Here is a 57,671-nt window from a genome sequence, read left to right as displayed (position 1 = left end):
GATTTTATCAAGAAAAAGAAAGAAATACCATCAATTAATAAGATAATGTTATCTGAATTAATCGATTTTTATGTAGCTAATAAAGTCATTTTTAAGCACTTTAATCAAGCCGAATTAGAGGTAATTAGGAATTACCGAAATAATGTACATTTATTTGGAGATAAAATGATTGGTAGCTATGATGAGATCAATAAATTTTCTAAAGAAGTTTTAAGCCTATTGATAAGCATGATAAACCAACTCCCGCCACTACCCGAAGAAATTATTATAAAAGAAAGTTTTTGTATGGAACAAGATCGACTTATGAAGCAAATTCAAGATTGGAAAGATAAATGATTTTGACAAAGTTTACCTATAATTATATTAACTAATTAGTGAATGCGGTTGTCTAAAGTATTTTTTGTGATAGCTAAGAAAAAGAATAGTCATCGTGAGGTAGCCAAACCAATCATTGCTTCTCACGATGACCAATATTTAATCCAGATATTTAATTTCTATCGCTCCATTACAACTAACTCTAACTGCTCATTGTAATCCGTCTTAGTTTCTTCAAGTGCTAATAGAATTTGTTCTGCAATCCTTTTAATAACTGGAACGACTACAGAATTACCTGCTTGTTTGTAGAGATGTGAGACTGCAAGGTCAGGTAGCTTATAATCTTTTGGAAAGCCTTGCACGTTAAAGCATTCTCTTGGTGTTAGTTTTCTGATGCCAGTATCGGACAAGATCAGTGGAACGTTATGGCCACCAGTTCCCATGTTTGCTGTAAGTGTGGGAACGACATTACTTTTGTTTGCTCTAACGTATTTTCTACGCCATTGATAGATTGTTTCTTGGCTTGTAATTGCTTCTTCCAGTAATGGGTAGAAGTCTTGTTTATCTTTAGTATAATAATAACGTTCTTCTTGTTTGATTGAAATATTTGGTCTATAATGGCGTTGAGATAGGGGGATAACCACAAATGGAATTTTCGGAATGGCTACACACTAATACCGCATTAGCAGACAGTTCTATTGATAAATATAGTAGAGCTGTAAATACAATTTCAAAAGAAATGATACAAATTGGTGTGATTAAGAAACCGCTTATGGAAATGGAAGCATTAGAACTTGAGATGGCCATTACGTTAATTTTATTGAATCCTGATTTTTTAGCAAAAGATAAACGAGGAAATAAGATGTATAGTAATTCATTGAAACAATTCAAATATTATTATCTTTCTTCACGTGAAACGACAAATAATTTTGAGCAGAATCTTTTGTATGAAACGGAGCAAGATTACTCCATATCAGAAACGACAAGGAAAGCAATTATTAATGCAAGAATTGGACAAGGTGTATTTAAGAATGAATTATTGAAAAAGTATTCAAGGTGTATAATAACGAAAGTAGACAATAAAAAACTCTTAATAGCTAGTCACATAAAGCCTTGGGCAGTGAGCGATAATCAGGAAAGAATTAGCGTTGATAATGGCTTTTTGTTAACGCCAACATTTGATAAATTATTTGACATCGGATTGATCACGTTTGATGCTAATTCTAGAATTAAAGTTTCTCAATTTGTTGGAAAGAAAAATGAAGAGCGTTTGAACATAAGGCGTAACGCGAACTATGACTTGAAATTAAATGAGCAGGTAATGAAAAATCTAGAGTATCATAATGATATAATTTTTGTTAGTTAGAGAGCTATTGCTATTAAAATATGTAGACCAATAAGTGCTTATTTTATCGAGCAATAGCTGTCTCTTTTAGTATAGCAGTCACAATCAATCCATTTATAATTTTAAAGATAGAAAGAAGGCAAATATTTTGGCACAAATTAATCCACGATTGATTCAAACAATCACGAAGAAACCAATTGATGAGTTACCTGAAAGTCCGACTGTTTCTAAATTACCTGGAACGTATGCAAAATTGATTAATCGAAATAAGGACAAGATTGAAAGTAGATATCCAGATAATTTTTTCATGGTTAAGTGCAAAAGTTGTGAGCGTAAAGGGAAATATAATGTTGGATTGATCTTAGTTAATGTTGATCAGAAGCCCAAAAAGGCTGACTCAGATAAAATCGCTCAAACAACAGGCTATTTTCGTTGTAAGCATTGTAATGATGCTGGGAATTGGGAAATGCCTGTTGAATTTAATATAGCTATACTAGCTGGGATGGTGATGCATGACTCTCCAATTGAGGATAATAGGTGTGAGCTTGGGGAGTATCGGCTATTTGATGGAAGTTGGCATCTTTACTGTTCTGATGCTGAGGAACATCTTTTGAATTTGTTGAATGAGGAACCGAATAATGCTTATCTTTGGACAAGGCTGGCTAATCTCTATTTTACAGGAAATCGTCCTGAACTTACAGCGTGTGTACTTGAGCATGCTTTATCAATTGATCGATATCAGACAGAGGCTCGTTATACGTTAGGGAGCTTTTTTCATCAAATTGGTGAACTGGAGTTGGCGGCTGAACATTATAAATATATGTTGTTAAGTGCGAATAAGTACCAAAAAATGAATGCCGTAGATTTTCGTCACTTTTTGGCTGATGGATTAAATGACTTGTTTTTAATTCATCTCCGCTCTAATCAGGAGATTCCTTTCTTGCCAAGTATTGAATCAATGGAACAAGCAGGTCTTAATTTAGGCAATGATCGAAAAATTGTTGAACTGGATTTTGAGTTATTTCCAGATGAATTGGAATCTTTCTATCCACTTGCTGAAATGTATATGGGCTCATTACGCAATAGAATCCCTAAGAGGCAGAGAAGGTTGACTATTTCGATCAATCAAAAAGGTAAAAAGAAGAGACATAAGAAAAGAAGGAAATAAGAGTTATCAAGTGTTGATAGGGAATTTTAAGATCAATACAATACAAGTATGATTCTTTAGATTTTGATGGAAAGTGTTACAGTATATTAGCTAGAGGTTAAAAAGCGATTACTCTATATCGGACAAATTTCTATATAAAAAACTAAAAAATGTCCGAAGTTGACTACGGACATATTCTCACTTTTTAAGTCAAAAATAGTCCGTAGTTGTCCCGACTAGGGATATCTTCGCAGATTTTTTAAGGCAAAAAGTCCGAAGTCGCCCGACTACGGACTTTTTACAGCTTTTCAAATCAAAAATTGTCCGATATAAAAAAATAACGAATAGATCATCCTCTATTCGTTTGACGTTTGGTTTTCAAGAGTATTTTTTATTTTATATATTTCTCGATCGTGTTCACCGACTTTGTCAATTAAATAGTCGACATCGTCTTTAGACGCCAATGAAGAATCACTTGGCTTTGATCCGCTTGAACCAGATACTGACGGTAATGGCGTTTTAGACGGTGATGAGATCGTTTCTTATACATCTAAGACGGATGAAATTGAACGTGATCCTTATGTGAATCCACAAGTGACGATTGATTCACGCGCTGCTGATGTCACATCAACAACGATTACGAATATGTCAGGTACTAATTGGTTCTTATCTGAAGATATTCCTGGTTATTTAGGTGCGCCATTTGATTTTAATACGGAGATTGATTTTGACGAAGCAGAGATGACCTTTGTTTATGATGAATCGGTTGTGACTGATGAGTTTAGACCAGAAATTTTTTATTACAATGAAGCTGAACAACGGTTAGAGCGTTTAGAAAATCAAACGCATGACCCAGAAAGTCACTCAGTCACAGCAACAGTAGAACATTTTAGTGTCTATTTATTATTAAATGGCGTGATTTGGGATGCTGTTTGGGAAAATGAGATCCGTCCATTTGATGAAGCGACTGAAGCTGAAAAGGGCAATACTGATGTTGCTTTTGCGATTGACTCATCAAGTAGTATGTCTAGTAATGATCCCAATGATTTAAGAAAGAAAGCTTCCAAAGCATTTACTGATAAATTAAAAGAAGGTGACCGTGCTGCAGTGATTGATTTTGATAGTTATGCTACGCTTCATAGTGGATTAATCACTGATAAAGTAGCGGTTAAAGCAGCAATTGATTTAGTTGATCAAAGTGGTGGCACAAATCTTTTTAGCGGTATCGTGATGGCTTTAGAGGAGTTAGTCGATAACGGTTCAGTAGATCATTCAAAATTTGTCGTGTTTTTAACGGATGGACAAGGAAGCTGGGATGATTTGGCGCTTGATTATGCGAATGAGCATCAGATCAAAATTTTTACGATTGGTCTAGGAAGTGGTGTTGATCAACACTTATTAGAGCGAATCGCAAGTAGTACGGGTGGAAAGTATTATCATGCTGATGAAGCAGATAGTCTTGAAGGAATTTTTGATGAATCAGCAGAAGATATTATTGGTTGTCCATCAGATCGTGATTGTGATGGCGTTCCTGATCAACTTGAAAAGAATGGCATGCGTTTAGGTAATGGGACGACTGTCTTCACTGACTTTACGATTGCAGATACAGATGGAGACGGTCTATTAGATGGTGAGGAAGTCACGCTTGAATTTGTCGATTATAATGGTGGCTACTATATTAGCTACTCTGACCCAACATTAAAAGATACAGATAAAGATGGCATCATTGATTCAGAAGAAATAAAAGAAAATCGAATGGTTTATAATGTCTCTGACCGTACGCTAACGCATATTAGTAATCTTGCCTATGTCAATTTAGAAAGTCATGTATTTAAGAAAATTGGCGATGCCTCAAGTATCGGTAATCATAATCATTTTGATGAGTTAAAAGATGAAATTGCCGATTGGACGATTATTAAAGCGAATGACGGTGGGTTTACTTCAGGTGGATTTGGTGGTGTTGCGGTGAAGAAAGGCCATGATATTATCATTGGCTACCGTGGTACGGCATTCGGTCTGACACCTGAAACCATTTATGACGTAATAGCCGATATCGATATTTATGTATCTGGTAATAATTTTCAAGGTTCTTTAGCAACTTCATTTGCATCTGAGATCGTCTCATCATATCCGAAGGCGAATGCTTATGTTACTGGTCACTCACTAGGTGGATTTTTAGCACAAATTGTGTCATATCGTATGTTAGATCATCATTTACACAAGTCTTATTTACCGTTGTCTAGTAATCGTGCAGTCGTTAAAGCAGCCTTAGCTGATGGTAGCTATTTGAAAAAAACAGTTACATTTAATGCGGCACCATTTTTCCGCCCAACATATTTTCATAAGAAAGGACTAGGCATGATAACGTCTGCTGTTCCAATCTGGGATTTAGCAAGTCAAAAGTTTGATCATAAAGTCTATAATTACTCAATTGATGGAGACTTTTTACAACTAGCAGTTGACATACATGTTGCCGATAAGCTTGGTCAAGTTGTTCCAGCTTATCCGAAAAAACGAGATGGTAACGCACATTCATTAGTTCAGTTTTATGATCATTTTCCAAAACTTGATTAGAGGTAAAGGAGTGTAAGGTATGCTGAAAAAACATTTAGTTTTTTTCCAATTCACTTTGTGGTAGCTTGTTTCCTTTTGCTCGGTGCATATATGGGATCAGGTGCTCCATCACCAACTCCGTTTGAACCAGTCAAGGTATGGGCGTATCTGATGATGTTCTTTTTCCCCGTTGCAAATATAGGTGGACTCTACCTTTTATATGCTTGGCGTGGTAAGAGAAATAATTTTAAAGCATTTCTAATCTCATTACCCATTCATTTAATACCATATATAGCACTTCTACTTTTAATGTTAAGGATGTAATGATCAAGAGGCTGGGATACAACCAGCCTCTTATTAATTTCTTACTTTATATATCTGGTACAAAAGCCGATATATAGTGTATAGAGCAGTGTTTGGACGGAAATACAATAAAAAGGAGGTGCGCATGTTGCGATTAGGGGCTAATATCGGGGCGATGTTTGCAATTAGACAGATGAACTTCCATTATTCGATGACACAGCGGTCAATTATGCGATTATCTTCAGGCTTAAGGATTAATGGTGCGGCTGATGATGCGGCAGGCTTAGCGATTTCAGAGAAAATGCGGGCGCAGATTCGTGGTCTGAATATGGCGATGCGAAATGCTCAAGACGGCATTTCATTGTTACAGACGGCTGAAGGTGCGCTACATGAAAGTCATGCAATTTTACAGCGGATGCGAGAGTTGGCTGTGAAGGCTGGGAATGGGACGTATTCCGATGATGAAGTGCAGGCGATGCAGGATGAAATTAATCAATTGCGTGATGAGTTAAGTCGCATTGGCCGTGATACTGAATTTAACCAAAAACCATTGTTAGATGGCAGCTATCAAAATCAACGGATCCAAATTGGAGCAAATGCTGGACAACATCTTGAAATTTCAATTAATGATATGCGAGCTGAAGCATTAGGTGTAGATCAGATTGATCTGACGACAGAAGAAGGTGCAGATCAAGCTATTGATATATTAGATGATGCGATTAATCAAGTTTCACGTGAGCGCTCACGACTTGGGGCGACACAAAATCGACTAGGTCATACGATTAACAATCTTTCAACGATGTCGATTAATTTAACTGAAGCAGAATCAAGAATTCGAGATGCTGATATTGCGAAAGAGATGATGGAGTTTACAAAACATAATATTTTAGCACAAGCAGCTCAAATGATGGTCGCACAAGCGATGCAACAACAATACAGTGTGCTGCAATTATTAAAAGTTAATCAGGACTAAGAATTGTTGCATTTAGGATGAGTATGTTAAACTATTTGTAGAGGTGATCGCAAATGGATATTGCCAAGCTATCGATCTTAATGAATCAAACACAATTAAAGCAGCAAGCGTCAATGAGTGTGATGAAGCAGACGATGGATCAAGCGGAAATACAGTCTGAACAAATGATTCAAATGCTACAGCAATCTGTGCAACCACATTTAGGCGCACACATTGACGTGAAAATTTAACTTTTGGCTAGTGAATTTTTTACAAAAAAAGTTGACTTTTTAAGTTCGTTCGAATAAACTATATAGCAGAGTATAAGGGGAGTAGCTCCCGCAATAGTGTCGTCATTACGAGAATAATCTCCGGCATTATTGGTAACGTGTTATGTCGTTACTAGCAAGACCTTTACCAATAACTTTCTGATGTTATGTTCAGAAGTTTATCGGTAAGGGTCTTTTTTTGTTAAGAGACTCAGATCATCACCGATTATACGATTGGATTTTTGATTGCTGGACATAACTAAGATAGAGATGAGGAGATGTGGCAAAAATGAATTATTATCAACTAGAAAAAGAAGACGTATTAAAGCAATTAGATGTCGATCAGTCAGGTTTATCAAGTGCAGAAGTTAAGGCGCGTCAAGAGCGTGATGGCTTTAACGAGTTAGAGGAAGAAGAAAAGCGTTCGACCCTCGGGTTATTTTTAGACTCGTTTAAAGACGCAATGGTAATTATCTTACTTGTTGCAGCAGTCGTTCAATTTCTATTAGGTGAGTATATTGAAACAATTGTTATTGTTGTTGTTTTAATCATGAATGCTGTAATTAGTGTCGTCCAGACGAAGAAGGCTGAGAGTTCACTAGATGCGTTAAAACAGATGTCGGCTCCTGCTGCGAAGGTCATTCGTGATGGTGAGAAGCAGACGATACCAGCTCGAGAGCTCGTTCGTGGCGATATTGTTTTCCTTGAAGCGGGTGATTATATTCCAGCGGATGGACGTGTAATTGAGAGTGGTTCACTTCAGGTGAATGAGGGGATGCTAACGGGTGAGTCAGAGGTCGTTGATAAGACTGATGCTGTGATTACTGACGAGGTTGCGTTAGGCGATCGTGTGAATTTAGTCTTTAGTAGTGCACTCGTGACAAATGGTCGGGCAACTTATGTTGTGACTGAAACAGGTACAAAAACAGAAATCGGTAAAATTGCGAATTTACTCAATACGGCCGAGCAAAAATTAACACCATTACAACAGAAATTAGATGCGTTTAGTAAAAAACTTGGGATTTGGATTTTAATTTTATCTGTTGGTATTTTTGCTATTCAAGCTGCTCGAATCTGGTTTGGTGATGAGTCAGTCGATTTAACGACAGAGTTGCTACAAGCGTTAATGTTTGCAGTAGCGGTAGCCGTTGCGGCGATTCCTGAAGCATTGCAGTCGATTGTGACGATTGTATTATCAGTTGGTACAAACAAGATGGCGAAGCAACATGCGATTATTAGGAAGTTACCTGCTGTAGAAACTTTAGGCTCGACAAGTGTAATCTGTACAGATAAAACAGGGACATTAACACAAAACAAAATGACCGTTGTTGACTATTTTGTGCCTGGACAGGACAAGCAAAATATTGATCATGATCCGTCAACGTGGTCAAATTCAGAAAGCTTATTAGTTAAGATTGCTGTACTTTGTAATGATAGTTATATTGATGCAAGTGGAGCTGAGGTTGGTGATCCGACTGAAGTTGCATTAATCAATTTTTCAAATAAAAATGGTCAGCCATATCAGTCAGTTCGTGACACATATGTGCGACTTAATGAAATTCCGTTTGATTCTGATCGGAAGTTAATGTCAACATTGCACGATTTAGATGGCGAGAGAATGATGTTAACTAAGGGTGGACCTGATGTAATGTTCAGCCGAGCTAAGTCGATTTTAGTAAATGGTAAGGAATTACCGCTTGATCAGACTTGGCGTGATCAATTAATTGAGCAGAACGAAGCATTTTCTAAGAAAGCTTTACGTGTTTTAGCTTTTGGTTATAAAAAATTCCCAAGCGAAAAACAGCAGTTAAGCTTTGATGATGAGCATGATCTTGTACTCGTTGGATTATTAGCGATGATCGATCCGCCTCGTGAGGCTGTATACAGTGCGATTGAAGAGACGCGTGCTGCAGGCATTAAGACTGTTATGATTACGGGTGATCATAAGACGACAGCTGAAGCAATTGGCCGTGACATTGGTTTAATGGATGAAGGGGATATCGCAGTTACAGGTCAAGAGCTTGATGCGATGAGTGAAGCTGAACTTAACGAGAAGCTAGAATCAATTTCAGTTTATGCGCGTGTATCACCTGAAAATAAAATTCGAATCGTTAAGGCATGGCAGGCGAAGAATCAAATTTCTGCGATGACAGGTGATGGGGTTAATGATGCGCCAGCACTGAAGCAAGCGGACATTGGGATTGCGATGGGAAGCGGTACGGATGTAAGTAAAGATGCTTCTGCGATGATTTTAACTGATGATAATTTTGTTTCAATTGTGAAGGCAGTTGAAGTTGGTCGTACAGTATTTGACAACATTAAAAAGGCGATTGCGTATTTATTTAGTGGGAACTTAGGTGCGATTATTGCGATTTTATTTGCGGTTGCATTAGGGTTACCGAATCCATTTACCGCATTGCAGCTTTTATTCATTAACTTGGTAAACGACTCATTACCGGCGATTGCTCTCGGAATGGAGAAGTCAGAGCCAGATGTAATGAATCGTAAACCACGTTCGATTGATGAAGGAATTTTTGCAGGTGATACGTTAAGATCAGTTATAACTAGAGGATCATTTATCGGAATTGCCGTAATCATTTCACATTTAGTTGGTTTAGAAACAAGTGTTGAGATGGGTGTTGCCATGGCATTTACGACTCTGATTTTATCAAGAACATTACAAACATTTGCAGCTCGTTCTAATCAGCAGACGATTTTCGGTGTTGGGATTATGACGAATAAGTACGTACTTGCTGCAGTCATCTTCTGTCTTGGACTTTACGGCTTAACTGTTCTACCAGGATTGCGTGAGATTTTTGCTATTCCTGCAGAATTCGGTTTAGCTGAGTGGGGAATTGCCTCAGGTCTAGCAGTTGGTGCAGTATTATTAATGGAGATCAGTAAAGCGATTTTTATTAAAATAATTAAGCGATAATAGTTAATATGAAAGCCATTCTTTTAATAAGAGTGGCTTTTTTGTTGTGTGGGTATTTCAGCTAAAAGATTCCTTTTTAGTGACATATCAACCATTTATTAATGATATAATATGAATTATCAGAAAATAAAAGGTGAGGTAGATGTTGATCACAAATCAAATGTTAGTCGATGGAATCGAAGATATGGTGTTCGTTATGCGAGTTGAAGATGATGGTGAACGGCTTTTTTATCAGATTATTAATCAGACTGCACGAGAGTCATTACTACATAAAGAAGTGATTGGGAAGGAATTACGTGAGGTGCTCGATCAAGTGACGGCAGAGCATTTATATCGGCATTATCGGAAAGCAATTGACCAAAGGACAACGCATGACTATGAAGATGTATTTTTTTCACCATTGGGTGGGGAATGTTTTGCCAAAACAACTTTGACACCTGTTGTTGAAGGAGGGAAGGTAACTTGCGTAGTTGGAGTCACCCGTGACATTACGGAACAGAAAAAGCTTGAAAAGCAACGAAATATAAGTAAGCAACGGTTGAAGGTAAGTCGTCAGCGCTATAAGTCACTGTTTGAAGAAAGTACTCAGCCAATCATTTATATAAATAAACTTGGGAAGATTATTCGAATGAACAAGGCTTGTCGTCGATTTTTTAGTCAAATTTATCAAAAAAATCAGGAGCGTTATTTTTTTGACATTCTTAAAACAACTGATCAGGAATTAATGATTCAAAAGTTTAAGGAGACGAAGCAAGGCAAGCCGCAATCACTTGAAGTCACGATAATGAGTGAAAATCATTTTGAAGTTAAATTGCAGATTGAGTTTATCCCAATGATGGTTGATCGTGAAGTCGAAGGTGTTTACTTGATGTTAAAGGATATGACTGCTGAGTTATTTGCTAAAGATGCATTGATGAAAAGTGAAGAACGTTTCCGTTTGATTGCCGAAAATTCATCTGACTTAATTCAGATCATTGATCGTAATGGCCGCTTCACCTATGTTTCACCATCACACGAACGTGTTTTAGGTTTTCCAATGCTTGAGTTTAGTGAACGCTCAATTGATGATCTAGTTGCAGATGAGCATAAGGAATTGATTTTAGATGTACTGGAACAAACTCATAATGAGAATCATGCGAAGAAATTAGAAGTTAAATTCCGCAATGCTTCTGGTAAAAGCCAATGGTTTGAGTTAAAGATAGAACCAGTATTTACGAGTGATGGACTCTACCACCATACGAATATAGTTGCTCGTGATATTGAGGAACGTAAAAAATATGAGAAAGAACTTCGTCGGTTAGCTTTTCGTGATCCATTAACAGGCTTAGCCAATCGCCGTTTATTTGATGATCGCATGCAAAAGGTCAAGGCAAAAGCTGAGCGAGACCAGATTCCATTCGCAGTTGTCATGCTTGATTTGGATGATTTTAAGTCAATTAATGATCAGTTTGGCCACGACGCAGGTGACCAAGTCATTATCCAGATTAGTAAACGTCTACTTAACACTGTTAGAGAAATGGATACAGTCGGCCGGTTGGGCGGGGATGAGTTTATCATATTACTCCCCGAAATTGCGACAAAGGAAAATCTAAACCGTTTTATCAAACGACTCGAAGCAAACTTAGACAAACCGTTTTTAGTAGAAAATCAATTATTAACACTCGGTGTCAGCTTCGGTGCTGTTCTATCAGACCGTAAATCCATAAACCGGCCAAACTCAATTATCATCGAGGCCGATCGAGCTTTATATGAAGCAAAAAGAAGCGGCAAAAACCGCTCGATTATTTTGTGAAGGGTTAATCTTTAATATTTTACGTTACATGAGCTCGAAACGTTGAAGATAATTGGTTAATCATTAACGTTTGACGCTGAAATGACACGAAAAGTTAAAGATAATTGGTGAATCTTAAACGTTTGGCACTGAATTGATACGAAAAGTTAAAGATAAAGGGTTAATCATTAACGTTTAGCGCTGAATCTACATAAAAGGTAAAAGATAAATGGCGAATCTTCAACTATTTGCGTGGAATCTACTCAAAAGGTTGAAGATAATAGGCAAATCATTAACGTTTTGAACGAAATCAACTTAAAAGGTTAAAGATAAATGCCTAATCTTAAATTTTTTGCACAAAATCAAATCAAAACGTTAAAGATAATGGCAAAATCGTTAACGGATGCGGTGAAAATTAGCCCGACAGTTTAAGATTAGTGTATAATTGTAGTTAGATTGATTGATGCCAATCTTACGATAAAATTTTTTTCTTATATCTTAGTCATTATTTATATTTTGATAGTGTTGTATAGGAGGATGTTTACATGAAGGACAAGCGAATTTTGTTTATTGGTGATAGTATTACGGAGTGGGGACGCTTCGAAGACGAGGAAAACATTGGTGACAATTACGTCCGAATGATTCGTGACTATTTTGCTGTACATACACCAGAACAGTTTCCTGAGATTATTAACCGTGGTATTGGCGGTAATAGAATTACAGATTTAGCTAATCGTTGGCAAGATGATGTAATCACACATCAACCTGATCTTTTGTCTATTTCAATTGGTGTAAATGATGTTTGGCGTCAATTAGATAATCCTGATATGGAGCAAGTTTATCCGGATCAATATGAGGAAATTTATCGAACGCTAATTGAAAAAACACAGGCTGAGACAAATGCGAAAATTGTTTTAATGGAGCCAACGGTGATTGAGGAAGATGTTAACTCAGAAGGTAACCAAAAACTCAAGCCATACGTTGAGATTGTAAATAAAATTGCTCAAGAGTACGGCCTTACAGTTGTACCGACGTATCATGCATTTATCGATTATTTGACTAGCGAAAGGCCACTGCCACTGACGACTGACGGTGTGCACATGAACTCAACAGGTAATGCATTAATGGCTAAAACATGGATTGAAGCCGTTTTATAAAAATAAGATGAATCGACCACAGTATATCATGGTGTGGTCGATTTTTTATCGTCCTTTAATCATACGTGCAATAAAGACAACTAAAGCAATCACAAGTAGGATATGAATTAAGCCACCCGCAATTTTAAAGATAACACCTATTAACCATGCAAGGATTAAAATCCCGATTATTGTCCAAAACATTTGAAGTCCTCCCTACGATTATTTTTTTATAAAAACTAATCTAAGTCATTGTTGCATTAGCAAATAATCACTTGCCTTACAATACCCCTTTGAATCTCGTTTAAACTATTTTTATAAAAAATTTTTTTAACAAGCATTTTTAACATTCACGATCATGCTTCTAAGTTATTAAAATTGCGCTAAACTAGTTGTTATGACAATGTATTTTATGGAGGTTTTAAAAGTGAATTTTAAAGGCGAACTAGTAATGGAATTATATGTTCACTGTGACCCAGCATTAGAAATTGGTGATATGTTTGATGGAAATAAAAAGGTGATTCCTATCGTTGGTGGTAGCTTCGAGGGACCGAACATTAAGGGGGAAGTGTTGCCTGGAGGAGCGGACTGGAATGTAACTCGACCTGATGGAAGTAGCGAAGTTTGGGCACGTTATACGTTAAAAGCAGATGATGGAACGTTAATTTTGGTTACGAATCAAGGTAAGCTTGTTCCAAAACCATCCGCTGGAGAGGAAGACAAGCCGTTTAATTTTAAAGAAGACATGTACGCTTATACCGTTCCTAGCTTTGAGGTCTCAGATGAAAAGTATAACTGGCTTAATAACAGCATGTTTATTGGTACACTTGATCTTGATCCTAAAGGTGTTCACTTACATTTCTACAAAATTGTTTAGTCATAAAACACAATTTTCAAAAATGACCTTGCAATTTCAGAACTAACCTGATATAATATTTGTTATCAATTCACCTAACGCAGTGCTTTGTTTTTATAAATGAAGTGTTGCGTTTTTATTATGCACAAAAATAGGCCTTAATACCTATCAGGGCTCGGTTTTTCACTTGGATAATATAACCGACATAAGCATATAATAGGTAATTAAGATTATATTTAGAAAAAGATGAATAATTCTACTGAAAATCGGGTAAATACAAATAGCTGTCACAATTTTTCACTAAAAAATTCACCCCCCAATAAATTTCATTTCAAACTAGTTTAGTTCTACTAATTATAAACACCAATTGACAGATAAAATTCTATATGCTAATTTTAGGAAAATAGATAAATCGAATGATAGGATGTGGTCTTTTTATGGCAAGAGGTAGAGGAGGCGGCGGTGGCCGTGGAGGAGGATCATTTGGCGGTGGAAGCCGAGGTGGCTCGTTCGGTGGTGGACGCGGAGGTGCTTTTGGCGGGAGCCGTGGTGGTATGGGCGGTTCTAGTGGTGGTTTTGGTTCATTTGGCTCCGGTAGAAACCGAGGCGGAGGCAGTTCAAGTGGTCGAAGTGGTCGAAGTGGGGGAATAGGTGGATTTGGTGGCGGTTACCGTCCAAGACCGAGATATTACCCACCACGTCCATATTATGGTGGCATGTGGGGACGTCCATTCTGGGGCAGACCACGTTACGGTTCAGGTGGTGGTGGTGGTGGTTGTGGTGGTGCAGGCTGTGGCTTTATTTTAATGGGGATTTTCGTATTAATGCTTGCGCTAATTGTATTATCGTCAGTAGGCATATTTAACCCACCCACACCAGGATCTGTAACACCGTCAACTGTTGAGCGCGAACCACTTCCAGCAGGTTCAGTCAATGAGACGGACTATTTTACACTTGATGCAGACTGGTATATTAATGATTCAACACTAACCAAAGGATTGAAACATTTTTACAATAAAACAGGTGTCCAACCTTACGTCTACATCACGGACAATATTGATGGTTCAATTAATCCGTCAGAAGAGGAATTTGTTAGATTTGCTAATCAACTTTACGATCAATTATTCACAGATGAAGCACACGCGTTGTTAATCATATTTGAACCTAGTCTAGAGTACTATACGACTTATTTAGTAACAGGCACCCAAGCGAAACAAGTTATTGATTCAGAGGCGAGTCGAATTTTACTTGATTATGTTGATCGATATTACTATTCAAATATGAATGATGATCAATTTTTAAGTAAGGCATTTTCAGATGCTGCTGATCGAATTATGGATGTGACTGAATCACCGTGGATTAAGGTTTGGATTGTGATCGCAGTTGTTGTGTTAGTATTCTTACTCTTTACTTGGTGGAAGAGCAAACAAGCACAAAAAAATCTAGAAGCTCAGCAAACGAAAGAAATACTTAGTCAACCGATACAAAAATTCGGGGCTAGTCCAGAAGAAGAACTCATGAAGAAATATCAAGATGATCCAGAAAAATAAGCCACTCACTATTTAGGAGGAGATAACATGTCAATCTTAAGTCGTTTTCAGGATATTATTAGTTCAAATGTCAATGCGCTACTAGATCGAATGGAAGACCCCGAAAAAATGATCGATCAATATTTACGTAACCTATCGAAGGATTTAGCTGAAGTGAAGCAGAATACAGCTAGTGTCATGGCCGAGGAAACGAAAGCTAAGCGACTAGTTGATGAGAACCAAGCGGAGGTTGCTAAATATGAGGAATTAGCCAAAAAAGCAATCAAAGCAGGCCAAGACGATGATGCTCGTGTGTTTTTAACGAAAAAACAAGAGCTTGAAGATATTGGTGTTAGCTTAGCAAAAACATATGCAACTGCGCATGAAAATGCTAGTAAAATGCGCCAAATGCATGATAAGTTAGCAAGCGATATTGAAAAACTAAAACAGCGTCAATCAATGCTAAAGGCTCAAATTTCTGTTGCGGACACGAAAGAGAAAATTAATCAAGCCAATCAATCGATTGGAAAAACACAAGGTTCGATTGGCTCGTTTAAACGAATGGAAGAAAAAATTAGCGCGCGCCTAGATCAAGCCGATGCAATGGCTGAATTGAATGAAGAACCTGAAGATGAAGCGAAACAGCTTGAGCAAAAATATGCGCAAAAACATGAATCAGCTGCAGTTGAGGATGAATTAGCGCGAATGAAACAAGCGCTAGGTTTAGCTGATCAAGAAGAAAGTGAGTAAACTTTTCATAATAGGGAGGTTGACTTGATGTCAATATTAGCACGTTTTCAAGATATCATTAGTTCAAATATCAATGCATTACTCGATCGAATGGAAGATCCAGAAAAAATGATCGATCAATACTTACGTAACATGCTGAAGGACTTAGCTGAGGTGAAGAAAAATACAGCAAGCGTTATGGCTGAGGAGACTCGAGCTAAACGACTCGTAGATGACAATGAAGCCGAAGTGCAAAAATATTATAACTTTGCGAAGAAGGCACTTCAAGCAGGGAACGATGATGATGCTCGAGTTTTTTTATCGAAAAAACAAGAGCTTGAAGATATTGGAGTGAACTTAGCTAAAACATATGCAGTCGCTCATGAAAATGCTAGTAAAATGCGGCAAATGCATGATAAGCTGGCAAGCGATATTGAGCAATTAAAACAACGTCAAGCGATGCTAAAAGCTCAAATTTCTGTTGCGAATACGAAAGAAAAGATGAATAAAATTAATGCGACAGCAGGCCGTGCCAGAGGTGGAATTAGTTCATTTAATCGCCTTGAGGAAAAAGTTGCGCGTCGACTTGATGAGGCAAGTGCAGTTGCAGAGCTAAACGAAGGCCCTGTTGATGAAGCAGCAAACTTAGCTGAAAAGTACGCTTCTAGCCATAGCTCACCAGCGGTTGATGATGAATTAGCACGCTTAAAAGCTGAAATGGGAATGGAATAATTAAAAGTAGAGGAAATGTGTAGTTATTTTACTATGCATTTCCTCTTTGTCTGTTTGCGATATTTTTGCTAAAGTAGTAACGGGATTAATTTATTTTTTTATAAAAAATTCTCTGATCATAGTTCCAATATTACCCTTTTTGAGTGCGTTCGCACGCAAATCCCGGAATTCGCACGATAAGATAGTGCGTTCGCACGCAAACCAGAAATTTCGCACGATATGGTAGTGCGTTCGCACCCGAATTGGAAATTTAACACAAATCAAAAATATACTGACACCGAAAACAATCATTTCACACGAAAAAATAGGTTATATAGATAGAGGAGGTTAACGATTGGCTAATGAACAGTTAAAACAAGACATTATTGAGTATTCTAAAACAATTGGCATAGATAAAATCGGATTTGCAGCGGCCAATCCGTTTGCCGAGATGAAGGCTAGATTGAAAAATCAGCAGGAGTCAGGTTTTCAGTCAGGCTTTGAAAAAGGGACGATAGAAGAACGGACAGAGCCTACACTTCATTTAACAGAAGCAGAATCAATTATTGCAGTAGCGATTGCTTATCCAGCAAAAATGAAGGAGCGCGTTAAAAATGTACGTGGCAATCGAAGAGGTAGTTTTTGTCGTGCATCGTGGGGAACTGACTATCACCATGTCGTTCGGGAAAAATTAGAGCTACTAGAAACATATATCGCCTCACGTGTTCCTGGCTTTAGATCGAAAATTATGGTCGATACGGGTGAGCTAGTTGATAAGGCAGTTGCCGAACGTGCTGGGATTGGCTGGAGTGGGAAAAACACACTCATTATTACACCAGAGTTTGGTTCATATGTTTACATTGGAGAAATGATTACGAACCTACCATTTCCGGCTGATGAGCCAGTAGAGGATGGGTGTGGTGACTGTACGCTTTGTATCGATCTTTGTCCGACAGGCGCACTTGTAGCACCAGGTCGATTAAATGCACAAATGTGTCTTGCCTATCAGACGCAAACGAAAGGTTTTATGCCTGATGAGTTTCGTCAAAAAATGGGCAACCAGCTGTACGGTTATGATAATTGTCAGGTTGTCTGTCCGAAAAATAGAGGAATCGATCATCATCTTCATCCAGAGCTTGAACCAGATCCAGATTTGGTTAAACCTGAACTATTGCCGCTTCTGACAATCTCAAATCGAGAGTTTAAAGAAAAGTTTGGCCATATGGCAGGGTCTTGGCGAGGGAAGAAGCCGATTCAACGTAATGCGATTATTGCACTTGCTAATTATAAAGAAGAATCTGCTGTTGATGAATTAATAAAATTAATGAACAACGATCCACGTCCGGTTATTCGAGGAACAGCTGCTTGGGCGATTGGTAAAATCGGAAGACAAGATGGCTATCAAGCGATTCGAGACGCTATGGAAAATGAGACAGACCTAGATGTTATAGAAGAAATGGAAAAAGGCTTAGCTTTCGAGCAAGTCGCGACATAATAGACAGGCACCCCTTCATAAATTAGACATGAAGGGGTGATTGATGTGAACTTAAATAAGTACTGGCATAAACAATTACATGAGCAAAACTCAAATTGGATTAATCGCATCAAGGCTCTACATAGCGAACGCGGTTATCAAGTTGTCCGGATTACGGGTAAAAGTCACGTCTTTAGTAAACGTGAACTTCCAAATGATGAAAAAGAACTTCATTATCAATTACATGCTACTTTTTTAATTAAGAAAAATCAGCACTTTTATCGTGAAGAACAATGTCGCTTACATGAAGCGCATTTCTATAAAAATCAACTTCGATCAGATCGTGAACTTCCTGAAAACTTTAATCAAGAAACTGAACAGCGAACAAATCCAATTATTGAATTTGTCCCGAGGAGTCAATTTGAACGATTTAGTTATGATCGGAACGCTGCAGTGAGGTATGCAGAGCTTTGGTGGAATGATGCCAATCCGGCGTATGAATTTTTTGAAGTAAATGACTGTACGAACTATGTGTCACAATGCTTGCGGGCTGGTGGTGCGCCAATGCGTGGTTATCCAAACCGTGCGACGGGTTGGTGGTATCAAAATCGGGATTGGAGCTTTAGTTGGTCTGTTGCACATGCGCTTCGGTGGTATTTAGGAGGATCAACGAAGGGCCTGCAAGCACGAGAAGTTGATTCACCAGATAAACTGCTCCCTGGTGATGTGATTTGTTATGATTTTGAAGGTAATGGCCGATTTGACCATACGACAATCGTCGTTGCCAAAAATGCTGATCAAATGCCATTAGTTAATGCGCACACAAATAATTCGCGTCATCGTTATTGGGACTACCGTGATTCGATGGCATGGACGCCTGAATGTCAGTATAAATTTTATCGGATTGGCACAGATATGCTATAATATTCGAGTGATTAATTGTAAGAGGTGACAATCGGTGAGTATTCATATTGTATTATATCAACCAGAAATTCCAGCTAATACAGGTAATATTGCAAGAACGTGTTTAGCAACAAATGCAACATTACATTTGATTCATCCACTCGGATTTTCAACAGATGATAAAATGTTAAAACGTGCGGGACTGGACTATTGGTATCATGTTGATGTCCAGCATCATGATTCGATTGAAGAACTTTATCAAAAGTATGACGAGAAGCATTTTTATTACATTGAAAATTTCGGGACAACAAACTATAACGAAGTCGATTTTAGCGATACGAGCCATGATTGGTTTTTTGTTTTTGGTCGGGAGACATCAGGAATTCCTAAAGATCTACTCGTTGGTAAAGAAGAACGATGTCTACGTATACCAATGGCTCAAAGTGATCAAGTTCGCTCATTAAATCTATCAAACACAGTTGCAATTATTGCTTATGATGTATTAAAACAACAAAATTTTCCTAATATGCACTAAGATAACAAAGATGCTTCGATAAAAAGAGGTATCTTTGTTTTTTTCGACAAAATTCAGCGATTAATTGCAAAATGGCATGAGCTATCGTAAAATAATAAAAAGGAATAGCGCCCATTTATTGCATGAAAAGTTATTGGACTCCCAACTTGCTAATCGGCAACCCCTTTTGGGCTACACTCCATATCAAACATTGAATAACCCTTCAATTAACTGTTCTCTTGTGAAAAATTGATACAAAATCATTCAAGATGTAACAAAATTTAATCTTATTCGTCTGTAATTGTAATATAAGAATTTATAAACTATATAACGAGGAGGGATGCTATGAAAAAACAGCACTGGCTCGTACTTTTATTTTTCAGCTTTTTATGTCTAAGTGGCTGTAAAGAAGAAGTTATCGTGCCAGAAGGTTATTATCAATATGAAAAAACAAAAGTAGAAGAAGCAATTGAGCACGTATCCTTCACGCCAGATGTCCCTCAATATGTACCAATCCCAGTTGAATTTATTATTTCTGATCCCTTTACAATCGCTGGAACAGATTACGAAGCGCTAGATATTAGCTTTTATTCAAGAGGAAATGACTTACTCACCTTTCAAGTAACTGAAGGCCAATTTGATATTAGTGATGATGCAGAGGACGTTGAAATAGATGCATCAATCAAGGCTTATTATATTGATAATGGCTTTGCTAAAATATTAACGTGGACGAAAAATGGTTTGAGCTATAAATTGGAGTTTCGTTCAAGTGTGATTGGCGATGATCAATCATCACGTCAGGTGTCTAAGGAAGAACTAATTAAAGTTGTTGAGTCGACACATTCATGAATCTCTACTGGATCGTTAATGTTTGTGCTAAAATATGAATAGAATATAGTATGATTTAACGAAAGAGGTCCATTTGTATGAAGAATAAGCAAATAGTTTTAACCGGCGGAGGTACTGCTGGTCACGTTATGGTTAATTTAGCAATTATTCCGATTTTGCAGGAACAGGGCTGGAAAATTGATTACATTGGTTCAGAAAACGGCATTGAACGTGATTTGATTGAGCCATTGAAAGGTGTTACTTATCATGCGATTTCCACTGGAAAGCTGCGCCGATACTTTTCTATTGAAAACTTCAAAGACCCATTTAAAGTGTTAAAAGGTGTTGGGCAGACAGTACGAATTCTAAGTAAAGTTAAACCACAAGTCATTTTTTCTAAAGGTGGCTTTGTCTCTGTACCTGTCTTAATCGGTGCTAGGTTAAAGCGAATCCCTGCAGTGATTCATGAATCAGATTTAACGCCTGGTTTAGCTAATAAAATAGCTGTTCCATTTGCGAAAAAAGTTCTGACAACATTTCCTGAAACTGTTGAGCACTTGCCAAAAGAGAAAACAAGTTGGATTGGCGCGGTTATCCGTCCTGAATTGTTTGATGGAGATAAGAAAAGAGGGCTTAGATTTGCCGGTTTAACTGATTCGAAGCCAGTGATTATGGTCATGGGGGGAAGTGCAGGGGCGCAAAAAATAAATGAAATGGTGCGTCTTCATCTTGATCAATTGCTATCAACTCATCATGTCATCCATATTTGCGGGAAAGGTAACGTCGATTCAACAATTAACAAGTTTGGTTACCAGCAATTTGAATATGTGAATGAAGAGCTACCTGATTTATTAGCAGCGACAGATTTGGTGATTTCCCGTGCTGGTGCTAATGCGATTTTTGAATTTCTAGCATTGCAAAAGCCGATGCTACTTATTCCTTTATCACGACAAGCGAGTCGTGGAGATCAAATATTAAATGCTAAGGTATTTGAAAAGCAAGGCTATGCACATGTATTATTTGAAGAAGATTTAACAAAAGAGAGCTTTGCAGAAAAAGTATCTGAATTGATTAACTCAGCGACTAAGATTAAAAAGAACATGCAAGATTATCAGCGCCAAGACGCGACGAAACGTGTGATTGAAGAAATTTATCAATTGGCAAAATAAATCTAATGATTTAGCGTAGAGAAAAATACACCCGAATTGATCGAATAAGAGGTTCAATGTCAAATAGTGTTGGTAGGTTTTATAATTAGTCGAGAATATATATATTAGCTTTAATAAAGATACAACTTGTTTACCGCAGGTGAAATACACTAGCTTTCCGCGGGCACGGCTTTTAGCTAACTAAGGCAAGCAAAGAGCGCTTGCCTTAGTTGATCTTCAGCTCGTGCTTTTCCCGCAGGAGTCTCGTGTATTTCACCTGCTGTTTTTCACTTCTAAATTAAATGGCTGCTTCATATCGTGTTTCTTTTTGCATTTTTTTCCTCGAATTTGTTTCTAATGCTTTAAACTTGGAGTGAATCATAATTCGTTTCTTAAAATAAAAAAATAACGTTAGTAAGTTTTCAAACTCACCAACGTTATATATTGTACAACCGAATAAGATTGATTCGGGTGTAATTATTATGAACTGTAGCCATTAATAACGATGTCTAGTTTTCCTGTAACAGGGTCAATAATTAAACCGTGAACAGGTAAATCACTTGGAATTAATGGATGGCTTTTAATTAAATTTACAGAGCTAGTGACAGAATCCTCAACTCGATCAAATCCTTGAAACCATTCGTAAGGATCTATCTCAATTCGATCAAAGTCTGCTTGCTTAATCCCGTTAGCCTCCATTTGTTTCATTAATTGTGCTGCATCAAGATTACTCATGCCACAGTGATGATGGCCAACGACGTATACCTCATCTGCTTGTAAAGCATGAATGGCAACTAAAATACTCCTCATCATACTTCCATAAGGGTGATTAATAATTGCCCCGGCAGTTTTAAGGATTTTCACATCACCATTTTTAAAATTCATTGCTTTAGGTAATAATTCAGTTAATCGTGTATCCATACATGTTAATATGACAGCACGTTTATTCGGTAAATTGTTGGTTGTGTATAATTGATAGCTTTTGTTCTCAACAAAGTCTTGGTTATGCTTAATAATCTCGTCTAATAGCATACGGATTTCCCCTTGGTATTGTTTTTATAAATCATATAGAAAAAAGATTGAAAAATCAAACAATTTATCAGAAGGTGAAATATTTCCCGGGAAATGTCGAAGATTGTTTTGTTCTTGAGTTACGATTCTTTAACATATAAAAACCCCCAGTAATCACAAAATAAAAAAGGTTCTATCGATGAATGCGTATCATCAATAGAACCGCTATCAATATATATAACCAAGTTAGGTCAAAATAATGTTATATCGCCATTGCATGGTCTAAATAGTGGAGTAAGCGCTCGTGCTGTTCAATAATTTTTTGGGTGCTTTTCTCTGTTTGGAAAGCGCTCAGGAAGTCTTTGATTTTTTTGGCTAATAAATCGTCTGAAGTTCGAACCATCACGACAATGAGGTCATCCCACTGCTGCCATATTGTATAATATAGCGCCTTATCATAGTCAATTTTTGTCACTTGATTCGCTCCTTTATCAAACCTAACTTGGAACACGTTTAGTTTTACCGATAAAAATAAATTAAAACTGGTGATGTTTGAGCGAGTTACCTTAGTTTTCAATGTATGAAACCTTCCATAAATGCCATATTAAAACCGATTAATTATAAAAGGAGGGTCACCATGCGATTCAAGCACATCATCATCACTGGGATGGCACTGACAGCATTATTCGGTTGTGGCACGAACACATCTGATTCGGTTGATAACAGACAATTAGACAATATAGAAAATGTTAGAAATAATCCAGCCCAAACTGAAGATAACTTTGACCGATTAAATCAAGTTCGTGGCGGGCCACGCGCGCCAATCGAAAATAATCAAAATCGTACGCGACAAAATAATATTGATTCCCCAGGCCGAAAGTTCAATGAAGATGGACTTATCGATCGAGATCAGAGCAATAACTTAACCGGCGACAGAAAAAATCATGACCAGAAACGGAATAATCAAGACAATGAGTATCGTGTCTCAGAAAAAATTGCCGATCGCATCACATCTGAAGTCAAAGAGATCGATCGTGCATACGTCTTAACATTAGGTAATAGCGCATATGTTGCCTGTCAGATTGATCGTGATCAAAGTGGGAAACAAAATAATGACTTATCAGATCAATTGGAGAAAAAAGTTACCGAAGCAGTTAAGGATGTTGACAACGATATAGAAAATGTTTATGTCTCATCTAACCCGGATTTTATTGATTTAACGTCAAATTATATCCGTGATGTCGATCGTGGTGAACCGATCGAAGGCTTTTTTGATCAATTTACCGAAATGATTGACCGTGTATTCCCATCCCGTAATCGATAAAGAAAAACGCAGTTCTATTTACGGATTCAACTGTCCATAAATAGAGCTGTTTTTTTGTCTTGCTTAAAATAAGTATTTTCGACAAAAATGAAATTATTTGTATAAAATATATCGATTGATCAAAATCAAGCTAAAAATTCGATAATTTTGAGTAAAACAAAATTGGCTTCAATACATTGATATGATATCGTATATAGAGAGAAACATTAATGAGGAGAAGGTCATATGAAGAAAATGAATGTAGAAAGCTTTAATTTAGATCATACTAAGGTCGTTGCGCCTTATGTTCGATTAGTAGGTGTTACAACTGGAAAACATGGTGATCAAGTATATAAATATGATATCCGTTTTTGCCAACCAAATAAAGAACATATGGAAATGCCAGCATTGCATTCACTAGAGCATTTAATGGCAGAAAAAATTCGCAATCATTTAAGTAATGTGCTTGATATTGGTCCAATGGGTTGTCAAACTGGGTTTTATTTAACTGTACTTAACAATGAGTCATTTGACGATATTATTGATGCACTTGATAAAACTTTAAATGATGTGATTGATGCTAGAGAAGTTCCTGCATGTAATGAAATTCAATGTGGATGGGCAGCTAGCCACAGTCTTGAAGGTGCACAAGAAATTGCCCGAAATATGCTTGCTAAAAAAGATAGCTGGCCAAACGTATTTTCTGAATAAAAAATGAGTGAATTTTTACCGAAAGAAGTGATAATGTGACTGAAGCAGTATTAAACTATTTAACTGAACATCGTGAAGAACAGCTAGAAGCATTAAAAGAATTCTTAAGAATTCCGAGTGTCAGTACAGATTCAAAATTCAAACCCGATGTTCGCAAAGCCGCTCAATTTGTCCACGATTACTTATCGAAAATTGGCTTTGAGCATGTTGAAATTCAAGAGACGAAAGGTCATCCACTTGTTTATGCAGAGTGGTTGAATGCAGGTGAAGATGCACCGACTGTACTCGTTTACGGTCATTATGATGTCCAGCCGGCAGATCCAATTGAATTGTGGGAAACAGATCCGTTTGAGCCGACGATTCGTAATGGACGTCTTTATGCGCGTGGTGCGAGTGATGATAAAGGTCAAGTCTTTATGTACTTGGCGGTATTTGAAGCATTTTTAAAAACGACTGGCAAGCTCCCAATCAATGTTAAGGTTTGCATTGAGGGTGAAGAAGAGATCGGTAGTGAAAACCTGTATGAACTTTTACAGTCTAAGAAGGAAAAGTTTAATGCAGACTTTGCGATGATTTCAGATTCAGGTATGGTGACAGAAGGACAGCCGACGATCCTTTATGGCTTAAAAGGCTTTACTGGATTAGAATTTACGATTCATGGTCCTGAAAATGATCTTCATTCAGGAATTTATGGTGGTGCTGTGCGAAACCCATTGATGGCGATGGCACATGTCCTTGCTTCGATGAAGGATCAAAATGAAGTCGTACTTGTTGAGAATTTCTACGATGATGTTGAACCACTAACAGATGATGAGCGTAAGTTAATGGCAGACGCACCAAGTGAAGATTTTGTCAAAACGACAGGCATTCCTGAGACTGTATCAGAAAGTGGTTATACAGCTGTTGAGCACACGATGGCTCGCCCGACACTTGAGATTAATGGGATGTTTGGTGGTTACCAGGGTGAAGGAACGAAAACGATTATTCCTAGCTCAGCGACTGCAAAATTAACGTGCCGACTTGTTCCTGGACAAGATCCTGAGAAAATTCAAGATGCGTTAGTTAAGCATATTGAAAAACATCTACCAAAAGGTGTAACAGTTTCAATTGAACGAGAGCCACTTTCGGCAAAAGCGTATAAAGTTGATCCAAATCATCCGTTAATTCAAAAAGCAGCTAAGAGCTATGGCGATGCCTTTAATCAAGAGGCTGTCTTTGTTCGAATGGGTGGTTCAATCCCGGTTGTGGAATGGATTGATGATATCTTTAAGATGCCGATCGTGTTATTAGGCTTTGGTACGCCAGATGATCGACTTCACTCACCAAATGAGAGCTTTTTATTAGAGAATTACGATCTAGGCCTTGTAACGATCGTCAATTACCTCACATCATTATAAGCGTATATTCAAATAAATAGCATCGGCTCCTAGCTAGCTGATGCTATTTTTTTTTGCCAGAGACATTACGCTGATTATTTATACAATCGTAAGCAATGTGATTGACCGGATACGTATTAGGGTATAAAATAATGGTATTAGTTTTTGTTGGGAGGTTGATAAAATGTGGGTTGTCTACCTCATTTTATTAATACCGATTATATATACATGTTATTATCGTTATGTTCCTGTGAGAGGCGTTAAATGTATTCAATATCACCAACTGGATTGTGTTAAAGTAAAGGTCGACCTTCGTGACTACAATGATTCTGCAAAAGAGACGATCGATCAAGCGATTGCTTTACCAGTTGCTTATATAAAGAGGTTTCATCATGAATTACCGAAAGAGCCACTTTATGTAATTGCCAGTAATGTAGTAGAAAGAAATATAGGTATTCGATTATTAAAACGATATGGATATGAAGTTGCGGGCTATCTATTAATTGATAAGCGATGCTGTTGTAAAAATCAATTAACAAATTTCGCATAATTTTTATCTAATAATAAAGGAGAATGAATATGGATTACAGTCCTCAAATGAAAAACCGAATTAAGCGGATCGAAGGACAGCTAAGAGGTATTCTTCGAATGATGGAAGAGGGTAAAGATTGTAAATCTGTTGTCACACAAATGTCGGCAGCTAGAACAGCGATTGACCGAACAATGGGGCTAGTCGTGAGTGCAAATTTAGTTAATTGTGTGTTAGAGTCAGAAAAATGTGACCAAGATCAACAAAAAGAGTTAATTGAATCCGCTGTTGAATTATTAATGAAAAGTCGCTAATTGATATGTAGCGAGAAGCAATTGATACTAACCTCCAGATTTGTTTACGATGGGGGTTAGTTTTTTTGGTTCAATGTCAAATAGTGTTGGTAGGTTTAATAATTAGTCGAGAATAAATTTATATTAGTTTTAATAAAGATACAACTTGTTCATCGCAGGTGAAATACACTCGCTTTCTTACGTTTAGTCAAGTGTTTAAATTCCTTTTTTTAATTAATTCCCGGAGGGGTACCCCTCCGGGAATTAATTAAAATTTTGCACTTCGAATAGACCTTGTGTTTTTTGTCTTTTTTTCAAGGTCTATTGTGTTATAATTAAATCATAGTATGATTATTGTTGGCTTGAAGCTTTCTCATAATCATACAATAGGTCGTTTTGAATAAGATGAAATGCGACTTTCAAGAATTTATTCATACAAGCGACTACTGCAACCTTATGATGCTTATTATAGGGTTGTTTTTTTAATTTATAATAATAATCAACTAAATGATTTATTTGTTTTCCTTTAGCAGAAAGCATTGAGACAATCATAAAATACAAAATACCACGCAGTCTACTATTACCTCGTTTATTTATACGATCTTTATACTCCATATTTCCAGACTGATATCTTACGATATCTATACCGGCGTATGCATTTAGTTGTTTATTATTTTTAAAACGTGTTAAATCCCCTAGTTCAGCTATGATTCTACAGGCTAATTTATCTTTTATTCCGGGAAATGACCGAAGGATCCTGTATTCTTTACGGTCTTTTGACATTTCTGTCATTCTTTGAATGATTTCATCTTGCTCTTCCTCCATCTCTAATATTTTCTTGGCATAATCCCTTACTAACTCACAAGAATAGTCTGTTTCATCAACTGCTGGAAATGAATCCTTTGCGATTTCAATCAATAAAATTGCTCTTTCCTCTAACTTTTTTAATGAATAGTTTTTCTTAGTGCATTTTTTAATACGATTTTTAATAACTGTTTTAGATCGTTTTAATATCAAGTTTGGGTGAGGGAATACTTGTACAAGATTATAATAAAGTTTTGATTTGTTAATAAAAGCCGTATCAAAGTCTGGGAAAGATAATTGTAATGATGCATGTAGTCGATTTTTGTACTGAATCTTCTCTTTCATAATCTCATCATAGCGACGTGACATTGTACGCATCTGTTCGTAATAAGAATCTTCGCGATAAGTTTGGAAATAATCGTTTTTAAAATGATTCTTAGCCAGTTGATGCGCATCACTTATATCTGTTTTGTTTCTTCTTAGAGATTGGGTGTTAAGGTGTGCTAATAAAGGATTTAAAGAATAATAAACGAGATTATTCTCTCGTAAGAATCGTTCTAAAGCAGCCGAATATACTCCAGTCGCTTCAAAAACAAATTCTAAGGTATAATTATTCTTTTCACTTAGATCTTTAATGATTTTACTTAAATTAGAGAATCCCGTTTTTGAATGAATTAACCTCCCTTCAAATTCACAGTTACCTTGCTCGTTGTAAGCGGCCATGGTACTACTCTTTCGACTAACGTCGAAAGCAATAACGCATCTCATTTTCTTCTCCTCCTTAATATTTTTGTAGAAGTCTCCACTTTACCTTATCGATTCCACTTTCTTATACACGGTCTCTGGGGACCCAACATACTAAGTTGATTCAAATAAGGGAGTGAAGTTAGCCAGTTTCCGATCGTCGAACTCAAGGTCCTTAGCGTGATTCGGCTTTACTTCACTTCTACTATAAAAAAATAGTAGCACAAAACCTGGCCTAGGTCTTGTACTACTAATCTTAGTATGTTTCCGCGGGCACGGCTTTTAGCTAACTAAGGCAAGAAAAGAGCGCTTGCCTTAGTGGATCTTCAGCTCGTGCTGAGACTGCGATTACTCGTCCCACCGAAAAGATTTATTCCCGCAGGAGTCTCGTGTATTTCACCTGCTGTTTTTCATTTCTAAATTAAATGGCTGCTTCATATCGTGTTTCTATTTGCATTTTTTTACTTGGATTTGTTTCTATTGCTTTAAACTTGAAGTGAAACATAATTCGTTTTTTTAAAAAAAAATAACGTTAGTAAGTTTTTAAACTCACCAACGTTAAATATTGTACAACCATTTTTTTTTCATGTTTGTCATTAAAACGACATAAACTAAAGTAAGCTATACCTTTAAAACGGAACCATTACTATTTACAAATCGTAATGATTACGATATAATTCAAAAAGATAATTAGGGAAAGAGGTTCCAACTATGAAAAAAGCACTAATCATGTTTGTCCTAATATTTTTTATATTTTTCCTTGGTGGTTGTCAATCGACTCAAGAAGAACAAGATAATGAGATCGATGTTCTTCCAGATACAGGTCAAGTAGCAGATGTTGAGCAAGTAAGTGTGTATACAACGATTTACCCATTAGCCTTTATTGCTGAATCAATCGGCGGTGAATATGTTGAAGTCGAATCAATTCTACCTGCAGGCTCTGATGCACATTCATTTGAACCAACGTCAAAAATGATGGTCAACATCGCTGAGGCAGATTTGTTTATTTATAATGATGAGATTTCAGAAAGTTACGCACATACAATTAAAGAAGCCTTATTAGATGAAGGGGTAAGATTTTTAGAAGCGTCAAAAGGTTTAGACAAAATTCATTATCACCATAGTCATGAACACGAAGAAGATGATGATCATCACGATCACGGTGATCTCGATCCACATGTTTGGATTAGTCCAAATTTGATGCATGGCCTTGCGCAAAATATTTTGATTGAGCTCATTGAACTGATGCCAGAAAAACAGGATGATCTTAATCGGCAATATGATGATTTAGTTAATCGACTCATTGAACTAGATCAAAAATTTACTCATATGGTTGAGCAAGCAAACGACAATAAAATCTTAGTTACGCATGCTGCTTATGGTTACTGGGAACGTGATTATAGCTTAGAACAAATTGCGATTACTGGCGTTTCTGCAACGGAAGAACCATCGCAACGTCAATTAGTTAACCTGTTAGATACAATTGAAGATCTTGAGCTAAAGTATATTTTATTTGAACAAAATATTGAACCTAAAGTTGCGCAAGTGATTCAGAAAGAGGCTAATCTAGAAGTCTTAACATTGCATAATTTAGAAGTTCTGACGACAGAGGATATTGAGAATGGTGAAGATTATTTCTCATTAATGGAAAGCAATATTGCTGTGCTAAAGCAAGCACTAAATTAATCTTTAAGCCTAAAAATGAAGTGGTAATTGGCACTTCGCTTCATAATCCATTATAATTAAACGTGTAGATGATTATAAATTGGAGGTTTGGATCAGATGAAATTTGCGATTATCACTGGAACTTCTAAAGGGCTAGGTGCGTCGATTGCTGAGCTATTAATGAAAGCAGGCGTACATGTTGTTGGGATTGCTAGAACAAGAAATCGAGACTTGCTTCAAATAGCAAGAGATGCAGGCGTTACTTATCAGCACTTTACCTGTAATTTATCAGATGTTGATCAATTGGACCGGACGATTGAAAAAATTAACGATCAAGTGTTTAAAAAAGAAACAGACCTTGTTTACTTAATTAATAATGCAGCTACTGTTAATCCAATTGATATCGCAACTAAGCATACAAGTGAAGCGGTTCAAGCACATATGCAGCTTAATTTGATTGCACCGATTTTAACTACTGCGCTTGTGTTAAAAAGAGCAAAGCACTGTGGCATTAAAACGGTAGTTACAAATGTGACTTCAGGAGCAGCCGATCGTTCAACGTATGGTTGGAGCTTGTATGGTTCATCAAAAGCCGGACTCAATCGTTATACAGAATCTGTTGCACTAGAGCAAAAAGAGCTTAAAACAGAACATAAAGTGATCTTATTTGATCCAAGCATTATGGATACAGGCATGCAAGGGGAAATTCGCTCAGCGAGTCCAGATGCTTTTAAGGATGTAGAGCAATTTATTGATTATAAAGTTGAGAATAAATTAAGTGATACAGCAGATGTTGCTAGTGTTCTCGTTAAGATTTTACTTGATGAAGCGGCCATTATAAACGGGAAATATTATAGCATTAAAGATTATCGTTAGGTGACAATGACCCATTTTTACATAAAGCTTTCCCACTTTTACTAAAAGAACATATTCTATATTGAATTGATAGTAAAAGGAGGGTTCAGGATGGGTGCAAGTTACGGCTACGGTTCTGGTTTTGCGTTAATTGTTGTTTTATTCATCTTATTAATCATTATCGGAGCATCATGGGGCTACGGTGCTTATTAATTTCCAAAGAGGATTTCAGCTATAGGCTGAGATCCTCTTTAATTTTATGATTGACGGTACCTTTGCTTTAAATATAGTGATGGACTGATGCCTGTAACTTGTTTAAAGACACGACTAAAATAAAATGGATTAGGAAAATCGAGCTGTTCACTAACCTCAGTAATATTTAGATCTGTCTGATTAAATAATCTTATCGCACGCTCTATCATGAGTTGATTTTGATAATGACTGATTGTGATCCCTGTTTCCTTTTTGAAAACATTTGAAATATAGGCATAATTCAAATGCAAAAACTCCGCGATCTCATCACTCGTTAATTTATGTTGACTAGCTTGGCAAAGTTGCTGAACCTTACTAACGATTTTATCAACTTGAGGCTTTCGGTTGGTTTTTTTATTTTGTTGATATAGTTCTAGGAATAACTGATAACAATCTAGTGATTGGATCAATGGTCCATTGCGCCGATTATCAACGATTTGTTGTAGACGTGTACTGAAATATTCAGGCTGAGCGACACGTCCGGTTTTAGGTAATGTTAAGCTTTTATGATAGGTGTCCTCTGGAATAATTGATGGAGACTCAGTCCAATAATACTCTTCTTTTAAAGTATTTTTGTTAGCAAAAAAGTGAATGTAATACCAGCTTGTGTTCGGTTGATATTCGGTCGTGCCCCAATGGTTTAAGCCACTATGTAAAAATAAGTAGCTACCTGATGTAAGTGTGTAATGTGTGTTTTCTTCAATGACATCAATTTGACCTGATTGAACAAAGATAAAGACATGTAAGTCAGGTAATAATCGATTAGGGTGGGTAAGTTCACCTTTTAGATCTTCAAGGTAATTGACTTCATTGACTAATGGTAACTGATAGCTAGGTAGTTTGACTTGATTCACCGTGATCACCTTTTTTACAAACAGTATATCACAAAAAAAGATATGTTTATTAAAAATGGCGGTATTCTTTAACCGAGAAATGACTGGCATAATGGAGTTAACTAAAGTGTTGAAAGGGTGATTGATCGTGGATCAAGTACAACTGAATCAAGGTATGTTTAAAGAATCTCAACAAAAAGGGAAAGAATATTTACTTTATCTCGATATTGATCGACTAATTGCACCGTGCTATGAAGCGGTTGGGCAAGAACCTCGTGCGCCTCGTTATGGTGGGTGGGAATCGATGGAGATCGCCGGACATTCAATCGGACATTGGCTCTCAGCTGCGTCTTTAATGTATAACGTAACAGGTGATTTATTACTTAAGCATAAAATTGATTATGCCATAGACGAGCTAGCACATGTACAAGCTTTTGATCCAGAAGGCTATGTAAGTGGTTTTCCGCGTGACTGTTTTGATGAAGTTTTTACTGGTGAATTCCGTGTTGATAACTTCGGTCTAGGTGGCTCTTGGGTACCGTGGTACAGTATACATAAAATTTATGCTGGTCTTGTTGATGCTTATCGATTGGCTTCAAATGAGAAAGCAAAAACAGTTCTAGTAAAATTGTCAAACTGGGCAGACCAAGGATTAAGTAAGCTAAATGACGAGCAGTTTCAACGCATGTTAATTTGTGAATTTGGTGGCATGAATGAAACGATGGCAGATGTTTACGAAATCACAGGTGATAAGCGCTTCTTAAAGTTAGCAGAGCGCTTTAATCATAAAGCAGTACTGGATCCGTTAATTGAAGGTATTGACGATCTAGCTGGCAAACATGCCAATACACAAATTCCTAAGGTAATCGGTGCTGCAAAGCTTTACGATATGACTGGAAAAGAAGAATATCAAAAATTATCACGTTTCTTTTGGGATCAAGTTGTTTATCATAGATCGTATGCTTTCGGTGGGAATAGTAATGCCGAGCACTTTGGACCAGTAGATACAGAACCGCTTGGAATTATCTCAACAGAAACATGTAACACATACAATATGCTTAAGTTAACAGAGCATTTATTTGATTGGCAGCCAGATAGCCGTTATATGGATTATTATGAAAATGCACTTTATAATCATATTTTAGGCTCACAGGATCCTGAATCTGGAATGAAATCATATTTTATTCCTACTGAGCCAGGACACTTTAAAGTATATTGCTCACCGGATAATTCATTTTGGTGCTGTACGGGTAGTGGAATGGAAAACCCAGCTCGATATACGAAAAATATCTATACGCGAAAAGCAGATTCACTATATGTAAACTTATTTATTCCATCGACATTAACAATTGCGGAGAAAGATCTGCAGTTTATTCAAGAAACTGACTTCCCATATGATGAGACCGTTCATTTTACCGTGAAAGAAGGTAATGGTGAGAGATTAACAGTTTACCTTCGCAAACCAAATTGGTTAGCTGGTGAGATGGCGCTACAAATTAATGGTGAGCCAGTAGCATTAGAACTTGTAAATGGCTACTATGAAATTGATCGTAAGTGGTATAAGAATGATACTGTTACATTCCAATTACCAATGGGACTTCGAACTTATACAGCAAAAGACCAGCCTGAAAAGAAAGCATTTTTCTATGGTCCAATTTTATTAGCTGGAAGATTGGGTCGCGAAAATTATCCAGAGCAAGACATTGTTGGCGATCACCAAGTGTATAATAATCATCCTCTAATTGACGTACCGACATTAGTTACTGATAAACAACCAGAAACAACATTGAATTTAGTCGATGCAGAAACATTAACATTTGAAACTGATGCGATCGGTCAACCGGGTGATCAGAAAATGACATTAATCCCGTTTTATGATTTACATCACGAACGCTATACGGTGTATTGGGATGTACTGACGCCTGAAGCCTATCAAAACTTTATAGATGAAGATCGAGAAAAAGCAGAGGCATTGCGTAGAATAACCGTTGATTTTGTTCAGCCGGGTGAACAACAGCCTGAAACAGATCACATGATTCAATCAGAGAATTCTACAATGGGTTACTTTAATCTAGCAGATCGTCATTGGCGTGATGCTCGTGATGGTGGCTATGTTAGCTATCAATTAGCAGTTGATCCGGAAAAACAAAACCAATTAATTGTCACATATAATGGTGGTGACCGTCACCAGCATATTGATGGTGCGAGATTTGACCGTGAGTTCGATATATTAATTGATGGCATTGTGATTGCAACAGAAAAAATTGAAGCACCAAATCCAGGTTCACTCATTGATCGTACTTATCAAATTCCTGTTGATCTAACGAAAGGTAAAGATCGAGTAGAAGTTAAGTTCCAAGCAGATCAAAAGAAAATTGCTGGAGGACTTTATGGTGTCAGAATTATAAAACAATAAAATGATAATAATCACCTCAATCGTTGTTCTCAGGTTCAATGTCAAATAGTGTTGGTAGGTTTTATAATTAGTCGAGAATAAATTTATATTAGTTTTAATAAAGATACAACTTGTTCACCGCAGGTGAAATACACTCGCTTTCTGCGGGCACGGCTTTTAGCTAACTAAGGCAAGCATAGAGCGCTTGCCTTAGTGGATCTTCAGCTCGTGCAGTTCCCGCAGGAGTCTCGTGTATTTCACCTGCTGTTTTTCACTTCTAAATTAAATGGCTGCTTCATACCGTGTTTCTTTTTGCATTTTTCACTCGAATTTGTTTCTATTGCTTTAAACTTGAAGTGAATCATCATTCGTTTCTTGAAATAATAAAAATTACGATAACCGTATGCGACTTTGCTAATTACCTTAATCTTGTTGTTAATCCCTTCAATTCGGCCGTTGTTGTATATGTGAATAAAACTATTCTGTTTATATGGTAAATGTATTCTTAAAGTTTTTAGACTAGTTTTCATTTTGATACCACAATTTTTACAATGAGTAGGATCATAAGTTAGATCACCATGAATAAATTTACATGGTTGACCTTTTTATTCGGCGCGCTCCACACATCCGGGTAAAAAAGTTATATTTTTATCTAGTAGTAAGAATAAGAAAGTTGATAATTAGCAGTTAGCCGAACCGGAGACTCCAATGGGGACAGCACGAGCTGAAGATCCACTCAGTCAAGCGTACTCTGCTTGACTGAGTTAGCTAAAAGACGTGCCCATGGAACGCGGAGGTTCGGCTAACTGCGGTTTATAACGTGAGTTATAAAATTAAATATTCTTAAAATAAAAAAATAACGTTAGTAAGTTTTCAAACTCACCAACGTTATATATTGTACAACCTGTTCTCATCATCATGAGGTGATTTTTATCTGTTTATTTTTCTTGCAAAACTATCGACAAATAAGACACAATAAAGCTAAATATGTTATAGTATGTATGGAAAGAAAGGGGTTATCTTGATGATACAAAGAAAGAGTAAACGTGAGATTGAATTAATGGCTGAAGCAGGTAAGCTACTTGCTGAAATCCATAAAGAAATAGCAAAAATGATTAAGCCAGGGATTACAACAACTGAGATCGATAAATTTGTTGAAAAATATATGCGAGATCATGGTGCAATTCCAGAACAAATCGGTTATAACGGTTACGAGTATGCAACTTGTGCCTCAATTAATGATGAGATCTGTCATGGATTTCCTCGACCAGAACCATTAAAAGATGGAGATATTGTGACAATCGATATGGTTGTAAATTTAAATGGTTTCCTTGCTGATTCAGCTTGGACATATGCGGTTGGTGAGGTTGATGAAGCCGGGAAAAAATTAATGGATGTAACGAAAAAAGCACTTTACCTCGGAATAGAGCAAGCTCAAGTTGGTAATCGTGTTGGTGATATTGGTCATGCGATTCAGCAATATGCAGAGGGCGAAGGTTTTTCTGTTGTACGTGAATTTACAGGACACGGAATTGGTCCAACAATGCATGAATCACCTTATATCCCACATTACGGCTTACCTGGTAAAGGTGTTCGATTAAAAGAAGGTATGGCAATCACAATTGAGCCAATGCTAAACGAAGGTGCATGGCAAAGTAAGATGGATGACAACGGCTGGACAGCACGAACGGTTGATGGTAAGCGTTCAGCTCAGTTTGAGCATACACTTATTATTACGAAAGATGGGCCACTTATTTTAACTGAACAAGATGAATAAATAGCTAGCCTTTTGCTAGCTATTTATTTAACTTGAACTCCAACTAGATTGAGTTCGGAATTGTATGGAGGTTTTTATATGCGTTCAGTCGATCAATTTATCAAAGGTTTAAAAGTTGGGATACCGATCATGCTTGGCTATTTCCCAATTGCGATAACCTTTGGTGTACTAGCCAGTCAGGCCGGATTATCTTTATTAGAATTAACTGGTATGAGTGTGATGGTTTACGGTGGTGCCGCTCAAATTATGGCAACAAATATGATTTTACTTAATGCAGGTGTACTGGAAATTGTGATTGCCACATTTGTATTGAACTTTAGGCATTTTGTGATGAGCTTTTCATTTGCCCATCGTTTAACAAAAACTAATCTAAAATGGCGCACACTATTAACTCTATTTATAACAGATGAAACATTTTCCGTAACAACTGTTGAGAAGGAACAAGCTAATGAGGAAAATGGCCATTGGTTTTACTTTGCAATTGTTCTTAGTGCATACATATCGTGGGTAGTTGGATCGTTTATCGGCGGATTTGTAGGCGATATTATACCTAGTGCCATTAGCCAAAGCTTTGGCATTGCGTTATATGCGATGTTTATTGCTTTATTGGTACCTTCAGTTAAAGCAAATTTCAGATATGGTTTAATTGCAGTGCTGGCGATGATTTTAAATTATGGTTTTAATCAATTTATTCAAGAAGGCTGGTCGATCGTCTTGTCTACTTTAGTAGCAAGTGGACTTGGTTTCTTATTGTTTAGGAGGAGTGAATCATGACAATCTGGTTAATGATTATTTTAATGAGTCTTGTCACGGTTATTCCAAGAATCTTACCAGCATTTATAGTAGACAAATTAAAGTTTCCGACTTGGGTTGGGCAATGGCTTGAATTAATTCCTTATGCAGCTCTCGGGGCATTAATTTTTCCTGGTATTTTAAATGTTATTGCTGATCAGCCTCATATTGGTATTATTGGTGGTTTAGCAGCTATATTGTTATCATTATTCAGATTCCACATTGTATTAGTCGTCATTGGTGCAATTGGCGTAGTTTATTTTCTACTCTGATATAAAGAGATAAGTATTTTATTACGCTAAAAAAATGAGGATGAGGTCATTTTACCTCATCCTTTCGTATTTAATCATTCATTATTGAACATAAGGTTCAAGGTGAATCTGAATTTGGTCGGCATCGAATTGTTTAGCTAAAGCAGATTCGATTCGGTCTGTGATTAAATGTGCATGTTGAATCGTCATCTTAGGATCGACATAAAGTGTTAAATCTAGATAAATACGATTACCGTCATATCTTCCTTTTATATCTTTCACTTCTTTTACATCAGGATCTTTTTCAATAAAAGCTTTAATCTCTTCAACTGATTCAACCTCAAATCCGTCTGTTAATGTGACACTTGCATCCATGAAAATTTTCCATGCCGTATAAACGATAATGATACCGACAAATAATCCCGCAATCGGATCAATCCAAGTGAACCCAATCTGTGCGCCTAAAATCCCAAAGAATGCTGCCAAACTTATGAGAGCATCAGCTTTATTATCTTGTGATGCTGCAAAGAGTGATTGACTATTTATCTTAATTGATAATTTTCGATTAAATAAATACACACCAAACATAAAACATGCAGATATTAAGGCAATCCAGCCTGCAAGCATTGATGGTTGCTGACTTTGCCCACTAAAAGTGAGTTGGATGGCATTAATGATAACTTGTAAGCCAACGGTTACCATAATAAAAGCAGCTACAAGTGATGCAATCAGCTCAGCACGGAAATGACCATAGTGATGGTTATGATCAGGTGGTCTCCTGGAAATTTTTAAACCGATTAAGATTGATATTGAAGCGACAACATCTGTGGCATTATTCAAGCCATCAGCACGAAGCGCCTGGGAATGTGTCATTTGTGCAATAATAATTTTTGTTAAGGCTAAGACAATGTAGGCGATAATACTAAGCCATGCGCCAAACTCGCCTTTTTTAATTTTTTGATACTGATTCATTGAGTTGTTTCCTTCCTGATACGTTTTATAATACTTTATCATTGTGAATGTTGGTGGGTCTAGAGCAAGATTACTTGTCATGGCAATGATTGTTTCCCTATGGAAAAATTTTATGATATTACCAATTAATATTATTAATAAAATAGATACATTATTCTTTTGTCTAATGTTGTATAATAGGGGCATTAGGATTGAGGTGAGCCGTTTGAAAAGTAATATTTTATTATTAGTTTTAATAATTATTTTTATAACAGGGTGCAATGGAGCTAATAATGAAGCAATACCATATGATACTTCTAATCTTGAAGTAAAAGCAGTTACCCAATTAAATAAGAAGCCAATGATTGAATTTGAAGAACTTGAAGAAATCGAAGAAGAGACTAAAGAAGAAATAGAAACACAAGATGAGTCAGAAAAAACAGAGAAAAACGAAGAAGTTAAAGCTCCTGAAAAGACAGAGCAGAAGATAGTTATTAGCGATGAAGATAAAAGTAATTATAATATTTCTGATGTTGACCAGAAAACAGGTTTATATATTGTGAGTAATCCAAGTAGTATTGAAGTTTATCTAAATAAGAACCGAAAACTACCTGCTGGTTATGCACCTAATGATTTAGTTGAGCCAGATGTATCTCATACAAAACCTAAAGGTGATGAACGTCGACTATTAAGAAAAGATGCTGCTTCTGCACTAGAAACGTTATTTTCAACAGCATTTGAAGAGGAAGGCATTGAGTTAGCTGCTGTATCAGGCTATCGCTCACATCAAACGCAAACAAATATTTATCAAGGTCATGTCAATCGAAGTGGTCAAGATTACGCAAATCGCTTTTCAGCTCGACCTGGCACTAGTGAACATGAAACAGGCTTGGCGATGGATGTGAGTGCAGCGGTGTAGGTTTTGCGCTTGAGCAGGTTTTTAAAGAAACGACAGAAGGCAGCTGGTTAGCTGATAATGCTCATCGATTTGGCTTTATTATTCGTTATCCTGAAGATAAAGAACATATTACTGGTTATGGTTTTGAACCGTGGCATTTACGTTACGTTGGTAAAAGCCTAGCAGAACATTTATATCATAACTCATTAACTTTAGAAGAGTATTTTGGTTATCATATAGAACTAAATAATTAACAAGAAAAAATGATTTCTACTTAGACTAGAAATCATTTTTAATTAATCAATCGTATGGGGGCAGAAAAATTAATGAAGAGAATCGAAACAGATACATTAGGACAAGTTGAGGTTGATCAATCAAAATATTGGGGGGCTCAAACACAACGGAGTCTGGAAAATTTCCCAATCGGTATTGAAAAGATGCCGACTCAACTGATACGAGCGTTTGTTATTTTAAAGAGAAGTACGGCAGTTGCTAACTATCGATTAAAAAAAATATCAAAACTAAAAAAAGAAGCGATCGTTTATGCTTGTGATCATGTTTTAAATCATGATCTAATGGAGCATTTCCCACTCGTTGTTTGGCAAACAGGTAGTGGTACGCAAACAAATATGAACGTAAATGAAGTATTAGCTTTTATCGGCAATCAATTTTTAATTGAACAGGGTCATAATGAGCGACTTCACCCGAACGATGATATTAATAAGTCGCAAAGCTCGAATGATACATTTCCAACCGCTATGCATATTGCGGCTGTTTTGGAGATTGAAGCACAGCTATTGCCTGCACTTGATGAAATTAATCAAACATTAATCGAGCAAGCAGATAAATATCGAGATTTAATTAAAATTGGGCGGACGCATTTACAAGATGCAACGCCGATTACATTTGGTCAAGAAATTAGTGGCTGGCAACATATGATTGAGAAGATTATCGTAATGGTAAAAGAAGATTTAAACTACTTAAATGAACTTGCGATCGGTGGGACGGCAGTCGGTACTGGCCTAAATGCACATTCTAAATTTAGTGAATATGTTGTTAATGAAATTTCTCAATTTACAAATCGACCATTTAAGTCTGCCGCAAATAAATTTCACGCATTAACGAGTCATGATCAAATGGTTCGAGCTCATGGCACATTAAAAGCATTGGCTGCAAATGTGATGAAAATTGCTAATGATATTCGCTGGTTGGCAAGTGGACCGCGCGCAGGAATAGGCGAGCTAGTGCTACCGACTAATGAGCCAGGAAGTTCGATTATGCCAGGAAAAGTTAACCCAACTCAAGCTGAAGCATTGACTATGGTTGCGGTACAAGTGATGGGAAATGATACGACGATTGGCATTGCAGCTAGTCAAGGTAATTTTGAACTTAATGTTTTTAAACCAGTGATTATCTATAACTTTTTACAATCTGTGCAGTTATTAGCTGATGGCATCCGTTCGTTTAATCGTCGTTGTTTAGTTGGAATGAAGCCGAATGAAACAGTTATGACAGAAGATTTAAATGCGTCACTCATGCTTGTAACGGCACTAAATCCGCATATTGGTTATGATAAAGCTAGTGAGATTGCTAAAAAAGCATATAAAGAAAATATAACTTTAAAGCAAGCAGCTTTAGAATTAGGCTATTTAACCGAAACTGAATTTGAACAATTCGTGGATCCAGCAAAAATGGTTGAACCGAGAGATTAATTTCGATCAATTTTTATACAAAGTTTATCCGTCTTGATTTTGTATAGGTAGCAATTCCCTTACACGCTAGTTATTAACGTGATTATTTTTAATCAGTTGTATCAGACTAGTAGTGAGGAGGTGAACAACGATGACTGATAGAAACCGATCAAACAAATTAGTTGTTCCCGGTGTTGAGCAAAAATTAGAACAAATGAAATATGAAATTGCTCAAGAATTTGGTGTTAGACCTGGTCCAAATGAAACTGCGCGAGCAAATGGTTCAGTAGGTGGAGAAATTACTAAACGACTCGTTCAACAAGCTCAAGAACAAATGGGTCCAAATAATTAAATCAGTATTAGTAAATGAATAATTGTCATATAAAAAGCGACATCTGTTTTAGATGTCGCTTAAATTTGTTTATTATTAAATTATCTAATGCGCTCTTCAGTTTCAGCATCGAAGAAGTGGCACTTGTGCATATCGAATGCAAGTGTAACTGTTTCGCCACCACTTACATCTGTACGTGAATCAACACGTGCGATGAAGTCTTGCTCTGCTAAATTAGAGTATAGGTAAGTTTCTGAACCCATTAATTCAGCAACATCGATTACTGCATTAATTGTTGATGTAGGGTTTGCATCAATAAATACAGGCTCATCATGGATATCCTCTGGACGTACACCTAGGATAACTTCTTTACCGATATAACCTTGTTCGCGAAGTGGCTTCATCTTGCCTTCAGGAACACCAATTACTTGACCGTTATTTGAAACGTGGAAACCGTCTTCTTGGATTGTACCAGTGAAGAAGTTCATTGCAGGTGAACCAATGAATCCACCAACGAATACGTTATCTGGCTTGTCATAAATTTCCTTAGGTGCACCAACTTGTTGGATAATACCATCTTTAAGTACAACTAGGTTTGTAGCCATTGTCATCGCTTCAGTTTGGTCGTGTGTAACGTAAATTGAAGTTGTTTCTAAACGCTTGTGAAGTTTTTGGATTTCAGCACGCATCTGAACACGAAGTTTCGCGTCTAAGTTTGATAAAGGCTCATCCATTAAGAATACTTGTGCGTCACGAACAATCGCACGTCCTAAAGCGACACGCTGACGCTGACCACCTGAAAGTGCTTTTGGTTTACGGTCTAGGAAAGCTTCAAGACCTAAGATTTCAGCCGCATTTTTAACACGACGGTCGATTTCATCTTTCTTGAACTTACGTAATTTAAGACCGAATGCCATGTTATCATATACGTTCATGTGTGGATAAAGTGCATAGTTTTGGAAAACCATTGCGATGTCACGATCTTTAGGAGCAACATCGTTCATTAGTTTACCGTTGATGTATAGTTCACCAGATGTAATTTCTTCTAATCCAGCGATCATACGTAAAGTTGTAGACTTACCACAACCAGATGGACCTACGAATACAACGAATTCTTTGTCTTTAATTTCAAGGTTGAAGTCAGATACTGCTTTAACTCCATCCTTATCATAAATCTTATTAATATTTCTTAGGGATAGTTCTGCCATTATATAATCCTCCTCTGATTTGAAAACGTTTAACTTTATAAATTAAGTTTACACAACTAAGCGATTTAGGTAAATGGACACACTGCACAAAAAAAAGACAACCTCTTTGTGCACGCTTACAAAACTATCGTCATTTTACTTTTCGGTTAATAGCAACATGCTTAATTCTAATAAATTTACTAACATATTTTCACAAAAAAATACTAGTCAATAAATGATACTGACTAGCACGATAGAATGTCATTAATCGACATGGCGTTTTAATAATAAAATTAAGTAGACCGATACGGCATTTTCAAATTGTTTGACGTCGATATTGGTTTTTTCAATAAATTTATCGATACGGTATTGTAAACTATTGCGATGCATATAAAGTTCTTTCGCAGCTAAACTGACATTAAAATTACTTTCGAGAAAAACTTGAATTGAACGTAACAGTTCTTCATCTTCAGCTGTTTCTTGTAAAATCGCCTCTACTAAAAAGCGACTATCGGTTTTACTTTTAATTGTTGTTATTAGGTATGGAATTGCAGATACATAGCTCATAACTGGTTTTGTACTATAACGATTAAGCTTTTCAAAACTCGTCTGCATCCAAGTATAATATTCATGAGCTTTATTTAGATCAGATAAATAAGGTCCAATATATAGTTGAACATCAAGATAAAAGTCAGTTGTAAATACTTCTATCATATCCTCATAGGAAATAGTTTCTTCATCTAAATTTAAATCTTCTTCAATAATAATACCTGATAATTGATTCATCCACACAATTGCTGGTCGTGATGAATAGAGGCCATCAATTGCTGTTCTAAAGTCTTCAGGATCAGCCAGTGGCTCCGAAAGAGTATACATAATGAAGCGATACTGCTTTGGTTTATGATTAAATGTTGATTCATCAAGTTCATTAATTAAATGATGCCAACATTGCTCTCGATTGGTTACTGGTGGGTGAGCACCGTGATAAGGTGTTAAGATTAACTCTAGTAAAGATTGATCTTTTTGATCAAGTTCCTGTTTCTCGATTCCGATAATTGTGTTATCAGCAGTCATAAACCATTGATATTTAGCTGGCTGATTTGTTTGATTAGGTTGCTTAATGACTAAGCTTGAATATATTTTTTTAAGTTGATCTATCATAGTAAAAGGCCTCGCTTATTTTTTTGAAAATTTATCATCTTAATCTTGTTGTTTCATTATAACAAATAATCTCGATGATGTCGTTTCGTAATATATAGAAGTTTGAGTCAAGTATTTGTAGGCAATTTTTCTACGTTAATAATGAAAGCGGATTCATCATTTTAAGGTGACCCCTTGATAAAGTTTTTGCCTTTTTTAAAAACCAGATAACTCCTTTAACACGTTGTATATCGGAATATTTGCCTTTCCTTTTAGGTACATAAGATTGTCTCTGGTAACCTGACCAATGGTTCTTTTAACCTTTTCTTTATAATGTCTTGGTGGTTTCTTTTCCAGCTCGATTTCTGTCCATTTATCTATTCGCCCGAATAAAGTCTTTAGGGACAAATTATCCAAGAAGGCCACTAATGCAGTGCCCATGGCACTTACACCTTTATCCGACCAACTACGGCCATTTTTTAGTCTTTTGGCAAACACACTCATGGTTCCCTCTGCGCTTCCCATTGGACGCATACCAGTTGTATCAATTCCCTGTTCTTTTAACCATATTCTATAATCTCCCAATGCTTCTGGATATTTTTCTAATTGGCGGATAAACGACACAAGTCGTTCCTCCTTCTCCTCATCCTCAAGCGTTCCTACGGCACTGTTAAGCTCTGTTAAGAACGTTTTGTATTTGTATGCCGCAAGGGCTTTACGAATGGACCGATAACGAGGATGCTTGCTGAATATACTCTTAACCTCTCGTGCCACATGAAAGCGATCAAGAGAAAAGAATACACGACCTTTAAAATACTCACGACAGGATGTAATCCAGTTGGCACCATCTCCATTTATAACCAGCTTGTGAAAAGTCGGGTCATATTCGAAGTTTTCAATTAGAAAGTCCTCAAAAGCCTCCCAAAAGGGTTGCTTTCCTTTGTGAATAAAATGACGTTTGTTCTTAAGGCTAACCCGTTTTCCATTGACTTCCCATCCTTGATGGACAGCTGCTATTTTCTCTTCTTTTCCCTTTTTCCATTTACCTTGGCGTTTTACAAATAAACCATCTACTTCTACAAATAAGACGGGTTGGAGTATAGGTTCACGCTTTTTAGGTTTACACGTAACCTCTAATAGGTGTTGACGAATTGCCTCATGACTGATAACCCGGTAACCTAATAGAGTTTGTAATGTATTAGCTGCATTTCGATAGGAGCGACCCTTAACAGCTAGCTCAATGGCAGCTTCCTCAATCAATGGACTAAAAGAACCGGCCTCCTCAAACTCTAGATAACGATCAAGAAGATAGACATATTCCCCAGTTGATCGGTCAAGGTAATAATTGCGATATAATTCAATCTCACCAAAGAGACTAGCTATATTAAACTTTCTTTTATCAATAAGACGATAGCGCTTTTTATCACGTTCATCGGCAATCTGTTGGTCCATATCCTCCAAGACCTGTTTCATAACGAAACCAAAGGTTTCTTGTAATTGTCTCCAAACCAATTGCTCAATTTGTTTTAAATTTGGGTATTTTATGATATTCTTTTCCATGAGGGATTCTCCTTTCGGTAATGGTGTTTTAGTAGACTATCATTTTACCAAGGAGTGTCCCTTTTTTCATGACTTTTGCTTTGTTTCCTACCGCGCTATCGCTTGCTGGCCCCTTCACTTAGTGAAGGGGTTAATATATTTTTGCGCCCACAATAATTTTACTCATACTATATAGAACTGGTTAGATAAGTTAAAGAAAAAATATTAATTATAACCAATAATATTTGGTTTCTTGTTTTAAGTTTGTTATAGTTGAACAGTGAGAAATGAACGAAAGTAACAGGTTCTAAACAATTTAGGAGGATTTAAAATTATGTCATCTATTCAAGAGAGTGCACAGGCACTTGAGCAAGCCCTAAGAGAAAGTGAAGAATTCCAAGGTTTGAAGTCAGCTTATGAAGCGGTTATGAATGACGAGGTAGCAAAAAAATTGTTTGATAATTTCCGTGATGTACAAATTGAACTTCAACAAAAACAAATGCAAGGCCTAGAAATTACTGAAGAAGAAGTAGATAAAGCACGAAAAGTTGTTGCGACAGTTCAACAGCATGAGCAAATTTCTATGTTAATGGCAGAAGAGCAACGTGTTAATGACCTAATTAATGAAGTTAGCCGCACGATTACGAAGCCATTAGAAGAATTATATAGCCAACAAGCGTAAGACAGAAAAAACCCACTTTTTTAAGTGGGTTTTGATTTTTATTTTTTCTCCATAATTTTGTCGATTAAGCCATATTTTAAAGCAGCTTGAGCAGACATGAAGTTATCGCGGTCTGTATCGCGTTCGATTACTTCAATTGGTTGTCCAGTACGTTCTGATAAAATTTGATTAATCTTATCACGCATTTCAATAATTCGCTTAGCGTGGATTTGAATGTCAGTCGCTTGACCTTGTGTACCACCTAATGGTTGGTGAATCATCACTTCACTGTTTGGAAGTGCATATCGTTTACCAGGTGCGCCTGCAGCTAATAAGAAAGCCCCCATTGATGCAGCCATACCTACACAAATTGTTGATACATCAGGCTTAATAAATTGCATCGTATCAAAGATTGCCATACCTGCTGTAATTGATCCACCAGGTGAATTAATATAAATTGAAATATCTTTTTCAGGACTTTCTGCTTCTAAGAAAAGCAATTGTGCAACAATGCTGTTAGCGACATTATCATCAATTGCACTACCTAACATAATGATTCGGTCCTTTAATAGGCGAGAATAAATATCATAAGCACGTTCACCGCGGTTTGTTTGTTCAATAACTGTTGGAATTAAATTCATACCTGTTCCTCCTTATGTCTATTAAATAAATCATTTTCACCTTTATACTACCCAAATGGTCAGTAAAGGTCAAATCAAATACTTTTATAAACTTACCCTTATTTTCCCCTAACTGTTGGGAAAATAAACCTAGATATATTATAGCAGAATTGAAATCAATTTGGTTGATTTCATCTTTAAAAAGATTTAATTGAAAACTTAACTGTAATCCGCTATAATAATTTTTGTTACTTTTAATTATGCGCCCGTAGCTCAGGGGATAGAGCATCGGTTTCCGGTACCGTGTGTCGGGGGTTCGAATCCCTCCGGGCGTGCTTGAAAAAAATTACTTAAATGAGGAACTTACTCATTTAAGTTTTTTTATTTTTAGGCGAACATAGTCCGAAATGTTAATTAAACTTGTTTCTTCATTATATAGTCAAACGATACCCAATTGATATTCGTTAATCATGTACATAGATTATTCTGCTTGTGTCAAACTAGTTGATGTGGGGGTGAGAAATATAGTGAAGAACGATAAGGATCTGAGAAAAAGCAACAAGCTTAAACGTCTCGAACGCCTAAAAGAAGAAGAACTTCAAAGAAGCGGTAAGCACCGATTTGCTGAAGAGTTTTCTGATGAACCACTTTCAGAAGAACATTTAGAATTAGATACACCAGATCATCAAATATAAAATTTCACCCCTGATATTATTGTCAGGGGTTTATTTTTTCTAACTGTTCTCAATTCTGAATCATTTTAGTATAATGATTACTGGTTGTAAAGAAAATATGGGGTGTTAATAAATGAAATTGTTGTCATGGTTAGTTATCTCTTGGCTAATTATTTGGGAGATGAACCATTTCGAAAAAATCTTCGGGATCTCTGTATTTACAAAATACATCCTGATCGTCGGTTTAATTATTTACTTCGGCTACCTATTAGATATACATAAAGCACTTGAAAAAATAAAACAAAAATTTCTCAACAAAGGATGCGTAAAACAGTAAAATTCAACTACAAAATATAATGGAATTGTTAAGAATAATTTACAACATTTATCTTGTATAATTTTGTAGTGTCTGCTATACTCTAGTTGTTGAGATATTTTTTTGCAGTGTGTGGGACAGAAAAAGAATGGTGCGGGACACCTTATATCCCGATAATGAAGACAGGAGAGGAAGTTACTATGTGCATTCATTAATTGATTTACAAATGATAGTATGTCCTGACTTGTTAGATACCATGCAAAAAAGATATCGAATCCTACACACCATTCACTTGCTACAACCAATCGGTCGGCGAAGTCTGGCTGAACAGATAAACATGAAAGAGCGCGTAGTAAGGAATGAATTAGATTTTTTAACTCAACAAGGTTTGCTGAATGTAAGCCCTAAAGGTGTCTTACTAACTAACCATGGTAAAGAGATTATGATTGCTTTACGACCTTATCTTGAAAGAATGAATCGTTTTGATGTATTAGAAGAGAAGGTAAAGCAAATATTAAATCTCGACCACGTAATTATAACACCAGGAGATAGTGATCAAGATGAATGGGTTAAGTTCGATTTAGGACGTCGTGCTTATGACTTCCTGAAAAAGCAACTTAAACCATCTGATACGATTGCGGTGACAGGTGGTTCATCAATGGCAGCGGTTGCTGAGATGATGCAGCCATCAACTAATGGGACAAACTGTTTTTTCGTTCCTGCTCGTGGTGGTTTAGGTGAGCGCGTGGAAAATCAAGCCAACACAATTTGTGCTCAAATGGCTAAAAAGATGAATGGTGAGTATCGTTTACTTTATGTTCCTGATCCATTGAGTGAAGAAACATACCAGTCAATCATTCAAGAACCAGGAGTAAAAGAAGTTTTACAAATGATCAAGGAAGCAGATATCGTGATGCATGGCATTGGAGATGCATGTACGATGGCAAAGAGACGAAAAACCCCAGAGCATGTTTTAGACAAGTTGATTAAGGGAAAAGCGGTAAGTGAGGCTTTTGGCTATTACTTTGATCGAGATGGGCGAGTTGTTTATAAGGTAAGGACTGTAGGCATGCAACTAGAGGATCTGTCGAATATTCAGACAGTCATCGCTGTTGCGGGGGGTAAATCAAAAGCAGAAGCCATTCATTCTTTCTTCAAACAAGGAAGAAGTAATGTTCTCATTACAGATGAGGGCGCAGCTAAAATGTTAATAAAGGGTTCATCCCTTTAAATATATTTTTTTAATTACAAGGAGGAAACAAGTATGACTGTAAAAGTAGCTATTAATGGTTTTGGTCGTATTGGACGTTTGGCATATCGCCGAATTAAAGAATTAGGAGAAACTAACATGGAAGTAGTTGCAGTTAACGACTTAACTAGCAACGAAGACCTAGCGTATCTTTTAAAATATGATACTGCTCAAGGAACAGCTCCATACGAAGTAAAAGCTGAAGGTGATTCATTAATCATCGATGGTAAAGAAGTTAAAGCATTTGCAGAAAAAGATGCAAGCAAATTACCATGGGGCGAACTAGGAATTGACATCGTTCTAGAATGTACTGGTTTCTACACAAGTAAAGAAAAATCACAAGCACACTTAGATGCAGGTGCTAAGAAAGTACTTATCTCTGCACCAGCTTCAGATAAAGAAACAAAAATGATTGTATTCGGCGTAAACGAAGACATCATCAGCACTGATGACTTAATCGTTTCAGCTGCTTCATGTACAACAAACTGCTTGGCTCCAGTAGCTAAAGTATTAAACGATAAATTCGGTATCAAACGTGGTCTAATGTCAACTATCCACGCTTATACTGCAACTCAAGCTATGCAAGACGCTCCTGGTGGACGTAAGAGCCGTGCAGGTGCTGCAAACGCAATCCCATCATCAACAGGTGCTGCTAAAGCTGTTGGTCGCGTAATTCCTGAAATCTTAGGAAAAGTTGATGGTACTGCAGTTCGTATTCCAACAATTACAGGTTCACTTGTTGAATTCTACACTGTATTAGATAAAGAAGTTACTGTTGAAGAAATTAACGCTGCTATGAAAGAAGCTGCAAACAGTGCATTTGCTTACAATGAAGACGAAATCGTTTCAAGCGACGTAATCGGAAGCACTTACGGTTCAATCTTCGACGCTACTTTAACTAAAGTTATCGATACTGAAGATGGTCAATTAGTTAAGACTAACGCTTGGTATGACAACGAGTATGGTTACACAAGCAACATGGTAAGCTTACTTGACTACATGGTTAAATTAGGTTAATTTAAGTTTCATCAAGAGTAATGATGCTTTAAAAGCGGGAAGCGCTCGCGCTTCTCGCTTATTTAATTAAATCTATTTTATTGGGGGATTTTTAAATGGCGAAAAAAATTGTTACAGATTTAGACGTAGCCGGTAAAAAAGTTCTAGTTCGTGCTGACTTCAACGTACCAATGAAAGATGGCGAAATTACAAACGATGACCGTATCGTTCAAGCACTTCCAACAATTAAACACTTAATCGAAGAAGGCGCTAAAGTAATTTTATTCTCACACTTAGGCCGTGTGAAAGTTGAAGAAGACAAAGCAGGTAAGTCACTTAAACCAGTTGCTGACCGTTTATCAAGCTTATTAAATAAGGAAGTTCAATTTGTTCCTGAAACTCGTGGAGAAAAACTTGAATCTGCTATTAATGCGCTTGAAAATGGCCAGGTATTAATGTTTGAAAACACTCGTTTTGAAGATATTGATGGCAAGAAAGAAAGTGGAAATGATCCTGAACTAGGTAAGTATTGGGCAAGTTTAGGTGATCTATTTGTTAACGATGCATTCGGTACTGCACACCGTGCTCACGCATCAAACGTTGGTATTGCATCAAATCTTGAATCAGCTGCAGGCTTCTTAATGGAAAAAGAAATCAAATTTATTGGTGATTCAGTAGACCAACCAGAACGTCCATTTGTGGCGATCCTAGGTGGAGCAAAAGTTAGTGACAAGATCGGTGTAATCGAGAACTTACTTGAGAAAGCTGATAAAGTAATTATCGGTGGTGGAATGGCATTTACATTCTTCAAAGCTCAAGGTAAAGAAATCGGTTCATCTCTACTTGAAGCAGATAAAGTTGATTTAGCTAAAGATCTATTAGAGCGAGCTAAAGGTAAAATTATTTTACCAATCGATTCTGTAGTTAATACAGAGTTTGCAAACGAAGGTGACGTTAAGGTTGTATCTGTCGATGAGCATCCAGAAGGCTACATGGGCTTAGATATCGGACCTGAAACAGTTAAACTTTATGAAAAAGAATTACAAGGTGCTAAGACAGTTGTATGGAATGGACCAATGGGTGTATTTGAAATGGAGAACTTTGCTAAAGGAACAATTGGTGTTTGTGAAGCAATTGCTAACCTTTCAGATGCTACAACAATCATTGGTGGTGGAGATTCAGCAGCAGCAGCAATGCAACTAGGTTTTGCTGAGAAATTCTCACACATTTCAACAGGTGGCGGTGCATCATTAGAATACTTAGAAGGAAAAGAATTACCTGGATTAGCTGCAATTAGCAACAAGTAATTAGCAAGCAAATACAAGACCAGGCATGAAAAGGAGCAGATTATGCGTAAACCAATTATTGCAGGAAACTGGAAGATGAACAAGGTATTAGCAGAAGCGAAAAGTTTCGTAACTGATACGAAAGATAAAGTACCAGCGCAAGATCAGGTCGACTCAATTGTATGTGCACCTTTTCCATATTTACAAGCACTAGTTGAAGAGACTAAGGGCACAGACTTAAAAGTTGCAGCTCAAAATATGCATTACGAAGAAAGCGGTGCTTTTACTGGAGAAGTAAGCCCATTAATGCTTAAAGATCTTGGCGTTGAGTATGTAGTGCTTGGTCACTCTGAGCGTCGTGAATATTTTGCAGAAACAGATGAAACTGTAAACAAAAAAGCTCATGCTGCATTTGCACATGGTATTACACCAATTATTTGTGTTGGTGAAACTTTAGAACAACGTGAAGCAAATCAAACAATGGATTTAGTAGCTGGTCAAGTGAAAAAAGCCATTGCTGGTTTAACAGATGATCAAGTAAAAGCTTCTGTTATTGCTTACGAACCAATTTGGGCGATTGGTACTGGTAAAACAGCAACTTCAGAGCAAGCTAACGAAGTGTGTACACATATTCGTGAAACAATTGCTGAAGTTGTATCAAAAGAAGTGGCTGAAGCTGTACGAATTCAATATGGTGGCAGTGTGAAGCCTGACAACATCAAAGAATTATTAGATCAATCAGACATCGATGGAGCACTAGTAGGAGGGGCGAGCTTAGAAGCTGACTCATTCCTACAATTAGTAGAGGCTGGTGTAAAATGAGTAAGGACAAATTAGCCGCATTAATTATCCTTGACGGTTTTGCCCTTCGTGATGAAGAAAAAGGTAATGCTGTTAAGCAAGCGAAAACTCCTAACTTTGATCGTTACTGGAACACATATCCACATAACCAATTGATTGCATCTGGTGAAGCAGTAGGTTTACCTGATGGTCAAATGGGTAACTCAGAAGTTGGGCATATGAATATTGGTGCTGGCCGCATCGTTTATCAAAGTTTAACTAGATTAAACGTTGCGATTCGAGAAGGAGAATTTTTCGAAAACCAAGCATTAAATAAAGCAATTGATCGTGCTTTAACAAAAAATAAAGCACTCCACGTATTCGGATTATTATCTGATGGTGGTGTTCATAGTCATATCAATCACTTATTTGCAGTATTGCAATTAGCTAAAGATAAGGGACTAGACAAAGTTTATGTTCATGGTTTCTTAGATGGCCGCGATGTTGGTCAGAAGTCTGCTAAGCAATATATTGAAGCTGCACAAGCTAAAATGGATGAGATTGGTGTTGGAAAGTTTGCAACGATTTCAGGTCGTTACTACTCGATGGACCGTGATAAGCGTTGGGACCGTGTACAAAAATCTTATAATGCAATGGTATATGGTGAAGGTCCAACAGCAAAAGATCCTTTAGCCGTGGTTGATGAAGCTTATGCTGAAGATATTTATGACGAATTTGTTATCCCTACAGTAATGGTTGATGAAAATGATCAGCCAATTGCTAAAATTGAATCAGAAGATGCAATTATCTTCTATAACTTCCGACCAGACCGTGCGATCCAAATTTCACAAGCATTTGCTAATAATGACTTTAGTGAATTTGATCGTGGTGCAGATGCGCCAAAAGATATTTTACTTATTTCTATGATGAAATATAGTGACACAGTTAATGCAGAAATTGCATTCCCACCAGTTGAATTAAGAAATACAGTTGGTGAAGTTATTGCAAACAATGGTTTAAATCAGCTTAGAATTGCAGAAACTGAGAAATATCCACACGTTACATTCTTTATGAGCGGTGGTCAGGAAGCAGAATTCAAAGGTGAAAAACGTATTTTAATTAATTCACCTGACGTTGCAACGTATGATTTAAAGCCTGAAATGAGTGCATACGAAGTAACTGAAGCATTGCTTAAGGAACTCGATGAGGGTAACCAAAATGCGATTATCTTAAACTTTGCTAACCCAGATATGGTTGGTCACTCTGGAATGCTTGAACCAACTATTAAAGCAATTGAAGCCGTAGACGAATGTTTAGGTAAAGTTGTTGACAAAATCCTTGAAAAGGGTGGCCGTGCAATTATTACAGCTGACCACGGTAATGCTGATGAAGTTGTTTCATTAGATGGTTCAGCAATGACTGCACACACAACAAACCCAGTTCCAGTCATCGTTACACAAGAAGGAATTGAACTTCGTGACGGTGGAATTCTTGGTGACTTAGCACCAACATTATTAGATTTATTAGGTATTGATCAGCCAGAAGATATGACTGGTCAATCATTAATAAAATAAATATTAATACAAAGGAGAATAATGAACATGCCTTATATTACAGATGTTTTTGCACGTGAAGTTATGGACTCTCGTGGTAACCCAACAGTAGAAGTTGAAATTTATACAGAATCAGGTGCTTTTGGTCGTGCACTAGTACCAAGTGGTGCTTCAACAGGTGAGCACGAAGCAGTTGAATTACGTGACGGCGACAAGAGTCGTTACCTAGGAAAAGGTGTTCTTAAAGCAGTTGAGAACGTTAACGAAATTATTGCACCAGAATTATTAGGATTTGACGTAACTCGTCAAGTTGTAATTGACGAATTACTTATCGAATTAGATGGTACTCCAAACAAAGGTAAATTAGGTGCTAACGCAATCCTTGGTGTGTCAATGGCTGCTGCTATTGCTGCTGCTGATCACTTAGGTATGCCACTATACACTTACTTAGGTGGATTTAATGCTACATTACTTCCAACACCAATGATGAACATCCTTAACGGTGGAGAGCACGCAGACAACAACGTAGACATCCAAGAATTTATGGTTATGCCAGTTGGCGCACCAACATTCAAAGAAGCTCTACGTATGGGTGCGGAAATTTTCCACAGCTTAAGAAACGTTCTAGCTTCAAAAGGCTACAACACTGCTGTAGGTGATGAAGGTGGATTTGCTCCAAGCTTGAAATCAAACGAAGAAGCTTTAGCAACAATCATCGAAGCAATCGAAGCTGCTGGTTACAAACCAGGTGAAGAAGTTAAATTAGCAATGGACGTTGCTGCTTCTGAAATGTACGAAGACGGTAAATACAACCTTAAAGGTGAAGGTGTTGTTCGTACAGTTGAAGAAATGGTTGACTGGTATGCTGAAATGGTTGAGAAATACCCAATCGTTTCTATCGAAGACGGTTTAGACGAAAACGACTGGGATGGTTGGAAACTACTTACTGACCGCCTAGGCGATAAAGTTCAATTAGTAGGTGACGACTTATTCGTTACAAACACTGAGAAGCTTGCTGAAGGTATTGAAAAAGGTATTGGTAACTCAATCCTTATCAAAGTTAACCAAATCGGTACACTTACAGAAACATTCAACGCTATTGAAATGGCTAAGAAAGCTGGTTACACAGCAGTTATCTCACACCGTTCAGGTGAAACAGAAGATGCTACAATCGCTGACATCGCTGTTGCAACTAACGCTGGCCAAATCAAGACAGGTGCTCCTTCACGTACTGACCGTGTTGCTAAATACAACCAATTACTACGTATCGAAGACGAGCTAGTTGATACAGCTAAATATGCTGGAATCACAGCATTCTATAACTTAAACAAATAATTTTTTGTTTATATATTAAAACCTCAAACAAGTGGTCATAGCACCGCTTGTTTGAGGTATTTTTTATATTTACGATAATCTTCTGACGAAGTTGAAGCATTCATTCGTGAAAAGACGAATCAATAATGATTGATATGAACGTAAGAAATCCCCTTATGCCTAGTTTTGGCGTGAGGGGATTTTTGATTAGCTCCTTATTCAGCTTTCTTTTCAACGAGTTGCCCTAAGTAATCTTTAATATTATACAGTGAAAACAATACTGTAGATAGAAATAGATTAATAGATATCGCCAATAAAAAGGACCATAAAGTTGTCATGTCAGCATATATTAAAATTACAAATGTATTCACCACAAACATAACGATACATACAATTAAGATAAACCCCAATTAAATCTCCCCTACTATTTACCACGATAAAGTTTCATCTGTTTGTCTATACTTATCTGGAGTGTTTGTAATGGTTATACCGATTACTCCAATTGAAATACTTACTGTACCGCCATTCCAGAAACTTCTGGTATCATCACCATATTTTAAAATTATCGTACGATCTACAGAAGTTCCTTTTGGTCTAGCCTTAAAATGTGCATGCCCTTCATAATGATTATGGTTTTTTACTCCATGGCCTGAAGGTATCGTAAATGCATGTCCTGCATAATTTGAAACAGACGCTCTATCATAGTAAATCGAGTCATGATTACCTGGAGTCACATTTCTCATGTACATAGTCATACCAACATTTCCAGCAACTGTAGTCCAATTATTATTATTAAGTACAAAACCAAAAGTATCATTTCTTAATCTTGCTTTAGTCTTCCATATAAAACTAGGATAAATTGTATACGTGCCATCACTATTTTTAAACCCACTTACTTTTAACTCAAGTTCAGATTTTGGAATATAATAAGGAGTATATTCTGAGGAATCAAATTCAAAAACAACGTCTTCGCTTGAAAACCCATCGAAAGTTGCCGTTTTATCAAGCGTATTGTAGATTTCCAATTTACCTAAATAAGTAATTTCTTTTAATACCTCATCTGGTACAGTCTCCTAACAGCAACTTTGAATCGTGATAAAAAACTAAATATATGTTGGCTAAAATTCCTCATCAACGCTACTTGACGTAGAACTTAAAAAGGCCAATAAAACATAAAATGAGCACTAGAAAGTTGGTCTGTAATGTCATATTAACCCCTCTTATTCCCAACAAGTTGTTTTAAGTAATCTTGAATGTTATAAAGTAAAAAAAGTACTGTGGATAAAAACAAATTAATTGCTATCGTAGCTACAAGCGCCAAAAATTCTGATACATGTTCTGCAAATAATCCTCCGATCGGAAACGTTGTTAGTCCAAATAGAATGACCACAACTATAATGATAAAACCCACGCATATCACTCTTTTCATCGACATAATATGTATTTAATTATAACATAATCAAATTACCATAAATAGCTTCTAAGTGTTTATCCAATATATTATGTTATAAATATGCACTTAACAGTATAAATGTAAATACTATTTGGTTTAACTATGCAACAGAGGCACAATCGTGGAGAGGAAGATGGATTTGCTAATCGAATCTCCTCGATTAAATTCTATTAATTTCAGCTCAATATCATTTTGACTAAATATCTCTTGAGACGTTAAAGATAACGCATGAATCGTTAATGTTTCCACGATAATTCTCTCCTAACATTAAAGATAACGCATGAATCTTTAACTTTTGCGCCAAAAATCCCTCTAAACGTTAAAGATAAGGCACGAATCGTTAATGTTTCCACCATAATTCTCTCCAAACATTAAAGATAACGCATGAATCATTAACGTGTGCAACAACATAACGTCGCACAGTACTTTCCCCAACCTTGAAATCAGGATACCGCTCGTCTAACCAATCAGCAATTTGCGCTGTGGATAGATCAAGATGCTCTTTTAACCAACTGAGTATCTCATTTTTATATTTATCTAATTTTCGAGTTCTCCGCTCCGTAGAAGCTAGCCAAAGAGCCATTTCATCTGGATCTCTATTTAAATAATCATTAAGTGTACCTCTTGCAATACCAAGTTTTTTGGCAATTTTACTCTTTGAAAACGCTATCTATTTTAATTGAGATATTTCATTATACAATTTCCACTTTTCCACCTTCTGCACCATCCAAATCTGAATAATTTCAACTAATTTATCATACTATGAATGATCGTATATTAGATCGAAAAGTATTCAATCTTATTGAGCAATAACTGACTACTTTAGTTTAGCAGTTACAATGAGATTTAAGTAAGGGAAAATCCCATACTTAATCAATCACACTTGTACTTCGTTAAACAATCAAAAGTGTACGTTCTTATCTTGACATTTATAGAAGAGGTAGGTTCCTTTGAGCGTGATTGTCAATATGTTACATCTAAAGCGAATATTTTATCTGAGTGCATCATAGTCATCATGATGATTTATTTGTTTTAATCGCCAAGGATTTTCCCCTTTTTTTTCATATGTCGTAAAATAAGTTCTGTTTTCTTCGATTAAGTTCCATACCATAAAATCATCAACAAAAATTTTAAAGTTGTCTTGTTCTTCTGAGTTTGGATCAAATGCTATTATCCATGCTTCTGTATAATCATCTGAATATTTTTTTCAACGATTTCCAACATTGATGCATTAGAATAATTATTTCCTCCGCAAGCACTTATGAATAAAATAGAAACATACATCAATAGAATTAGAAAGCGTCTCATACTCATCCCCCGATATAATAATACTTTACACCCTTCATTTATATTTATTTTAACAATACTTTATACTTATTGAAAATATTTCCTAATGCTAATTTCACAAGTTGTTAGGCATAGATTAGAAAACCCCTTATGTCACAATAGACACAAGGGGTTTTTAAAAAATTTATTTATTGATTCGTCTTTTCACGAATAAATGCTTCGACTTCTGCAGCTGTTGACATGCTTAACAACTGATCTTTGTATGAAGCCATTTCCGCTTTAGATAAGTTCTTAATTTGTGTACGTGCAGGTAAAATAGATGTTGCACTCATACTGAATTCATCTAAGCCTAGACCAAGTAAAATTGGAATGGCAATTGGGTCACCGGCCATTTCACCACACATGCCTGCCCATTTACCTTCTGCATGAGCAGCCTCGATAACGTTGTTTACAAGTGTTAGAATAGCTGGGTGATATGGTTGATATAGATATGAGATTTTCTCATTCATACGGTCAGCTGCCATTGTGTATTGGATTAAATCGTTTGTACCAATACTGAAGAAATCAACTTCTTTAGCAAATTGACGAGCAGCAACTGCTGTTGATGGAATCTCAACCATGATACCTACTTCAATATTATCTGAAATCTCGATACCTTCACTAATTAAGTTATCTTTTTCTTCTAAAAGCAATGCTTTAGCTTCACGGAATTCTTCTAGTGTTGCAATCATAGGGA

General features: G+C 36.7%; 57 protein-coding genes, 1 tRNA gene and 2 pseudogenes (2 of these 60 running past the window's edge). 44 read left to right on the top strand and 16 right to left on the bottom strand.

Annotated features, from left to right (window positions below):
- Nucleotides 1–336, top strand: the 3' portion of a protein-coding gene (locus tag AXY_RS09570) for a hypothetical protein (protein ID WP_015010605.1). 540 nt of this gene lie to the left of the window's left edge; only the last 336 of its 876 coding nucleotides appear in the window; its start codon lies beyond the left edge, outside the window; its stop codon occupies nucleotides 334–336.
- Nucleotides 337–494: 158 nt separating this feature from the next.
- Here AXY_RS09570 and AXY_RS09565 read toward each other — a convergent pair.
- Nucleotides 495–923: pseudogene (locus AXY_RS09565) on the bottom strand (DNA cytosine methyltransferase); the annotation flags it as partial.
- Nucleotides 924–961: 38 nt separating this feature from the next.
- Here AXY_RS09565 and AXY_RS12325 point away from each other — a divergent pair.
- From AXY_RS12325 to AXY_RS09530, 9 genes are all read left to right on the top strand, one after another.
- Nucleotides 962–1,681: an HNH endonuclease gene (locus AXY_RS12325; RefSeq protein ID WP_015010603.1), complete on the top strand. Its 720-nt coding sequence runs from the start codon at nucleotides 962–964 to the stop codon at nucleotides 1,679–1,681.
- Nucleotides 1,682–1,808: 127 nt separating this feature from the next.
- Entirely contained in the window at nucleotides 1,809–2,828 is a 1,020-nt protein-coding gene (locus AXY_RS09555) for a tetratricopeptide repeat protein (protein WP_015010602.1), read from the top strand.
- Nucleotides 2,829–3,389: 561 nt separating this feature from the next.
- Nucleotides 3,390–5,381 carry a VWA domain-containing protein gene (locus AXY_RS12320; protein WP_015010601.1) on the top strand — a complete coding sequence of 664 codons (1,992 nt, stop codon included), beginning with the start codon at nucleotides 3,390–3,392 and terminating at the stop codon, nucleotides 5,379–5,381.
- A 90-nt stretch (nucleotides 5,382–5,471) separates the two neighbouring features.
- Entirely contained in the window at nucleotides 5,472–5,684 is a 213-nt protein-coding gene (locus AXY_RS12915; RefSeq protein ID WP_015010600.1) for a hypothetical protein, read from the top strand.
- A 124-nt stretch (nucleotides 5,685–5,808) separates the two neighbouring features.
- Nucleotides 5,809–6,636 carry a flagellin N-terminal helical domain-containing protein gene (locus AXY_RS09545; RefSeq protein ID WP_015010599.1) on the top strand — a complete coding sequence of 276 codons (828 nt, stop codon included), beginning with the start codon at nucleotides 5,809–5,811 and terminating at the stop codon, nucleotides 6,634–6,636.
- A 53-nt stretch (nucleotides 6,637–6,689) separates the two neighbouring features.
- Nucleotides 6,690–6,866, top strand: coding sequence for a YjfB family protein (locus AXY_RS12415; RefSeq protein ID WP_015010598.1), 177 nt, complete (start codon nucleotides 6,690–6,692; stop codon nucleotides 6,864–6,866).
- A gap of 307 nt (nucleotides 6,867–7,173) precedes the next feature.
- Entirely contained in the window at nucleotides 7,174–9,819 is a 2,646-nt protein-coding gene (locus AXY_RS09540) for a cation-translocating P-type ATPase (protein ID WP_015010597.1), read from the top strand.
- A gap of 145 nt (nucleotides 9,820–9,964) precedes the next feature.
- Nucleotides 9,965–11,611: a sensor domain-containing protein gene (locus AXY_RS12315; protein WP_172635006.1), complete on the top strand. Its 1,647-nt coding sequence runs from the start codon at nucleotides 9,965–9,967 to the stop codon at nucleotides 11,609–11,611.
- Nucleotides 11,612–12,135: 524 nt separating this feature from the next.
- Nucleotides 12,136–12,747, top strand: coding sequence for an SGNH/GDSL hydrolase family protein (locus AXY_RS09530; protein ID WP_015010595.1), 612 nt, complete (start codon nucleotides 12,136–12,138; stop codon nucleotides 12,745–12,747).
- A 45-nt stretch (nucleotides 12,748–12,792) separates the two neighbouring features.
- On the opposite strand, the gene AXY_RS12825 is transcribed toward AXY_RS09530, so the two are convergent.
- Entirely contained in the window at nucleotides 12,793–12,930 is a 138-nt protein-coding gene (locus AXY_RS12825; protein ID WP_015010594.1) for a lmo0937 family membrane protein, read from the bottom strand.
- A 223-nt stretch (nucleotides 12,931–13,153) separates the two neighbouring features.
- Here AXY_RS12825 and AXY_RS09525 point away from each other — a divergent pair, with 223 nt between their 5' ends.
- The 9 genes from AXY_RS09525 (at nucleotide 13,154) to AXY_RS09480 (ending at nucleotide 21,439) form a co-directional block, all read left to right on the top strand.
- The gene (locus tag AXY_RS09525) at nucleotides 13,154–13,603 is read left to right on the top strand and encodes a DUF3237 domain-containing protein (RefSeq protein WP_015010593.1); all 450 of its coding nucleotides are present in this window, start codon (nucleotides 13,154–13,156) and stop codon (nucleotides 13,601–13,603) included.
- Between the two features lie 416 nt (nucleotides 13,604–14,019).
- Nucleotides 14,020–15,132 (top strand): TPM domain-containing protein, encoded by a 1,113-nt coding sequence (locus tag AXY_RS09515; protein ID WP_015010592.1) that lies wholly within the window; start codon nucleotides 14,020–14,022, stop codon nucleotides 15,130–15,132.
- A gap of 27 nt (nucleotides 15,133–15,159) precedes the next feature.
- Nucleotides 15,160–15,861 carry a PspA/IM30 family protein gene (locus AXY_RS09510; RefSeq protein WP_015010591.1) on the top strand — a complete coding sequence of 234 codons (702 nt, stop codon included), beginning with the start codon at nucleotides 15,160–15,162 and terminating at the stop codon, nucleotides 15,859–15,861.
- A gap of 27 nt (nucleotides 15,862–15,888) precedes the next feature.
- Entirely contained in the window at nucleotides 15,889–16,572 is a 684-nt protein-coding gene (locus AXY_RS09505; RefSeq protein WP_015010590.1) for a PspA/IM30 family protein, read from the top strand.
- Between the two features lie 334 nt (nucleotides 16,573–16,906).
- Nucleotides 16,907–18,046 (top strand): tRNA epoxyqueuosine(34) reductase QueG, encoded by a 1,140-nt coding sequence (gene queG / locus AXY_RS09500; RefSeq protein WP_015010589.1) that lies wholly within the window; start codon nucleotides 16,907–16,909, stop codon nucleotides 18,044–18,046.
- Between the two features lie 45 nt (nucleotides 18,047–18,091).
- The gene (locus AXY_RS09495; protein WP_015010588.1) at nucleotides 18,092–18,949 is read left to right on the top strand and encodes an amidase domain-containing protein; all 858 of its coding nucleotides are present in this window, start codon (nucleotides 18,092–18,094) and stop codon (nucleotides 18,947–18,949) included.
- 34 nt (nucleotides 18,950–18,983) lie between these two features.
- Nucleotides 18,984–19,463, top strand: coding sequence for a tRNA (uridine(34)/cytosine(34)/5-carboxymethylaminomethyluridine(34)-2'-O)-methyltransferase TrmL (gene trmL / locus AXY_RS09490; RefSeq protein ID WP_015010587.1), 480 nt, complete (start codon nucleotides 18,984–18,986; stop codon nucleotides 19,461–19,463).
- A 324-nt stretch (nucleotides 19,464–19,787) separates the two neighbouring features.
- Nucleotides 19,788–20,291, top strand: a complete 504-nt coding sequence (locus AXY_RS09485; protein ID WP_015010586.1) for a DUF4367 domain-containing protein — start codon at nucleotides 19,788–19,790, stop codon at nucleotides 20,289–20,291.
- A gap of 77 nt (nucleotides 20,292–20,368) precedes the next feature.
- Entirely contained in the window at nucleotides 20,369–21,439 is a 1,071-nt protein-coding gene (locus tag AXY_RS09480; protein WP_015010585.1) for an undecaprenyldiphospho-muramoylpentapeptide beta-N-acetylglucosaminyltransferase, read from the top strand.
- Between the two features lie 459 nt (nucleotides 21,440–21,898).
- Here the strand turns inward: AXY_RS09480 and AXY_RS09475 are convergent, their stop codons facing one another.
- Together AXY_RS09475 and AXY_RS09470 are read right to left on the bottom strand one after the other, a co-directional pair.
- A complete protein-coding gene (locus AXY_RS09475) occupies nucleotides 21,899–22,450 on the bottom strand; it encodes a beta-class carbonic anhydrase (RefSeq protein WP_015010584.1) in 552 nt (183 codons plus the stop codon).
- Between the two features lie 241 nt (nucleotides 22,451–22,691).
- Nucleotides 22,692–22,904, bottom strand: coding sequence for a YhdB family protein (locus AXY_RS09470; protein WP_015010583.1), 213 nt, complete (start codon nucleotides 22,902–22,904; stop codon nucleotides 22,692–22,694).
- Between the two features lie 162 nt (nucleotides 22,905–23,066).
- On the opposite strand from AXY_RS09470, the gene AXY_RS09465 reads away from it, so the two are divergent.
- The 5 genes from AXY_RS09465 (at nucleotide 23,067) to AXY_RS09445 (ending at nucleotide 26,662) form a co-directional block, all read left to right on the top strand.
- Nucleotides 23,067–23,753 carry a YhcN/YlaJ family sporulation lipoprotein gene (locus tag AXY_RS09465; protein ID WP_015010582.1) on the top strand — a complete coding sequence of 229 codons (687 nt, stop codon included), beginning with the start codon at nucleotides 23,067–23,069 and terminating at the stop codon, nucleotides 23,751–23,753.
- A 225-nt stretch (nucleotides 23,754–23,978) separates the two neighbouring features.
- Complete coding sequence (locus AXY_RS09460) at nucleotides 23,979–24,443, top strand: S-ribosylhomocysteine lyase (RefSeq protein ID WP_015010581.1); 465 nt, start codon at nucleotides 23,979–23,981, stop codon at nucleotides 24,441–24,443.
- A gap of 35 nt (nucleotides 24,444–24,478) precedes the next feature.
- Nucleotides 24,479–25,840 carry a dipeptidase gene (locus AXY_RS09455; RefSeq protein ID WP_015010580.1) on the top strand — a complete coding sequence of 454 codons (1,362 nt, stop codon included), beginning with the start codon at nucleotides 24,479–24,481 and terminating at the stop codon, nucleotides 25,838–25,840.
- Nucleotides 25,841–26,003: 163 nt separating this feature from the next.
- Nucleotides 26,004–26,369, top strand: a complete 366-nt coding sequence (locus AXY_RS09450; protein WP_015010579.1) for a rhodanese-like domain-containing protein — start codon at nucleotides 26,004–26,006, stop codon at nucleotides 26,367–26,369.
- 29 nt (nucleotides 26,370–26,398) lie between these two features.
- Entirely contained in the window at nucleotides 26,399–26,662 is a 264-nt protein-coding gene (locus tag AXY_RS09445; RefSeq protein ID WP_015010578.1) for a metal-sensitive transcriptional regulator, read from the top strand.
- A 330-nt stretch (nucleotides 26,663–26,992) separates the two neighbouring features.
- On the opposite strand, the gene AXY_RS09440 is transcribed toward AXY_RS09445, so the two are convergent.
- On the bottom strand, nucleotides 26,993–28,213 hold the full coding sequence (locus tag AXY_RS09440; RefSeq protein WP_015009316.1) for an IS110 family RNA-guided transposase: 1,221 nt from the start codon (nucleotides 28,211–28,213) through the stop codon (nucleotides 26,993–26,995).
- Nucleotides 28,214–28,900: 687 nt separating this feature from the next.
- Here AXY_RS09440 and AXY_RS09435 point away from each other — a divergent pair.
- From AXY_RS09435 to AXY_RS12630, 3 genes are all read left to right on the top strand, one after another.
- Entirely contained in the window at nucleotides 28,901–29,875 is a 975-nt protein-coding gene (locus AXY_RS09435; RefSeq protein WP_015010577.1) for a metal ABC transporter solute-binding protein, Zn/Mn family, read from the top strand.
- A 96-nt stretch (nucleotides 29,876–29,971) separates the two neighbouring features.
- Complete coding sequence (locus AXY_RS09430) at nucleotides 29,972–30,730, top strand: SDR family NAD(P)-dependent oxidoreductase (RefSeq protein ID WP_015010576.1); 759 nt, start codon at nucleotides 29,972–29,974, stop codon at nucleotides 30,728–30,730.
- A 90-nt stretch (nucleotides 30,731–30,820) separates the two neighbouring features.
- Nucleotides 30,821–30,922, top strand: coding sequence for a YjcZ family sporulation protein (locus AXY_RS12630; protein ID WP_015010575.1), 102 nt, complete (start codon nucleotides 30,821–30,823; stop codon nucleotides 30,920–30,922).
- Nucleotides 30,923–30,966: 44 nt separating this feature from the next.
- Here the strand turns inward: AXY_RS12630 and AXY_RS09425 are convergent, their stop codons facing one another.
- Nucleotides 30,967–31,815, bottom strand: a complete 849-nt coding sequence (locus AXY_RS09425) for an AraC family transcriptional regulator (protein ID WP_015010574.1) — start codon at nucleotides 31,813–31,815, stop codon at nucleotides 30,967–30,969.
- Between the two features lie 127 nt (nucleotides 31,816–31,942).
- On the opposite strand from AXY_RS09425, the gene AXY_RS09420 reads away from it, so the two are divergent.
- Nucleotides 31,943–34,210, top strand: a complete 2,268-nt coding sequence (locus AXY_RS09420) for a glycoside hydrolase family 127 protein (protein WP_015010573.1) — start codon at nucleotides 31,943–31,945, stop codon at nucleotides 34,208–34,210.
- Nucleotides 34,211–34,446: 236 nt separating this feature from the next.
- Here the strand turns inward: AXY_RS09420 and AXY_RS12410 are convergent, their stop codons facing one another.
- Entirely contained in the window at nucleotides 34,447–34,773 is a 327-nt protein-coding gene (locus AXY_RS12410; protein ID WP_269447595.1) for a transposase, read from the bottom strand.
- 440 nt (nucleotides 34,774–35,213) lie between these two features.
- Here AXY_RS12410 and map point away from each other — a divergent pair, with 440 nt between their 5' ends.
- The 3 genes from map to AXY_RS09400 all read left to right on the top strand — a co-directional run bounded on the left by map (nucleotide 35,214) and on the right by AXY_RS09400 (nucleotide 37,030).
- A complete protein-coding gene (gene map / locus AXY_RS09410) occupies nucleotides 35,214–35,966 on the top strand; it encodes a type I methionyl aminopeptidase (RefSeq protein ID WP_015010572.1) in 753 nt (250 codons plus the stop codon).
- A gap of 78 nt (nucleotides 35,967–36,044) precedes the next feature.
- Nucleotides 36,045–36,740 (top strand): AzlC family ABC transporter permease, encoded by a 696-nt coding sequence (locus AXY_RS09405; RefSeq protein WP_015010571.1) that lies wholly within the window; start codon nucleotides 36,045–36,047, stop codon nucleotides 36,738–36,740.
- Nucleotides 36,737–37,030 (top strand): AzlD domain-containing protein, encoded by a 294-nt coding sequence (locus tag AXY_RS09400; protein ID WP_015010570.1) that lies wholly within the window; start codon nucleotides 36,737–36,739, stop codon nucleotides 37,028–37,030. Before AXY_RS09405 ends, AXY_RS09400 begins: the two co-directional genes overlap by 4 nt.
- 81 nt (nucleotides 37,031–37,111) lie before the next feature.
- Here AXY_RS09400 and AXY_RS09395 read toward each other — a convergent pair whose 3' ends face one another.
- The gene (locus AXY_RS09395) at nucleotides 37,112–37,981 is read right to left on the bottom strand and encodes a cation diffusion facilitator family transporter (RefSeq protein WP_015010569.1); all 870 of its coding nucleotides are present in this window, start codon (nucleotides 37,979–37,981) and stop codon (nucleotides 37,112–37,114) included.
- A 205-nt stretch (nucleotides 37,982–38,186) separates the two neighbouring features.
- Here AXY_RS09395 and AXY_RS12820 point away from each other — a divergent pair, with 205 nt between their 5' ends.
- From AXY_RS12820 to AXY_RS09380, 4 genes and pseudogenes are all read left to right on the top strand, one after another.
- On the top strand, nucleotides 38,187–38,879 hold the full coding sequence (locus AXY_RS12820; protein ID WP_015010568.1) for a M15 family metallopeptidase: 693 nt from the start codon (nucleotides 38,187–38,189) through the stop codon (nucleotides 38,877–38,879).
- Nucleotides 38,880–38,941: 62 nt separating this feature from the next.
- Nucleotides 38,942–39,112: pseudogene (locus AXY_RS13090) on the top strand (D-alanyl-D-alanine carboxypeptidase family protein); the annotation flags it as partial.
- Between the two features lie 72 nt (nucleotides 39,113–39,184).
- Complete coding sequence (fumC, locus tag AXY_RS09385; protein ID WP_015010567.1) at nucleotides 39,185–40,570, top strand: class II fumarate hydratase; 1,386 nt, start codon at nucleotides 39,185–39,187, stop codon at nucleotides 40,568–40,570.
- Nucleotides 40,571–40,700: 130 nt separating this feature from the next.
- The gene (locus AXY_RS09380; protein WP_015010566.1) at nucleotides 40,701–40,901 is read left to right on the top strand and encodes an alpha/beta-type small acid-soluble spore protein; all 201 of its coding nucleotides are present in this window, start codon (nucleotides 40,701–40,703) and stop codon (nucleotides 40,899–40,901) included.
- An 80-nt stretch (nucleotides 40,902–40,981) separates the two neighbouring features.
- Here AXY_RS09380 and AXY_RS09375 read toward each other — a convergent pair whose 3' ends face one another.
- The 3 genes from AXY_RS09375 to AXY_RS09365 all read right to left on the bottom strand — a co-directional run bounded on the left by AXY_RS09375 (nucleotide 40,982) and on the right by AXY_RS09365 (nucleotide 44,767).
- Complete coding sequence (locus AXY_RS09375; protein WP_015010565.1) at nucleotides 40,982–42,088, bottom strand: ABC transporter ATP-binding protein; 1,107 nt, start codon at nucleotides 42,086–42,088, stop codon at nucleotides 40,982–40,984.
- Between the two features lie 243 nt (nucleotides 42,089–42,331).
- Complete coding sequence (locus AXY_RS09370; RefSeq protein ID WP_015010564.1) at nucleotides 42,332–43,228, bottom strand: PucR family transcriptional regulator; 897 nt, start codon at nucleotides 43,226–43,228, stop codon at nucleotides 42,332–42,334.
- 195 nt (nucleotides 43,229–43,423) lie between these two features.
- On the bottom strand, nucleotides 43,424–44,767 hold the full coding sequence (locus AXY_RS09365) for an ISLre2 family transposase (RefSeq protein ID WP_015009875.1): 1,344 nt from the start codon (nucleotides 44,765–44,767) through the stop codon (nucleotides 43,424–43,426).
- A 313-nt stretch (nucleotides 44,768–45,080) separates the two neighbouring features.
- Here AXY_RS09365 and AXY_RS09360 point away from each other — a divergent pair, with 313 nt between their 5' ends.
- Complete coding sequence (locus AXY_RS09360; RefSeq protein WP_015010563.1) at nucleotides 45,081–45,428, top strand: YlbF family regulator; 348 nt, start codon at nucleotides 45,081–45,083, stop codon at nucleotides 45,426–45,428.
- A 38-nt stretch (nucleotides 45,429–45,466) separates the two neighbouring features.
- Here the strand turns inward: AXY_RS09360 and clpP are convergent, their stop codons facing one another.
- Complete coding sequence (gene clpP / locus AXY_RS09355; protein WP_015010562.1) at nucleotides 45,467–46,048, bottom strand: ATP-dependent Clp endopeptidase proteolytic subunit ClpP; 582 nt, start codon at nucleotides 46,046–46,048, stop codon at nucleotides 45,467–45,469.
- Between the two features lie 241 nt (nucleotides 46,049–46,289).
- Between clpP and AXY_RS09345 the strand changes: the two genes are divergently transcribed.
- The 8 genes from AXY_RS09345 (at nucleotide 46,290) to eno (ending at nucleotide 54,216) form a co-directional block, all read left to right on the top strand.
- Nucleotides 46,290–46,362 (top strand) — tRNA-Arg (locus AXY_RS09345).
- 192 nt (nucleotides 46,363–46,554) lie between these two features.
- Nucleotides 46,555–46,722, top strand: coding sequence for a hypothetical protein (locus AXY_RS12815; RefSeq protein ID WP_015010561.1), 168 nt, complete (start codon nucleotides 46,555–46,557; stop codon nucleotides 46,720–46,722).
- 497 nt (nucleotides 46,723–47,219) lie between these two features.
- Entirely contained in the window at nucleotides 47,220–48,248 is a 1,029-nt protein-coding gene (locus AXY_RS09335; RefSeq protein ID WP_015010560.1) for a sugar-binding transcriptional regulator, read from the top strand.
- 33 nt (nucleotides 48,249–48,281) lie between these two features.
- Nucleotides 48,282–49,283, top strand: a complete 1,002-nt coding sequence (gap, locus tag AXY_RS09330; RefSeq protein WP_015010559.1) for a type I glyceraldehyde-3-phosphate dehydrogenase — start codon at nucleotides 48,282–48,284, stop codon at nucleotides 49,281–49,283.
- A 95-nt stretch (nucleotides 49,284–49,378) separates the two neighbouring features.
- On the top strand, nucleotides 49,379–50,569 hold the full coding sequence (locus tag AXY_RS09325) for a phosphoglycerate kinase (protein ID WP_015010558.1): 1,191 nt from the start codon (nucleotides 49,379–49,381) through the stop codon (nucleotides 50,567–50,569).
- A gap of 42 nt (nucleotides 50,570–50,611) precedes the next feature.
- Nucleotides 50,612–51,370 carry a triose-phosphate isomerase gene (gene tpiA, locus AXY_RS09320; protein ID WP_015010557.1) on the top strand — a complete coding sequence of 253 codons (759 nt, stop codon included), beginning with the start codon at nucleotides 50,612–50,614 and terminating at the stop codon, nucleotides 51,368–51,370.
- Entirely contained in the window at nucleotides 51,367–52,902 is a 1,536-nt protein-coding gene (gene gpmI / locus AXY_RS09315) for a 2,3-bisphosphoglycerate-independent phosphoglycerate mutase (protein WP_015010556.1), read from the top strand. The genes tpiA and gpmI overlap by 4 nt, the downstream gene beginning before the upstream one ends.
- A 27-nt stretch (nucleotides 52,903–52,929) precedes the next feature.
- Complete coding sequence (gene eno, locus AXY_RS09310; RefSeq protein WP_015010555.1) at nucleotides 52,930–54,216, top strand: phosphopyruvate hydratase; 1,287 nt, start codon at nucleotides 52,930–52,932, stop codon at nucleotides 54,214–54,216.
- Nucleotides 54,217–54,623: 407 nt separating this feature from the next.
- Here eno and AXY_RS09300 read toward each other — a convergent pair whose 3' ends face one another.
- The 4 genes from AXY_RS09300 to ptsP all read right to left on the bottom strand — a co-directional run.
- The gene (locus AXY_RS09300) at nucleotides 54,624–55,220 is read right to left on the bottom strand and encodes a hypothetical protein (RefSeq protein ID WP_015010553.1); all 597 of its coding nucleotides are present in this window, start codon (nucleotides 55,218–55,220) and stop codon (nucleotides 54,624–54,626) included.
- 524 nt (nucleotides 55,221–55,744) lie between these two features.
- Nucleotides 55,745–55,897: a hypothetical protein gene (locus tag AXY_RS12810; RefSeq protein WP_155835489.1), complete on the bottom strand. Its 153-nt coding sequence runs from the start codon at nucleotides 55,895–55,897 to the stop codon at nucleotides 55,745–55,747.
- 91 nt (nucleotides 55,898–55,988) lie between these two features.
- Nucleotides 55,989–56,231 carry a helix-turn-helix domain-containing protein gene (locus AXY_RS09290; protein ID WP_015010551.1) on the bottom strand — a complete coding sequence of 81 codons (243 nt, stop codon included), beginning with the start codon at nucleotides 56,229–56,231 and terminating at the stop codon, nucleotides 55,989–55,991.
- 892 nt (nucleotides 56,232–57,123) lie between these two features.
- A protein-coding gene (gene ptsP, locus AXY_RS09285) for a phosphoenolpyruvate--protein phosphotransferase (protein ID WP_015010550.1) crosses the window boundary here: on the bottom strand, nucleotides 57,124–57,671 show its 3' portion. Its footprint extends 1,168 nt past the window's final position; 548 of the gene's 1,716 nt are visible here — the last part of the coding sequence; its start codon lies off the right edge, out of view; the stop codon is at nucleotides 57,124–57,126.

The organism is Amphibacillus xylanus NBRC 15112 (assembly GCF_000307165.1).
GTDB lineage: Bacteria > Bacillota > Bacilli > Bacillales > Amphibacillaceae > Amphibacillus > Amphibacillus xylanus.
The sequence above is the reverse complement of the archived record's forward strand: the minus strand, read 5'-3'. Positions and strand labels throughout refer to the sequence as shown.

Coding starts and splice junctions, on each gene's coding strand:
- AXY_RS09370 (WP_015010564.1), bottom strand. CDS start 43,228: ATGATAGATCAACTTAAAAAAATATATTCAAGCTTAGTCATTAAGCAA.
- AXY_RS09460 (WP_015010581.1), top strand. CDS start 23,979: ATGAAGAAAATGAATGTAGAAAGCTTTAATTTAGATCATACTAAGGTC.
- AXY_RS12915 (WP_015010600.1), top strand. CDS start 5,472: ATGGGATCAGGTGCTCCATCACCAACTCCGTTTGAACCAGTCAAGGTA.
- AXY_RS09505 (WP_015010590.1), top strand. CDS start 15,889: ATGTCAATATTAGCACGTTTTCAAGATATCATTAGTTCAAATATCAAT.
- AXY_RS09530 (WP_015010595.1), top strand. CDS start 12,136: ATGAAGGACAAGCGAATTTTGTTTATTGGTGATAGTATTACGGAGTGG.
- AXY_RS09380 (WP_015010566.1), top strand. CDS start 40,701: ATGACTGATAGAAACCGATCAAACAAATTAGTTGTTCCCGGTGTTGAG.
- AXY_RS09430 (WP_015010576.1), top strand. CDS start 29,972: ATGAAATTTGCGATTATCACTGGAACTTCTAAAGGGCTAGGTGCGTCG.
- AXY_RS09365 (WP_015009875.1), bottom strand. CDS start 44,767: ATGGAAAAGAATATCATAAAATACCCAAATTTAAAACAAATTGAGCAA.
- AXY_RS12825 (WP_015010594.1), bottom strand. CDS start 12,930: ATGTTTTGGACAATAATCGGGATTTTAATCCTTGCATGGTTAATAGGT.
- gpmI (WP_015010556.1), top strand. CDS start 51,367: ATGAGTAAGGACAAATTAGCCGCATTAATTATCCTTGACGGTTTTGCC.
- AXY_RS09435 (WP_015010577.1), top strand. CDS start 28,901: ATGAAAAAAGCACTAATCATGTTTGTCCTAATATTTTTTATATTTTTC.
- AXY_RS09405 (WP_015010571.1), top strand. CDS start 36,045: ATGCGTTCAGTCGATCAATTTATCAAAGGTTTAAAAGTTGGGATACCG.
- AXY_RS09395 (WP_015010569.1), bottom strand. CDS start 37,981: ATGAATCAGTATCAAAAAATTAAAAAAGGCGAGTTTGGCGCATGGCTT.
- AXY_RS09360 (WP_015010563.1), top strand. CDS start 45,081: ATGTCATCTATTCAAGAGAGTGCACAGGCACTTGAGCAAGCCCTAAGA.
- AXY_RS09450 (WP_015010579.1), top strand. CDS start 26,004: ATGTGGGTTGTCTACCTCATTTTATTAATACCGATTATATATACATGT.
- map (WP_015010572.1), top strand. CDS start 35,214: ATGATACAAAGAAAGAGTAAACGTGAGATTGAATTAATGGCTGAAGCA.
- gap (WP_015010559.1), top strand. CDS start 48,282: ATGACTGTAAAAGTAGCTATTAATGGTTTTGGTCGTATTGGACGTTTG.
- AXY_RS12630 (WP_015010575.1), top strand. CDS start 30,821: ATGGGTGCAAGTTACGGCTACGGTTCTGGTTTTGCGTTAATTGTTGTT.
- eno (WP_015010555.1), top strand. CDS start 52,930: ATGCCTTATATTACAGATGTTTTTGCACGTGAAGTTATGGACTCTCGT.
- AXY_RS09545 (WP_015010599.1), top strand. CDS start 5,809: ATGTTGCGATTAGGGGCTAATATCGGGGCGATGTTTGCAATTAGACAG.
- AXY_RS09480 (WP_015010585.1), top strand. CDS start 20,369: ATGAAGAATAAGCAAATAGTTTTAACCGGCGGAGGTACTGCTGGTCAC.
- tpiA (WP_015010557.1), top strand. CDS start 50,612: ATGCGTAAACCAATTATTGCAGGAAACTGGAAGATGAACAAGGTATTA.
- fumC (WP_015010567.1), top strand. CDS start 39,185: ATGAAGAGAATCGAAACAGATACATTAGGACAAGTTGAGGTTGATCAA.
- AXY_RS09325 (WP_015010558.1), top strand. CDS start 49,379: ATGGCGAAAAAAATTGTTACAGATTTAGACGTAGCCGGTAAAAAAGTT.
- AXY_RS09400 (WP_015010570.1), top strand. CDS start 36,737: ATGACAATCTGGTTAATGATTATTTTAATGAGTCTTGTCACGGTTATT.
- AXY_RS09475 (WP_015010584.1), bottom strand. CDS start 22,450: ATGCTATTAGACGAGATTATTAAGCATAACCAAGACTTTGTTGAGAAC.
- clpP (WP_015010562.1), bottom strand. CDS start 46,048: ATGAATTTAATTCCAACAGTTATTGAACAAACAAACCGCGGTGAACGT.
- AXY_RS12415 (WP_015010598.1), top strand. CDS start 6,690: ATGGATATTGCCAAGCTATCGATCTTAATGAATCAAACACAATTAAAG.
- AXY_RS12325 (WP_015010603.1), top strand. CDS start 962: ATGGAATTTTCGGAATGGCTACACACTAATACCGCATTAGCAGACAGT.
- AXY_RS09290 (WP_015010551.1), bottom strand. CDS start 56,231: ATGGCTCTTTGGCTAGCTTCTACGGAGCGGAGAACTCGAAAATTAGAT.
- AXY_RS09510 (WP_015010591.1), top strand. CDS start 15,160: ATGTCAATCTTAAGTCGTTTTCAGGATATTATTAGTTCAAATGTCAAT.
- AXY_RS09515 (WP_015010592.1), top strand. CDS start 14,020: ATGGCAAGAGGTAGAGGAGGCGGCGGTGGCCGTGGAGGAGGATCATTT.
- AXY_RS09375 (WP_015010565.1), bottom strand. CDS start 42,088: ATGGCAGAACTATCCCTAAGAAATATTAATAAGATTTATGATAAGGAT.
- AXY_RS09465 (WP_015010582.1), top strand. CDS start 23,067: ATGCGATTCAAGCACATCATCATCACTGGGATGGCACTGACAGCATTA.
- AXY_RS09540 (WP_015010597.1), top strand. CDS start 7,174: ATGAATTATTATCAACTAGAAAAAGAAGACGTATTAAAGCAATTAGAT.
- AXY_RS09440 (WP_015009316.1), bottom strand. CDS start 28,213: ATGAGATGCGTTATTGCTTTCGACGTTAGTCGAAAGAGTAGTACCATG.
- AXY_RS09485 (WP_015010586.1), top strand. CDS start 19,788: ATGAAAAAACAGCACTGGCTCGTACTTTTATTTTTCAGCTTTTTATGT.
- AXY_RS09445 (WP_015010578.1), top strand. CDS start 26,399: ATGGATTACAGTCCTCAAATGAAAAACCGAATTAAGCGGATCGAAGGA.